The 49,006-nt window shown below is 34.9% G+C and carries 31 protein-coding genes and 3 pseudogenes; 31 read left to right on the forward strand and 3 right to left on the reverse strand.

Translation table 11 applies throughout. The features are described from left to right. Positions 1 to 12 precede the first annotated feature (12 nt). The 4 genes from FT986_RS11400 to FT986_RS11420 all read left to right on the forward strand — a co-directional run bounded on the left by FT986_RS11400 (position 13) and on the right by FT986_RS11420 (position 3,760). Positions 13 to 87, forward strand: a complete 75-nt coding sequence (locus FT986_RS11400; protein ID WP_255505953.1) for a hypothetical protein — start codon at positions 13 to 15, stop codon at positions 85 to 87. A gap of 640 nt (positions 88 to 727) precedes the next feature. After that, positions 728 to 1,126 carry a BfmA/BtgA family mobilization protein gene (locus FT986_RS11410; RefSeq protein WP_147865168.1) on the forward strand — a complete coding sequence of 133 codons (399 nt, stop codon included), beginning with the start codon at positions 728 to 730 and terminating at the stop codon, positions 1,124 to 1,126. A gap of 10 nt (positions 1,127 to 1,136) precedes the next feature. Continuing rightward, on the forward strand, positions 1,137 to 2,168 hold the full coding sequence (gene mobB / locus FT986_RS11415) for a MobB family relaxase (RefSeq protein ID WP_147865169.1): 1,032 nt from the start codon (positions 1,137 to 1,139) through the stop codon (positions 2,166 to 2,168). An 11-nt stretch (positions 2,169 to 2,179) separates the two neighbouring features. After that, entirely contained in the window at positions 2,180 to 3,760 is a 1,581-nt protein-coding gene (locus tag FT986_RS11420) for a type IV secretory system conjugative DNA transfer family protein (RefSeq protein ID WP_147865170.1), read from the forward strand. Between the two features lie 476 nt (positions 3,761 to 4,236). On the opposite strand, the gene FT986_RS11425 is transcribed toward FT986_RS11420, so the two are convergent. The 3 genes from FT986_RS11425 to FT986_RS11435 form a co-directional block, all read right to left on the reverse strand. Next, entirely contained in the window at positions 4,237 to 4,437 is a 201-nt protein-coding gene (locus FT986_RS11425) for a bacteriocin immunity protein (protein ID WP_147865171.1), read from the reverse strand. A 7-nt stretch (positions 4,438 to 4,444) separates the two neighbouring features. After that, positions 4,445 to 6,901 carry a hypothetical protein gene (locus FT986_RS11430; protein WP_147865172.1) on the reverse strand — a complete coding sequence of 819 codons (2,457 nt, stop codon included), beginning with the start codon at positions 6,899 to 6,901 and terminating at the stop codon, positions 4,445 to 4,447. Positions 6,902 to 7,010: 109 nt separating this feature from the next. After that, the gene (locus tag FT986_RS11435) at positions 7,011 to 7,520 is read right to left on the reverse strand and encodes a hypothetical protein (RefSeq protein ID WP_147865173.1); all 510 of its coding nucleotides are present in this window, start codon (positions 7,518 to 7,520) and stop codon (positions 7,011 to 7,013) included. Positions 7,521 to 7,825: 305 nt separating this feature from the next. On the opposite strand from FT986_RS11435, the gene FT986_RS11440 reads away from it, so the two are divergent. From FT986_RS11440 to FT986_RS11570, 27 genes and pseudogenes are all read left to right on the forward strand, one after another. Beyond that, the gene (locus FT986_RS11440; protein ID WP_147865174.1) at positions 7,826 to 11,260 is read left to right on the forward strand and encodes a hypothetical protein; all 3,435 of its coding nucleotides are present in this window, start codon (positions 7,826 to 7,828) and stop codon (positions 11,258 to 11,260) included. Positions 11,261 to 11,321: 61 nt separating this feature from the next. Next, complete coding sequence (locus tag FT986_RS16090; RefSeq protein ID WP_222706198.1) at positions 11,322 to 13,076, forward strand: hypothetical protein; 1,755 nt, start codon at positions 11,322 to 11,324, stop codon at positions 13,074 to 13,076. A 12-nt stretch (positions 13,077 to 13,088) separates the two neighbouring features. Further along, on the forward strand, positions 13,089 to 13,448 hold the full coding sequence (locus FT986_RS11450) for an immunity 22 family protein (RefSeq protein ID WP_147865175.1): 360 nt from the start codon (positions 13,089 to 13,091) through the stop codon (positions 13,446 to 13,448). 30 nt (positions 13,449 to 13,478) lie between these two features. Then, positions 13,479 to 13,877, forward strand: coding sequence for an SMI1/KNR4 family protein (locus tag FT986_RS11455; protein WP_147865176.1), 399 nt, complete (start codon positions 13,479 to 13,481; stop codon positions 13,875 to 13,877). 126 nt (positions 13,878 to 14,003) lie between these two features. Continuing rightward, positions 14,004 to 14,657, forward strand: coding sequence for a PoNe immunity protein domain-containing protein (locus FT986_RS11460; RefSeq protein WP_187248623.1), 654 nt, complete (start codon positions 14,004 to 14,006; stop codon positions 14,655 to 14,657). 90 nt (positions 14,658 to 14,747) lie between these two features. Then, positions 14,748 to 14,894 (forward strand): annotated as a pseudogene (locus FT986_RS16325) (HNH endonuclease); the annotation flags it as partial. A gap of 3 nt (positions 14,895 to 14,897) precedes the next feature. After that, positions 14,898 to 15,305: pseudogene (locus tag FT986_RS11470) on the forward strand (SMI1/KNR4 family protein). A gap of 34 nt (positions 15,306 to 15,339) precedes the next feature. Next, positions 15,340 to 15,663, forward strand: a complete 324-nt coding sequence (locus FT986_RS11475) for a hypothetical protein (RefSeq protein ID WP_147865178.1) — start codon at positions 15,340 to 15,342, stop codon at positions 15,661 to 15,663. Positions 15,664 to 15,741: 78 nt separating this feature from the next. Beyond that, positions 15,742 to 16,149 (forward strand): SMI1/KNR4 family protein, encoded by a 408-nt coding sequence (locus FT986_RS11480; protein WP_147865179.1) that lies wholly within the window; start codon positions 15,742 to 15,744, stop codon positions 16,147 to 16,149. 25 nt (positions 16,150 to 16,174) lie between these two features. Next, positions 16,175 to 16,708, forward strand: a complete 534-nt coding sequence (locus tag FT986_RS11485) for a PoNe immunity protein domain-containing protein (protein WP_147865180.1) — start codon at positions 16,175 to 16,177, stop codon at positions 16,706 to 16,708. A gap of 21 nt (positions 16,709 to 16,729) precedes the next feature. Further along, positions 16,730 to 16,852: pseudogene (locus tag FT986_RS16330) on the forward strand (PoNe immunity protein domain-containing protein); the annotation flags it as partial. A 28-nt stretch (positions 16,853 to 16,880) separates the two neighbouring features. Beyond that, entirely contained in the window at positions 16,881 to 18,113 is a 1,233-nt protein-coding gene (locus FT986_RS11495; RefSeq protein WP_147865181.1) for a patatin-like phospholipase family protein, read from the forward strand. A 34-nt stretch (positions 18,114 to 18,147) separates the two neighbouring features. Next, the gene (locus FT986_RS11500) at positions 18,148 to 18,741 is read left to right on the forward strand and encodes an N-acetylmuramoyl-L-alanine amidase (RefSeq protein ID WP_147865182.1); all 594 of its coding nucleotides are present in this window, start codon (positions 18,148 to 18,150) and stop codon (positions 18,739 to 18,741) included. A gap of 12 nt (positions 18,742 to 18,753) precedes the next feature. After that, positions 18,754 to 19,215: a hypothetical protein gene (locus tag FT986_RS11505; protein WP_147865183.1), complete on the forward strand. Its 462-nt coding sequence runs from the start codon at positions 18,754 to 18,756 to the stop codon at positions 19,213 to 19,215. Between the two features lies 1 nt (position 19,216). Beyond that, positions 19,217 to 19,540 carry a hypothetical protein gene (locus FT986_RS11510; RefSeq protein WP_147865184.1) on the forward strand — a complete coding sequence of 108 codons (324 nt, stop codon included), beginning with the start codon at positions 19,217 to 19,219 and terminating at the stop codon, positions 19,538 to 19,540. A gap of 718 nt (positions 19,541 to 20,258) precedes the next feature. Further along, on the forward strand, positions 20,259 to 30,506 hold the full coding sequence (locus tag FT986_RS11515; RefSeq protein ID WP_147865185.1) for a neuraminidase-like domain-containing protein: 10,248 nt from the start codon (positions 20,259 to 20,261) through the stop codon (positions 30,504 to 30,506). A gap of 24 nt (positions 30,507 to 30,530) precedes the next feature. After that, a complete protein-coding gene (locus FT986_RS11520; RefSeq protein WP_147865186.1) occupies positions 30,531 to 37,697 on the forward strand; it encodes a SpvB/TcaC N-terminal domain-containing protein in 7,167 nt (2,388 codons plus the stop codon). Between the two features lie 2 nt (positions 37,698 to 37,699). Continuing rightward, complete coding sequence (locus FT986_RS11525) at positions 37,700 to 38,137, forward strand: hypothetical protein (protein ID WP_147865187.1); 438 nt, start codon at positions 37,700 to 37,702, stop codon at positions 38,135 to 38,137. A 119-nt stretch (positions 38,138 to 38,256) separates the two neighbouring features. Beyond that, positions 38,257 to 40,851 (forward strand): RHS repeat domain-containing protein, encoded by a 2,595-nt coding sequence (locus FT986_RS11530; protein WP_147865188.1) that lies wholly within the window; start codon positions 38,257 to 38,259, stop codon positions 40,849 to 40,851. Continuing rightward, positions 40,838 to 41,317, forward strand: a complete 480-nt coding sequence (locus FT986_RS11535) for a hypothetical protein (RefSeq protein WP_147865189.1) — start codon at positions 40,838 to 40,840, stop codon at positions 41,315 to 41,317. The genes FT986_RS11530 and FT986_RS11535 overlap by 14 nt, the downstream gene beginning before the upstream one ends. Positions 41,318 to 41,359: 42 nt before the next feature. Beyond that, positions 41,360 to 43,768 carry an RHS repeat domain-containing protein gene (locus tag FT986_RS11540; protein WP_147865190.1) on the forward strand — a complete coding sequence of 803 codons (2,409 nt, stop codon included), beginning with the start codon at positions 41,360 to 41,362 and terminating at the stop codon, positions 43,766 to 43,768. Beyond that, on the forward strand, positions 43,743 to 44,207 hold the full coding sequence (locus FT986_RS11545; RefSeq protein WP_147865191.1) for a hypothetical protein: 465 nt from the start codon (positions 43,743 to 43,745) through the stop codon (positions 44,205 to 44,207). The genes FT986_RS11540 and FT986_RS11545 overlap by 26 nt, the downstream gene beginning before the upstream one ends. A 164-nt stretch (positions 44,208 to 44,371) precedes the next feature. Next, entirely contained in the window at positions 44,372 to 46,075 is a 1,704-nt protein-coding gene (locus FT986_RS11550; protein ID WP_147865192.1) for an RHS repeat domain-containing protein, read from the forward strand. Positions 46,076 to 46,610: 535 nt separating this feature from the next. Then, positions 46,611 to 46,907 (forward strand): hypothetical protein, encoded by a 297-nt coding sequence (locus FT986_RS11555; RefSeq protein WP_147865193.1) that lies wholly within the window; start codon positions 46,611 to 46,613, stop codon positions 46,905 to 46,907. Positions 46,908 to 47,023: 116 nt separating this feature from the next. Then, positions 47,024 to 47,287: a hypothetical protein gene (locus tag FT986_RS11560; RefSeq protein WP_147865194.1), complete on the forward strand. Its 264-nt coding sequence runs from the start codon at positions 47,024 to 47,026 to the stop codon at positions 47,285 to 47,287. 46 nt (positions 47,288 to 47,333) lie between these two features. Further along, positions 47,334 to 47,681, forward strand: coding sequence for a hypothetical protein (locus tag FT986_RS11565; protein WP_147865195.1), 348 nt, complete (start codon positions 47,334 to 47,336; stop codon positions 47,679 to 47,681). Positions 47,682 to 47,801: 120 nt separating this feature from the next. Next, positions 47,802 to 49,006: RHS repeat domain-containing protein (locus tag FT986_RS11570; protein WP_222706199.1), on the forward strand; the 1,205-nt coding region annotated here is incomplete at its 3' end.

Here is a 49,006-nt window from a genome sequence, read left to right on the forward strand (position 1 = left end):
GATTTATTTGATATTAAAGTATTGGATCACCTCATACTTAGCCCTGATGGGGATTATTATAGTTTTGCAGATCATGGAATTCTCTAAATTGTAAAAAATAGGGTCTATTTAAATTTTTCAGATTTAAACGAAGAAGCTCAACACCGACTTTTGGAAAATTCCAAAAAAAGATGTTGAAAGAAAATTTTGAGATGATATCCGTTAATACGTCCGAAAAATTATACTTCATTTGAAAAATAATCGAGGAAGAGGTGCAATGTCATTTATACAGCTATACTTATGTATTCAATATTTAATTTTTTTAAAAATGAATCAGAAAAACCTTTGACTTTTCAAAGGTTTTTCTGATTCCAAAAATTCTAATTGAATAAAAAAGATTATCTTTATAGCGCTGAAATTCAGCATTCAAATTTAGCTAGGATTATCCATTACTTCACTTTCGCCGATTTTCCTACACATCGAAAAATTATCAACAAGGAAATTATTTTCCTAAAAATGAGCAATGGGCTTTTAGCCAAATTGTACGAGGTTTTTGTCAGCTTAAGGCTGACGAAAAGGAGTAGCAAGAGGGTAACACGCTGCGCGGTGTTAGAAACTTACTTTAGATTGTAAGATGCTGGTATACAGGTTATTATGGTTATTATGATTTTCTAAAAATCAGCAATTTGCTACAAACGGGCTCAAAACCATCATTTCTAGGGAAAAATTTGCGACAAATCGGCGAAATATGGATTCATTTATCGGAATCAGGTTCAAAAAGAAAACTGCCAAACGTTTTCGGAAATTTTCACAAAAACATTTTAAATCCCATACAGAAGCCATGGGAGCCATGCTCGATTTCTTTTTCTACAACGAGATTTCGCCACGGGAAAAATTGGGACCGACAGCACGCACCCTCGAGGGCAAACTTTTAAAAAGGATCAATGCGGTCATTGCCATTATACGGGATGTAGAAAAGACCCAGACCAAACCTACCGCAGCTATGATCGAACTGCTTTTCCAAGAAGAGGAGCCAAAAAAGAAACCTCTGATCTTGGAAAAGAGATTGGTGGAAAAAAAGAAGGACACACAGCTAAATGATGAGGGGACAGAAAAACAAACCCCAAATCTAAACCCTCCATCTTAATTTTTTAATCATGTATATCACGATCACACCTCAAAAATTGGGAGGCAATTATGCTCAAAGCTCATCAGATTTTGTGGGTTATTTGGAAAAAGAAAATGAAGGATTAAATGAATCGAATAAAGAACACTTTTTCAATCAACATAGGGAAGGTATTTCCGCAGGAGAAGTGGTAAAAGAAATTGATGAAAATACCGCTAAATTGAAAAAAACAGAACCAAAATTCTATTCCATTACGGTAAGTCCTTCTTCCTTTGAATTGAAACGATTACAAAATAGTCGTGAAGATTTGAAAAAATACACGCGGGAAGTGATGAAGGATTATGTGGCATCTTTCCATCGAGAAATCAATGGGCGTCCCATTCATATCCGTGATATTAAATATTTTGCAAAAATCGAACATCAACGTTTCTTTAAGGGAACGGATAAACAAATCAAGGAAAACCAAGCTTTTGCCACCAAAATACTTCAGTTAAAAAATGAAATCCGACAAATCGAAAGAGGTGTCTTGGAAGGAAGCATATCTATCCGCCAAAAGGAAATCAGCCATCTGGAACATCAAGCCCCACATCAACAAAATGGAAAAAGAATCGTACAGGGCATGCCAAAAGAGGGTAACCAAAGCCATATCCATATCATCGTGAGCCGCAAGGATGCTTCCAATGCTTACAGCTTGTCCCCAGGGAGTAAATACAAAGCTTCTGATGTTAAAATGAACGGTAAATGGGTGAAGCGTGGGTTTGATCGGGATCGGTTTTTTAAAGAGGCTGAAAAAACGTTTGATAGAACTTTCGGATACCAACGAAATTTTGTGGAAACCTATCAAGCCAGAAAGGATTTTATCAAAAACCCAAATCATTATTTCTCTGCCTTGATGAAACTTCCCACGAATGAAAAAGCTTTAGCGCTAAAAATACTCAGGGAACGTAAAATTCCAATCATGCCACCTATACCAAAGCATAAAGTCCAGTTAGCGCTCAAAGGCTTTCAACAACTCAAAAAAAGATTAAAAGTAGCTCTGGAATCTGGAACTATTGGAATCTAAAAAATAGAACTATGGATATATATACAGGATGGAATATAGTATTGATAATTATGATCACCACGCTTTTTTTTTATGGAACTTATAAGTTATCCAGGTATGCTTTTGTCATATGTATGGTTATGATTATGGGTTTACTCTGGTATGGTTTCAAGCAAGAGCTATTTGCGAATATGATTGTATGGGTGGGATGTCCTTTGCTAATTATAAATACCACGCTATATGTGTTCCTTCATCGAACGGATCAATCTTTACAAATATTTGAAAAATATCAAGTTTATTTTAAAACCAATAAACCATCTTTTAAGGTGGATAATATAAAGCGTGGGGTTTCTATTATTGGTTCTGCAGGGAGCGGAAAAACAGAAAGTGTGGTATATGGGTTTTTAAAACATTTGGCAAAAGAAAATTTTTCTGGGGTAATTCATGATTATAAAGATTTTGAACTTACAGAAATGGCTTATCCTTTATTTAAAAACTCTAAGCTACCTTTCTGCGTGGTATCTTTTGATCAGATCATACATCGGGTCAACCCCATAGCTCCTAGGTATTTAGAAAATGAAGAAAGCGTTTACGAGGTATCCCGCGTGCTGATCGAGAACTTACTGGAACAAAAAGAGTCGGGGAGTAGTGGTACCTCAAAATTCTTTTCGGATGCTGCGGAAGGTTTGATGGCGGGATTAATCTGGAAACTGAAAAGTACGTATCCCGAGTTTTGTACTTTACCGCACCTTATAGCGACCTATCAATTGTTGGACACCGAAAGTTTAATGGCTTTTTTAGAAACGGATCCAACTTCTCGGGTAATGGCGAGTGCATTTATAAGCGGTAAGGATTCTGATCGACAAACGGCGGGAGTGAAAAGTACGCTCGCCAATGCACTCAAGAAAATTTGTACCCAGCGTATTTTTATGGCTTTATCGGCTGACGAGGTTCCGCTGAACGTTAATTCTTCGGAGAACCCCACCGTATTAATGGTGGTGAACAATCCTAAATATGAAAGTACGTATGCTCCTGTAATCGCAACGATTATTCATACGGTTATAAAACAAATGAGCGTAAGGAACAGAAATTCTTCTTTTTTATTAATGGAAGAGGCTCCCACCATTCGATTGTTGAATATGCACCGAATTCCCGCCACGTTAAGAAGTTACGATATTTCCACCATCTATGTGATGCAGGATAAAATCCAGAACGATATGATGTACGGGGATAAGGCAAGTAAGGCGATTCTTAGCAACCTTTCTTATCAGTTTTTCGGAAAAGTCAATGACCCCGATACGGCTAAATATTACGAACGTTTTTTTGAAATTGTAAAAAAAGAAACTACCAGTGTAAATAGAGGGTATAGCTTAAATTTTGATACACGTGTGACGACAGGGGAACGGGAAGTATCCAAAAGGCGAGCGGATGTCTTTTTTCGCCTAAAGCAAGGGGAATTTATTACCTATGCAGATGGTAAGGATCAAAAAATACAATTTGAGAAAAGCAACATAGACAGGGGTTTACCTGAAAATTTAAAACAGTTCTCCCCTAAGGATCTAGAAGATAATTTTAGGCAGGTATACGAGGATGTAAAGTCTATCTTTGAATAGAAAATATTATTTGACCCATAATTTAAATAAAAAATGGTTTTGAATATTTCGCTATGTATATTGCTAAATTAGTCTTATTGTTTACAGCTTACTAGGTGAACAATTACTTTTGACTTTGTGTATGAGCTGTGGCATTTTATAACACGAACTTCTCAAGATTAAAACTGGCTTTGGGAAATCTGTGGAATTACCAAATAGGTAGAGACCAAGCAATAGCTTATTTAATTTTAGACACAGGGCTTATAAGCGAATTGGTTTGCATAAGAGAGCTTTTTCAACAACTTGTTCAACACTTGGATTGTATTTCGAAATATCATCTCGCCGTGCATTTTAATTTTCAGAATAATAAAATAATCCTGCACCATTTGGATGAGAAAAATTTTTATTAAATATTAAAATCCATATATTGATTTGTTCCTCTGTGCCGTCGCAACGTGTTATCTTTTTTCCAAGTTCAATTAATTCGTCTTTAGAAATTATAATTGAATTGGTTTGTAAGCCAATGCTTTATCAACAACTTGTTCAGGTGTTAAATCTTCCCAATATATTAAATTACTAACTTCTGGGTGCAAAACATTATTCTCAAGTTTCAAAAGTAGCTCATCTTGTTCTTTTTCTGATTTTCCTTTAACATTATAAATTTCTTTCACTAATTCAATCAGTTCTTCTCTTGTCATTTTGTTCTTATTTGTATCCATAGCCTAAATGATATTCTGGTGCTAAAATTTCTTTATGAAATCTCGGTGTTACAATATACAAATTATCCATATCATAAACTGCGCCACCTTGATTTATTGGTGTTTTGTGATGTAATACATAGGACATTTGCCCACCTAACCATTGTTCTCTCTTTGGTCTTGGGGCATTTCCATTTTTCATTCTAGCAATATTTTGAGGTATAAACTGTTTAGATAAATCAGGGTCTTCTGCGACTTCTTTCCAAAATTTTTTTCTAAAATCATCAAAACTGTTAAAATCTTTGCTTTTTAATTTATCTGCAATCGATTTTGGAAATAGACCTGCGTTTCCATCAGTACCTTTTAACCACTTTCCAGTAATTTCTTTACCAATTCCAGTAGAACTTCCTGGTAAGTTTCTTGCTTTTGCAAGTACAGATGCATCTTCGCCTTTTTTAAGGATTTTTGGTAAATCTTCTGCTAAATCGTCAAGAATATCGGCATCTGTTTTTTGCAAGAAGTCTTTTACGTCCTCTCTATTTTTTAAGAATTTTGGGATTTCTCGGGAATCGTTTGGAAGATATTTTGTTTCCAGTTTTAATACGTCAACACCTTCTAAAACTTTTGGGTTAGAAAGCTTTTTTAACCCATCTGTTGCATTACCAATGACTTCATCTATTTTTCCAATCTTGGTAATTTGCATTCCCGGAATCATCATTGATGCAACAGTTATAGTAGTTTTACCACCAAAATGTTCTCTTTTATCTGCTTCTTGTAATGTTTCTTTAGTGTTATCAAGTAAGCCTTGAAGAAGTCCTTTGAAGCCTTCTTTTGTAAAAATCTTTCCAATCGCTTCTCTTTGCTTCTCATCAGTCGCTATTCCATAAATACCTTTTATTGCCATTGGTATTCCAACAATTTCATCGATAACACCATCGGTTGCACCACCAATTATTGGTTCGAATTGTATATAACTTGGCCACTCTCTATGTTCATCGTCCTTACTATACCAAGTACTTTCATTTACAGTTCCTTCTTTCCATACGTTTTTTGAGATTTTTTGGGTTGCCTGTATGGCTTCAACATAGCCACCAACTTTTTTGCTGAAAAGTGCTTTTGTATCTTGTAAAAAACGTTTGTAAAAACTGTGTTCGGTTTCTGCGCTTTCAAAATCTTTTAGTACTTGCTCTCGTAGTTCTGTAATATTAATTTCATTTTCAAGCCCTCGTTTCTTGATTTCTTGTTCCCATTTACCTTCATATTCTTTGAGGTAATCTTTGGATACTTGATGTTTTATGGAAAGTTTACCGTTTTCATCAACAACAATGTTCAATGAGATTTCGCAAGGTCCTTCTTTTTTCTGAAATGTACTTGTGAGCGTCTTAACATTACTTGGGATGTTTATCGAACCGTTACCGTCAAGTGGTTTTGTCTGTTTTGGTTTTGTGCTGCTATTGTCAACTATAGAAAGGTTTATACAAAGGTTGACATTATCATAAAATGGATTGTTGAGTTGTTTTTCAATTTCTTTGTTTAAGGCTGTGAATTGTTTTTCTGCTCCTTCAAGTTTTGAGAAATTGATATGCTGTGAGATTAATTGTGAAATGTGTGCTATTTCATTTTCTGTGATTGGTGTTTGCAAATCTGGACAATTGCCTTCGTTGTAGTATTCTGGAATTGCTAAATCACTTTTTTTCCAAACATTGCCCTGTTTGAAAGCAATAAAATTATCAAGTTCAGAAAGCTTTTGCTCTGTCAGTCTATCAATTTCCAAATTGTTAATGTATTGCAATGCCAATAGACCTTGAACAATTGTCCCTTGTATTATTACGGATTGAGTTTTAGAACATTTATTTTTATAGATGAAACCTTCTATTTTATTGTCCCTTAAAAGCGATTCCAGTTTTCCCTTGTCCGTGTTTCCGTATGCTTTCGATGTTTCAATCCCGATGGTTTTCAGGACGAATTCTATCATATTCTCGTGCGAGAGTGTTTGCTTGAAATGGTTTTGTATCGTTTGAATATCCGTTTTAAAATCCTTTCCCTCGATTGCCTGTGCCGACAGGTTTTGTTTGGAAACGAAATCCTTAAAATTATTTCCTAATTTAAACGAAACAGTTGCATTTTCGGTTTGGTCAATTTCTATGAATGTGGCTATTTCGTGGTTTGCAGGTTGAACTCGGTTTTTCTTTAGTCCAGCTTCAACACTTTTTGGGAAAGTTGATGTGATTAAGCTTATCAGTTTATTGGTTTCCGTTATCGGAAGCATTTTTCTTGGCGATGCTTTCAGTCCGTTGAGCAGTTCCGCTCCATCATAAAATTTAACCCCCTTGCATTCATATCCTCCAACTTTTGACAGAAAAGTATCGGCAAAGTCAGACGGATAGTAGGTGTTCCAGTCCAATTTGAAAACTTGGTCTGGTTGGTTTTTCTCAATGAGTTTATTAAACTCCGCTGTTGTCATTAGTTATCTCGATTTTTCTGACCTTGTACTTATCTTATGATATGGTTCTTAAATAAAGATGAATAGCTTACCAAGTAAAATATATTGCCTTGGAACTTGGTATAAATATTTAATCGACTAACATACAACTAGCTCCTTCAGCGGTTTTTCTTATTTCCCTTTTACTACTTTCAATGGTCATTTCTTGTTCAGCCAGTTTTAATCTTGTTACAGCTATTCCACTTTTGGATATTTTTTCAACCTCTTCTTTAGATATGTTGTATGAAATCGCATAGTTTGTAGCTACTTGATAACCTTGTACATAGGAAACTGGGTTCGCTACATCGGCAGTGGTTAAAGTAAGTAAAGAATCATCACCAAGCTTTATAAATATTTTGTCCCCTTTTTCAACTCTATAATTTTGTTCACCAGCAAGGGCAACATTTACTTCAATCCTATTCTCGTTTGCTTTACGATACATGCTAAGAGTAAAAAAAGATTTCATTTTATAAGAATTCCTTCTAACACGTTCATTGGTCATAGGATCTTCTTTATCGAAATCATATTTACATTTTTGGGCATTCATTTGAATAGAGCAAACTGTAATAATTAAAAGTAAAATTGTAGTTTTTAATTTCATAGGAATTTGAATTTTTGATATTTATAAATAACTTAAAATCAGAAGTGTGAATTTAAGCATAATTTATTTAAAATATTTATACCCAGTATTGGGTAGTTTTTAATCTTATTGATATGTCTATTTTTGTTTTCTAAATTATTTGTATAAAACACAAAAAATAACTGCATATTTTATTATTTATGTAATAAAAACAGAAATTATTTGATGTTTGTGCAGTAAAAATTACAATCAGCTTGTTAATTAATAGTATTGATAACTAAAATTTATTAACCAATAATACTTTTAAATTCCTAAAATTTCATCTTATGCCAGAAAAACCAATTATTTCCAAGTTATTTAGTTTTGTTACTATCAGAAACCCTCAATTGCTAACTGAAAAAGAAAAAGAAAGAGGCTTTATTTATTTTCCTTCACAACTTATAGAAGATAGTGCTTACTTAGTAGGCTTAGACCCAAATGCTACACGTGAAGAAAGAAGGACGGCCCTCTCACAAACTAGTAGTAATTTCAATTCTTTTGAAAGTAGAAGAGCAGTAAGAAATACAAGGGAGGAACTTCACGAATTCTCCCTTTGGTTAATGAAAAATAAAAATATCCTTACAAAAGAAAAAGTAGAAGGGCAGATTGAATTAACAGGAATTGAGCCCGTACCAGAAGAAGAGACAATTATATTTTGGGACAATTTATTTTATCAAATTAACACCAAGAAATCAGATGCGGTTAGAGAGTCAACCATTCAACTCATTGTGGCCAACAACTTTTTATTGAAAAATGATATTTCGTCTCAAACCCCAGAACTTATTACTAATGATGAGGAGCTTAGGAGACTAGCCAATGCTTATGTTGTAATTCCAGATAAATTACCTAACAATTTTGAATTACTTTCTCCTAAGATTATAAAGCCAAAATTAAGAGATTTTGAAGCTTTAAATTCTCAACTGAAAGCATTTGAAGCAAAGAACAAAGTTACTAAATATGAAGCTTTACTTGAAGATGTTAATAGTGCAGTGCAAATTAATGAAATTGAAAATGAAGGTAAGTATAATGACGCATTAAAAATCTACAATGTTAAAGTAGAGGAGGCTTATGAAAGAGCAACAAGAATTGAAGACCCTGAAACGGGAGAAATTTCTTATGAAAACTTAGAGTTGCCCACATTTGATTTCAAAATTGAAAAATTATTTGAAAGAGAGAATATTCAGAACAAAGTCCCTGCAAGTTCTTATAATGTATTTAAAAGTATAAAATTTGATTCAGCAAAAGAAGATACCGATGTAGTTAATATCTTAAATAAAAAAATAAGTGATTTAAATAAAATTATAGCTGAAGAAAAAAACACATTCCCTAAAAAAGTTCGCTACAAAGGAATGCTTATAGAGGCCAAAGAATATGATTTGCCAAAATATTCATTTGCCGCAAATGCTACTTCAGAAGTTGAAGATCCAAAACTTTTCAAGCCGCAACTAAATATCGTTACAGGATATAAAAATGCTGGAATAATTGATTCCAATTTGTCCCTAACTTTTAAAGATGGAAGTAAAGTAGATAATTTAGTTTTTAGGCACCACAATAATCTAGATGATACTATTGTAATTACTTTAGATGAGGGGATTGCTGTTCCAGAGGAAGGTGGACCTATTACAATTGATGGAACAATTACCCTAGATGACGACACTGAAATAGAAATTGAACCTACGGATGTCGTAATAGATGGTCCTATTAGAAATAATACAGGCTTTAGTACGGCTATTAGAACAAAAGATCCAAAGATAAAAGTCTTTGGTATTAATAACATTGGCGTTGCTGATTTTAGAAAGGTAGAACAAGAGGTTTGTTGCTACGTGCCAGGAGAAGTTTCTAGAATTGAGAATATTTTAGCCAAAGAATATAGAGAGCGCAGCACAAGAGAGTTGCTAAGTACTGAAAATGTTACGGAAAACACCTCAGAAGTTGAGGTAGAAAATTTAACAGATACTACAAAGACGGAAAGAAATGAATTAGCTACCGAAATTTCCAAAATTCAAGATGAGCAAGAATCTGAAGACTATGGAGCTTCTGCAAGTGTGTCTGGGAAATACGGTGGAGTTAGTTTTGGAGCTAACGCATTTTATAATGGAGCCTCGTCGTCTGCATCTTCAAATGCAAATTTTGTTGCTCAATCACAAGCAGAAGAACTTATAGAAAGAGCACTAGAACGAGTGGTGCAAAAGACGACCAAAAAAAGAACTTCTAGAATATTACGTGAATTTGAAGAAAATAATAAACACGGTTACGATAATAGGCAAGGCGAAAGCCACGTAACTGGAGTCTATCGATGGGTAGATAAAATATATAAAAATCGACTTGTTAACTATGGTAAGAGATTAATGTATGAATTTAACGTTCCAGAACCTTCTCGATTCTTTAAAAAAGCAATAGTTCAGAAAATTATCAATAATAATGGTCAAGGTAGCAGTCCAGAAGGAATAATTTTACCCCAACTTCCTCAAGATCCATCAACTATAGCAGATCTTGCCAATCCAGATAAAATTAGCCGAAATAATTACAGAAGATTAGCATCCTTGTACGGAGCAGAAGTAAGCGAAGCACCTAGAGCAGAAATAAAAGTGGGGAAAAGTTCAAAAGTAGTGTGGTCATCCGTTTCAGATGATTCTAAAGAGAGAAAATATTGTAGTGTATCTGACGAAATTGAAATACCAGAAGGCTATTATTCTTTTTCAGGTAAATCAAATGGTCAAATGATGTATCACTTAGGCAAAAAAGAATATCCTAATATTGTTACGATTATTGGAACTTCAGCTCGAAGATTAAATCTATTGTTTTTAGGCGATTACGTTGTGATTAATCAAGGCTCAGTTAGTCATAGTAATGTAGGGTCTTTTGAGACATCTATACCTGTTTCTGCAATGGCATATGACAATGCATCTGAGGCAATTGTTTCTTTTGAAGTTACTTGTAAACTTAAAGATGAGGCTTACAATCAATGGAAAGTAGAAACTTATAATGCCATTATGTCTGCTTACTACGAAAAAGTAAGAGAATATAATGATGCTTTGTATGCTAACTTTACTCCAGAGGGGACAGAAGAAGAAAGAAAAATAGAGTTCAACCCTCTATTAAATAGAACGTTAGAGAAGAGAGAATTAAAACGTCTGGCAGTACAAATGTTATCTAAACCTTTCGATGTAGAGACAGCTAAGAATCATTATAATTCTGATACTGATATTCAACTTACAAATAATTTAGATAAACATATGTCTTACGTGAAATTCTTTGAGCAAGCATTTGATTGGGAAATCATGGCATATGTTTTTTACCCCTATTTTTATGGAGATGAAAATGATTGGACTAGCTTATTTTTAGAAAGCAATGGTACGGATCCTGTTTTTCAGGCATTTTTGCAAAGTAGTATGGCAAGAATGGTAGTACCTGTTCGTCCTGGTTTTGAAGAAGCGGTAGCCTATTACTTAGAAACAGGGGATGTATGGATGGGTAAACAGTTAGCCGTAGATGTAAATGACGATCTTTATATATCAATAGCCGAAGAGTTGCAAAGTGTAGAAGGCACTGTAGAAAAAGAATGGGAAACACGCGTACCTACAGATTTAACTATTGTACAAGCTGATTCCGCACCATTAAATGAAAAAGGGTTGCCTTGTTGCCATACAGAAAATGAAGAGGAAAAACTAGGATATGGGAGCAGTATAATGACAGGTGGTGATACAACGCCAACTTCTTAAATTTATAATAGGCAGGTTAAGATTTATTCACCTGCCTATTTAATTATCTAATATGTATTAAATGAGTAATATTAATTTCCCTAATATATCTTCTTTTCCTCAATTTGAAAGTAGTTTTTCCAACAGTCCATTTGGGGAATTCTGGGAGACAGCTATACAAAACGAAGAAGAAGTTTACAGTAAAAATAATATAAATATACGTGTAGCAGTAAGTGAGAATATTAATACTGTAAAAAATAAGTTTGAAAATGAATTAACCTCTTCAAATACAATTAAATTATATATTTCAGTAAAGAATCAAAAAGTAATTAATTACAGTAAAACCCAAGATTTACGAACAGCAAATATCCGCTTTTCCAATATAATTAAAATATATGGGATCGTGCTTGGCGATGAGGTTTATGATTTATTTAAAGAAAAACCTAGCAAGATTGAATTTTACGCAGAAAAGCTAGCACTAGACTTTGTAGATGATACCATTACTGTTGAAAAGATAAAAACCCAATTAATACTACATTTTAATCACTATATAGAAAACCCTAGGAGTGATACATTTAAATTAGGCTTAGTAGGGAGATTAATACAGCAGGAACTACAGAAAAGTTTGCAAGAATTTTGGAAGCCAATTTTGCAGGCCTTAGCTAAAGAAGTTAGAGGTTTTAAAATTGAAGATGAAAAATATTGGCAACCTTACACACAAGAAGGTGAACTCAAAACAGGTAATAATTTCACTCCTTTAATTAGTTTTGGAAATAACCCTTCTGCAGTCTATGATAGTTATGTAGCTACCTTTAGTAAAATAGAGTTGACAATTGAAGAATATTTAAATCTAAAAGGAATTAATGCAAATATACCATCAGAAAAAAAGACATTCATTACAGAGGGGCTTCATTTAATTTATGATTTATTGAAAATTGGAGTAACTGCATTTAAAGGAGTTTTTCTTGATTTTTTAGAAGCTAATTTAGAGCGTGCTTATGAAATTAATGCACTATTAGTAGGTCTTTTTAATGGTGTTTTAGAGCTTATTGCGGGCCTCGTAGATTTTATAGCCCTGTTTGCAGGTTTACTAAGTGGCGATGCAGAGGAATTCTTACAAGCTTTTAATGATAAATACGAAGAGTTAAAACAGGAAGGTATTTTAAAATTTTTATATGAACAAATTACTCAGTTTTTTAATGCCATAGCTAACCGTTATGATAGTGAACAGGGAAAATATCAGATACTAAAAAATCTCGGGGAAGATTTAATAGAAATAATTTTGGTATTTTTAGGAACGGCTCATACAATAAAGACTGCTCAAAAACTTATCAAAGAATTTAAAGATAAAATTGATGATCTGTTCAAGAGGAGGAAAAAAGATATAGAAGAAATTAAAGAATCTAAAATTATCAGACAAAATTTAATTAAGGATGTACCTGGTATTAAAAATTTTAATAAGTGGTTTGATGAATTAAGCGTTGAAGAATTTGATATAGTCTGGAAAAACGAAAAATTAAAAAATAAAGTAAAATCTCGAATTAGACATCCTGGAGGTTTACACGAGTGGTTAATGGTTTCACGAGCTAATGTTTTTAAAAATTGGGGGATCACTGCAAATAAAATTAAAATTCTTAGAACAGAAATAGATAAAGTTATATTTAAAAACCCTCCTGGTTATCACGGTGGTCCAGGATCTACCAAGGCTCATAATGAAATTTTAGATTTAATTGATACTTCTGAAAGTTATGATGAGTTTAAGAATAAATTAATAAATTGGTCGGAGAAAAGGCTTAATGGAGGTAAAGAATCATTGCCAAAAGAGTTTTTTAATTAAAATTAGAAAAAGATGGAAAAAAATAATAGAGTTTCAATTTGGGTTGGAAATTTTGATAATAAAGAAAATTTTAAAAATTACTTTCAAGAACACTATGATGATGAAGGAGATGTGTTTTCTGAGTTTATGAAAGATTTTGAAATTGATTATATAGATAATCAATTTTTGGAAAAACATTATCTTGATAATACCTCATTTCAAGATTTAATTGAGCCTATGTCTTATTCAGAAAGCTTTAAACATAAAATTGATTCTCAAAATTTAACTGATATAAATACAATTATTTGTGCTTATGATTATGAATATTTAGAAGTCATAGAAAATAATGGTTCTTTAAAATTTTTAGGTACTTTCACCTATGAGAAGTCTTAACTTTTTAAACTTAGTTGCCAAAACTACACTATGTTTGAACAAACAGAACCTAAGTTAGAAAATCAAGATTTAATTGATTTTGAAAATAAGTTTGATATAGTATTATCTCAAAATTATAAAGAGCTAATGTTGAAGTATAATGGAGGTTATACAGAAGCAAATGAAAGTTTTGATACTTTAAAAAGTATAAAATATGGTGAACTAAAAGTAGAAACTTCTATATTAATTCATCAAAATACTGAAAGAAATATCCCAAAAAACTTTTTACCTATTGCAAATGATTTTTCAGATAATATCATTTGTTTAAATTTAGAAGAAAATGAAAATTATGGAAAGATTTACTGTTTTTATTTTGATGTAGATAAAGTTGATTTGCTTTCAAATTCTCTAGAAGAACTTTTAGGAGTAAATAGTATTGAAGAGCTATAACTGATATTTTTAATTTTAATGACACGAAATAAAATTAAAACCAGTCAAAATTTTGATTCCCTAATAGAGGATTATAATAGGGGAATAATGATGTTATGTGAAGAAAGTTTAGATGAAGTAAACGAGGTGCAAAAAAAATCTCTTGAAGAACAAAAACTCAGATTTCAATTATATATTACAATCGCTCAATATTCAAAAGAATCCTCAAAAATTATTGTCAAAGAAAATATAAAAAAAACAATTGACAGTTTTTCAACGGCTTTCTCATATAATCCAGAAGATTTTTATGGTGCAGCAGATATAATGATATGGACACTTTCAATAGCTGTTTTATGCGATTTAGAAATTGGCTATCTTAAAAAGATTAAAGAAGTGTTGGAAAATGAAGGTGTGCAGGATGATTTATTGGATTTTCTATTAAAAAGCTATTTTACGGATTCTTCTCTAGGAGGTGGATTTGTACAAAAACCACCTTACGAAAATCTACAAATTATATTTAACGTTGATAATGAAGATGAAGGTTTAGCAATTTTACAGAATTACTTAAAAAATATATGGTATCAAGAACATCGGGGTGATAAAGATGGTCAAAAGTCTTTTTGGGTAGGCTACCACAAAAAATCTAAAAACTTACCCAAGAATGATCCTAATTATCATTCCAGAAATATTTTCTTTGGTTATTGGGCTTGGGAAACCGCTGCAATTGTAAAAATAAAAGGCTGGGATGATTCTTCACTTAAAAATCTAGATTATTATCCTTATGATGCGGTACATTGGTAATATAATTATTAAATAAATTTTTAATCTGTGGAAAAGAAGATTGGATAATAAGTTAGCTTACAAATTGTCTGGTATTAAAAAAACAAAAATTATACTTGGCATCATATAGATGATTACGATCCAATAAATAATGTTTGTACTATGCAGTTGGTAGAAACGGAAATACACATTAAATGTAACCCCCATTTAGGGGCTGTTGAACTCGTTAAAAAATACCACAATTTAAAAAAATACTAAATCATGATTACAATTGTTGATTCTGAAAATGATATCACAGAAGAAAATATAAATTCATTTCAAAGTAAATTTAACCTCTATTTGCCTTTAAACTATAAGGAATTTTTAATGAAATTTAATGGAGGTTATACAGATGATTCCGATGAAATCTAAAAATTTTTGAGCTTAGAATATGGGAATTTAACTTTAGAGTTAGTTATCAATACTCATCAAATATTAGAGCAAAACATCCCAACAGATTATTTACCCTTTGCTTTGGATTGGTCTGATAACATTCTATGCCTGAATTTAAAAATAGGTAATGAATATGGGAAAGTTATCGAATTTTATTTTGATACTGACGAAGAGCCGGAAATTATTGCGTCTTCCCTTGAAGACATATTAGGAGTCAACAGTATTGATGAAATGTAAACTTTGTAAATTTTATGTTTAAAAATAATATCAAATGAAATATCCAAAAAAAATTTTGCATAACATTTATTGGTCATTTTCAATTGGAGAAATCGAAACAATAGAAAGCTTTGTTGAAAAAGTTGAAGAATATAATAAAAATATAACTGGTAAAAAGCTCAATGTAAATTGGGATCAAATTGTTTTCAATTTCTCTGCTTTAGAATTACAATATGTAAAAATAATTAATGGTGAAGTTGAGGAACCTTATGAACTTATAACTTCTGAAACTTCTGAAAATTTTTCGTTGAAAGAGCTTTTTTACAATGTACATAAAGTTGGAATAAATTTGGCGGATGATGAAAATTGTTTTTTTTGAGGGGTTAATTTATTCAGGTCAAGAAAATGACAATAACCCTATCTATTTTTTATTAACAGGAACTTGATTAAAAGAAAAATGAAAAAAAGAATAATAAATTCTGAAATACCAATTTTAATAGAAGATATAGAGAAGTTTGAAAAAGATAATGACATAATTTTTCCAGAAAATTTGAAAAATCTTTATTTGAAATATAATGGTGGTGAAATTGAAATTTCAGATTCAAATTTTTATGATTTTGCAAGTTTAAAATATGGAGAATTCAGATTAGAGGAACTTCTTAATGATTTGCAAATTGAAGAAAATGTAATTCCTGAAAATTTTATTCCATTTGCTACAACAGGTGTTGGGCATATTATTACTATAAAAATTAGTGACAGTATTTATAATGAAATTTATCTATTTAGATATGATGAATTAAATCCAAAGAAAATATCAAACTCTCTAGAAGAATTTTTAGGAGTAAATAGTATTGAAGAGCTATAACTGAAATGATATTTTTAATTTTATTATGAGAGGTAACTTAAATTCGACGGGGTTTAGTGAAATTATTAGTCGAGTAACACAAGCGATTCCTAAATATATTGAAAAAATAAATAATCAAAAAGATGAAAACTTAAAGCTTCAGATTAAACGGTTACTCTTTAATATGTTGTTAAAAAGAACTATTGCCCTTTATTCTTTAGGTGAAGAAAAAAACATTATTAATGAATCACTGAAACAGACTATTGACGCTTATGCTGAATCGTTTTTTTTCGAAAATGGAGGTGATTATGAAGATTCTTTATGGTTAATTTCAATAAGTTTATTATGCGAGATAGATACTGAATATTTCAATAAAATTGTAAATGTAATTGATGATAATAATTTAAATGACTCATTATTTTCTTTAATTATACAGAATAAGATACCAACCTGGGAAAATAATTCTGCAAATCCTTGGGATGCTCCTTTGTATAATATTATTCTAAATGCTGAAAATGCTAATGATATTAAACTATATCTAGATAATTATTGGTATCAAGCGCATCAAGAAGCGTATTGATATAACCTTCATCTAAATACAAAGGTTAACAATTATTTTGGGTACTGGTCTTGGGAGTCTGCTGCAATTGCTAAAATAAAAGGAATAGATGATTCAATTTTGAAAAATCAAAAATACTATCCTTATGATGTGGTACATTGGTAATTATAAACTCTAACTTCTAATTCAATTAATGATAAAAAAGATAGACAAAAACTTTTTAGAAGGTCCTCAAATCACCCAATTGGTTAGTAGGGCTAGACAAATTAAGGAAAGTAAAAAGCAGTTTTCAGACATTTATGATAAGGAGGGTAACCAATATGTAGATTTGGTTCAAGAAGGTGGTGGGGTTTTGGGAATTGCTTTAGTGGGGTATACCTATATTTTAGAACAAGCAGGAGTAAGATTTCACAGTTTGGCAGGAACATCGGCAGGAGCCATTAACACAATATTTATGGCTGGTTTGGCTGAGATTGGAGAGCCGGTTTCTGTCAAAATATTGAATATTTTAAGTGATAAAAATTTATTTGATTTCGTAGATGGTCCTAAAGGCATAAAACGTCTTATCCAGCGAAAAATAGATGGAAAAGGAGGATTGATATGGAGTTTAATTTGGAACAGTATCACTATTTATTCCCAACTCAAAAACCATTTGGGTCTTAATCCTGGAGAAAAACTTGAGAACTGGATTGGTCAGCATTTGTATAAAGGTGGAATTACTACTTATGCAGATTTAGAATCAAAGCGAAAGAAAACACCTATTTTATACCATCGCCAGAATAGTGTAATTCCTGAAGCCAAATTAGCAATCATTACTTCTGAAGTGACCACGCATACCAAGGTAGATTTTCCCAGAATGGCAAAACTGTACTGGAATGATATAGAAAAGATAAAACCTTCAGAGTTTGTAAGGGCTTCTATTGCTATACCTTACTTTTACTTTCCATTTGTAAAGAAAAACATTCCTTCTAATGGTTCTTCAAATCATCCAGATTGGCAAAAGTACGCTGGATACAAAGGGGCTGTACCCCCAGAAGTTAAATTTGTAGATGGAGGACTATTGTCAAATTTCCCGATTAATATTTTTCACCAGAAAAAAATTCCCTCTAAGCCGACCTTTGGAGTAAGGCTTAGTGTATACCGTGAAGATTATAGTAAAACCAGCGGTTTCTTTAGTCTAGGAGGGGCAATGATAAGTACCATGAGACAAATATATGATTATGACTTTTTAATGAAAAACCCAGATTATAAACAGCTTATATGCCATATTGATGCAGATAAGAAATTCAATTGGTTAAACTTTGATATCAAATTTGAAGATCAAAAGAAACTATTTGTGATGGGAGCTCAAAAAGGCTTAGAGTTTTTAGAAAAATTTGATTGGGAGGCTTATAAGTCCAAACGTAAGGATTTACTTAATATTTAAAAAAGTTGTAACTTAAAGGTTTAGAATTCAAATTATGCTAGTATTATTAGATAATGGTCACGGCGGTCTCATAAATGGGAAATACCAAACTTCAGGAAAAAGTATCAATTGGAAGGATAAAGGTGTGATTTATGAAGGAGAATTTAATAGAGCCATTGTAAATGGAATCATTCAAGAATTAACACGCTTAAATATTAATTATGTAAGCATCGCCCCTGAATATAGAGATGTTACTTTATACACGCGTGTAAATAGGGCTAACAAGTTTTATAAAGAAAAATGTTTTTATTTAAGCGTACACGCCAATGCAGGTGGAGGCACAGGAGCAGAGGTGTTTACGTATTATGGAGAAAGTAAAAGTGATAAAATAGCCACAATATTTGGAGAGGAGTTTAAAAAAGAGTTTCCTCAAAAACCTTTAAGGGTAGACTATCGTGACGGAGATCTAGATAAAGAAGCAAGCTTCTATGTACTTAGAAAGACATTAATGCCAGCTATCTTAACAGAAAATTTTTTTATGGATAACTTTCAAGAATTTAATGAAATTTTAAACACAGCAGGAGGTAGAAATAAAATTATCAATTATCATATACAGACTATCTTAAGAGTTAAAAAGGAACTATTTTAAAATTTAAAATCTATGAAAAAACTTCAATTAATTAATCTTATTGTAATTATTAGCTTTCTGTTTATCTCCTGCGAAAGTCTAAAAACCGCAACTTTTGATCAACATTCTTATCAAAAAGCAACCGAGATAAAAGTAATGTCAAGTCAGCTTATGGATCAGGCTACCTATCCATATAATGATTATGAAAAAGAGGTAACCAATTTGCTTTCTGAATTAGATAAAATTGTGGAATACGAGAAAAACAAGCCTTATAATGATATTAGTTTAGAAATGTGGAAAATACTTTCTGATAAAGAGAGAAACTTGCTAGCGGGTTTTCTAAAACGTTGGAAAGAGCAAAACAAAATGTCTGAAGTTTTTGTAGAACAGGCAAAATCTCAGGTTATAGAGGCCATAGATCTTATTATAAACTATGAAGCCAATAAAAGTAAAGAGTCAAAAGATCAATTAATGAAATTAATCAATAGTATTTAATATGGATTTCGAGGAAATTTTAAAACAATTAAGACAAAATTTATTGGGCTTGATAGTAAACCAATATGGAGAATTAAAAGATGAAGGAGAAGAAGCTGTCAATCAGTTTTTAGATGCTTCTAAATTAAAACTAAAAAAGTGGACAGAACTGTTAGCATTAAATAAAATTACTCTGGAAGAATTTGAATGGCTTTTGAATAGTCAAAAAGATTTATTCGAAATGAATGCTTTGCACAAGGCTGGTATTTCTAAAATAAGTCTTGGTCAATTTAAAAATAAGGCTATTAAGACTATTGTAGATGTAGTATGTAAAATCCTTTTGTAAATTAAATCTTACCAATAAGATTAATCTGTAATAGCAATCGATTAAAAGAAAAACCATTGTCGACTTTCAATAGAATGAATCTTCTATCTTTGATTCTTGATGAAATAGAGGTATCCAATATTCCATACCTAATAAGATAACTGTTCTTACTTATAATAAGTAGTACTATAGATAAAATCCACTTAATTAAAGGTGAATCAACTACTAATATTCTTCATCTATATAGTAGATCAAATAGTGGTTGTATTCAATGGGGAAACCCAAGATTTTCAAGATGAAATTATTGTTAAATTTCAAATTATTTAATTTTAATTAGCTTGTTTCTTTATTAAATAATATATATTTATAATGTTAAAATAGTTAGGTATATGTATATATCGTTGCAAGTTATTTCCATTTTGCCAATATACCTCCCTCAAATTTGGTTTTAAAAACCTACTAACTGTTTTCGATTAAATTAAATACGTCTTAATGACATACATATAAAAAATCCCATAATGCCTTATGGAAAATAATCTTAAAAAATCTATTAGAAAATATGATTTTTTTAAATAACAGAGAGATTAAAATTTTCAACTATCCTATTTCCTTAGGATATTACAGGTAAGTTTTTTTCTGTTAGGGCATTATGTAAATATTAATCTATCAGCTACTTATATTGTAGTTGAGGTTTATAGTATACTTTTAATTTATTTAACTACAAAAAACATCTTAGTTTATGTCTTCATCACCAAACCGCTGGACCGATTATATTCAATTATTTCCTATTGGGCATCAGGTCGTAATTCAATCACTTAGAAAAACCTATCAAACCCAATTTCAGGTATTTGAATTTTATGAATTTCAAAAAAGATTTGATGAAGAAAATACTCTTTTATTAGAAGAACTTTCGCATATACCTGCTGAAACGGATTTTATAGTTTCTTTGAGTCAATGGTTAAAGGAAAAAGCTTTAGGCATTTCTGAGTGGGAATCATACCCTGGAAAGTTCACAGAATACGAACGTAACTTTGCAATTGCTATTTTTGAATATTATCAGGGTCAAGAAATTCCCATAGACCGATTTAGTAATTTACAGGATAGGGTTATAGCTTCAGATATTGTTTTTTCACTTCCTGGTTCGAAATCTAATTTTTGGAATTATTACATTGAAATTTTGATCAACCGTCATAGAGCCCTTCTGGAGCAACTGAGTATTATTAGACAGCCAGAAAGTGTAAGGGCTTGCCCAGGGGAAAATATAATGTTTACCGTAGAAGCAAACTCTGAAGAAGTTTCTTATCAATGGATTAAGGATGGAGTAGATCTTGAGGGAGAAACCAAGAGCGATTATGGCTTCGAATTGACAGCAGGGGATAACAATACCATAATTACGGTAAGGGTTTCTAATGAGGAAACCTCAGTACTTTCAGAACCAGCTACGATTACGGTAGATATTCCGGAAATCTTACACCAACCACGTGATGTAAGTGCGAAATCAGGTACGGCAGTTACTTTTAGTATAACAGCGACAGGGAAAGGTATTTCTTATCAATGGAGAAAGGATGAAACTCCACTAGAAGGAAAAACAGATCCTGTATTGTCCCTACAAAATGTGAATTTGGTCGATATGGGTTTATATGACTGTGTTGTGAGCACTTCTTGTCAGTCTATTGTTTCTCAAAAGGCTACTTTGGTAGTTTTAGATAATTATGTAGTAAAAGGAAAAATTATCAAGTCCGATCGTTCCCCCGCTGTTGGTTATTCGGTTAAAGCATATCATTCTCAGAACGGAGCAAAAATTTTACTAGGAGAGCAACAAACCAATAACGATGGTAACTACCTTATATCTTTTACAGCCGAACAATTTGGATTAGCTTGGAAAGGTAAAGCTAATCTTTTTATAGAGGTTACTTCTCAAGGAGTCAACCAAAGATCACCATTAATTATTGGAGCAAAAAAGTTGCAGTCCATAAATATGATTACTTCCCAGAAGACCATTAAGGGCATTAATGAGTTTAATAAGGTGAAAGAGTGGTTTGATCTGAATGCACCAAATTTCTCATGGAGTGAAGTTACCCAACATGATGTCGATACATTTTCTAAGCAATCTAATCTTCCTCAGGGCTGGGTAAAAGCTTATAGTCAAGCCCATTTGATTTCTTCATCTCCAGATCAGGTTGAAGGTTATTATAGCTTAATTCGAACTAAAGCAGGTTTTAAAGCTAAAGATATTATCAATTTAAAAACAGAAGACACTTTAAAGGCTATTACTATCGCTAAAGAGCGTAACATAATATCGACTTCTTTTAATGAAACAGCTTTTGTTGATCAGCTAACTTCAAGCTATGAAAGTGAAGTTGATAGTTTGATTCAGTCCAGTTCAGATAATGATATAAAGAAATTTGTTAGTCTTGTAGATTTTGGCAGCGCATCCCTAACAACCAAAAGAAAATTTTTTGATTTATATAGGGAGCATAGGGATTCTCCAGAAAATTTCTGGAATGCCGTAGACGAAAATTTAAGTACCTACAGTCAAAGCCTTAAATTGATATCGCAAATGGGAGCGGTTACTTCCTCCAATTTAGATTTAATGAGTGAATTAAGAAGCTCACATACGTTTACAAAAGCTCAAGACTTGGTTCAAGTAACGGAATCTGATTTGGAAACCAACATTCAAAATGCGGGAGATCCAATTCCTCCTTATATTGAAGGGGACACCATTAATGAAAAACGTAAAAATTACGCACAATGGATAAGTGTTCAGATTGAAGAAGCATTCCCAACACCATATATGGCCGCTCGGATTTCTGAAGACGCTAGTTTTCCCTCCCAGACGGATTTCAATACTTTTTTTAAAACCAATGAAGGTTTTGAATTAGGAAAGGAGCCTATTCACAAGTACCTTAATGACAATCCTAATTCTCTTTCAGGGATTTCAGATCCAGAGGTCTTTACAAAGGATTTGCTTAAGCTGCAAAGGTTCCATACCATCGCTCCAAGAGATAAAAAGGCAAAAACAGCAACGGTGCTTTATAATAGAAATTATGAGAGTGCTCCGCATATAGCAATGACATCATTTAATTCATTTCTTGCGGATCTCTCCAGTGATATAGGAGAGGTTTCTGCTAGCCAAGTTTATGCAAGTGCTAGAGAAGTGACAGCAAGGTCGATTAATCTAGCAGGAAAATATAACCAAGGACTTAATGCTGCGGAATTTAGTGTAGTTCGTGGCAATAGATTAAATACTTATAGCAATCAGGTGACAAACATTTTTCCCGATATAGAATCTCTATTGGGAAAAACAGATTATTGCTCTTGTGAACATTGCAAATCTATTTTTGGTCCAGCTGCTTATTTAGTGGATTTAATTCAATATGGTCAAAAAATTAAAACAGGAAACCTATCTCTATATGAATTGCTGACACAGGTTTATGAAGGGGTCAATAATTCACGAAGAGGTGATATGCCTAAGATAGATTTGAGTTGTGATAATACCAATATTCCACTCCCTGCTATTGATATTGTCAATGAACTTTTATGTGATCTCGTTCATACCTCATTTCCAGATAATCGACAAACCACGTGGAGCGCTGAAGAATTGCGTATTGCTCCAAAATACCCACCTACGGATGAGATCAATACTATTCTATCTACGAATAAGTTTCCTTGGAAATTGCCTTTTGATTACTTTTCCAGCTCTATAATTCTTCAATTGCCTATAGTGCAAACTTCAAGAGAAGAAATAGCTTGGAGCCTTCCACAAGATGGTGGGGATACCGCTTCTGGAGATGAACTTCAAAATATTCGTACAGTGGGTACTTTGGCCATTTCCAAGCCAACGTGGTTGCGACTTAAAATGAACCAGTTTGATATCAATACCACTTATAATGTATCTGGAGATATAAGTGATTATTTTGAAAATAGTGGAGGAAATCTTCTTATAAAAAAATTGATTAATCATATTGGTATTTCTTTTGAGCGTTTTCAAAACTTACTCAAGACTGAGACATTAAACCCTTACCAAGCTGATGGTAGCCGTAAATACTCCATATCCTATGAAGAAGAAGGTTGTTCTTTAGAAAGTGCAAGGATATCAGATGTGAGTAATTTTTATCAGCGCCTGTATTATTTGGAAAAGCTTTCTTCTTCTTTAGGATGGGAACTTTCAGTTGCCGATCTTTTTGTTCGTGGTTATAATCTAGAGGGAGCAATTGATAGCCCCAACAATACAGACTTGGATAATGCTATACAAAATGTGGCCTTGATAGAGAAATTGGCAAAAAAACTCCGTGTAAAAACCTCTGATGTATTGAGTTGGTTTACTCGGATCAATACCACCACATACCTAGAAAATGACGCTACGCAATTTGAGAATATTTATCTCAATCCAGAGGTGGGCTATACGTATACGGACATAGAAAAAAATGGTTTGAAGCTTAACAATCAGCGTACGGGTATAGATTCTCCCAAATCATTAGGTGAAATGAAAAACGCTATACTTTCTTCTCTCCAAATCAGTGAAAATTCTTTAGATGCTTTAGTCGAAAGTGGATGGTTGGGAGAAGATAATTATGCCATGGAAACCACTTTGATACGCTTGTCTCTACTCCATGGGTATACTGAAATGGCTCATGCGCTTGAAATCGACATTCCTGAGTTAATTATGTTATGGAAAGGGTTTATTAATGGTACGGAAACACCATTAGATCGCTCGGATCAAAATATCAAGAACCTATTAGATTTTGTTGAGTTTGTAAAAAAATTGGATAGGTCAGATTTTTCACTAGAGGAGGTTGACCTTCTTTTTAATTATAAAGATCTAGAGAAAATATTACCAGTAGCCGATATCACTACTTGGTTGAAAAAATTTCGAGCAACTTTAAACGTACAGTGGAGACAGACTATTGACAACTTAAAGGATATACCCAAAGGAATCCGTTTTTTATTAGAAACTCAAACCATAAGACCAGTTGAAGATATTGACTATAAATATATTGATGTACTTATTCAAGGAGATTATGGCGATCCCATACAAACGGAATTATCCAATTGGTGGAATAACCAATTCTCTTTGGTAAATGACACCACCATTGATAAAATTGATTTTGAAAAAAAGGTGATCAATTTATCTGCTGCAGAATATGAGAACGATAAAAATAATCGTATTCAATATGTGTATGAAACTTTCTTTACAGCACAACAAACTAATTCAAATCAACCATCTTTAATAGAGACAGTATTCACACAGTACCTCAATCAATTTGCTCTTCAAGAATTTATTTCACATTTTCTAGAAACCTTCCCACAAGTAGCAAGTTTACAGAGTACTTTGCTAATGGATTCTAATTATCTACAGAGTTTTACTAATCCTACAGACTCCTTAATTAATGTCTTTACAAGTAAGACAGGATTTATTGAAAATGAGCAAGCTATAAGTCCAACTCATTTTCCAGAAGTATATGCGGCTTATCGACTTATTTTTAAAAATTTACTTTTCCTATCCAAGTGGAAACATATAGATCAATATTATTCTCTTTTCTATACCCAACAACCCGATAATTGGCCAACACCTTCTACATTTCCCGTAATGGAAGGACCTGGAATTGAAATGAGCGGACTTCTAGATGTTTGGAGATTACAAGAAGTAGAAAAAAATCAAGACTTGGACAAATCAGAATTGTTCTTGATGTTATTACAAGCATATCAGGGGGAATTAGAAGATCAAAATGAGACTCAAGAGCGTTTGTCCACGCTTACAGCTTGGCCACTTTTAGAAATACAGCACCTTACAAGCTCCTCAGGTTTTAATTTCACAGGTTCGTATTATCTTCAGTCGGCTTGGATCTATCAGCTTTATCGTGCCTTTAGCGTTGCAGAAAAGTTAGAGGTAAAACCATCTGTGGTACAAGGGTGGAACAAAATGATTTATTTAAAAGCCGATGCTTCTGCCGTACAACAAGCAGTAAGGAAAAAACTCTCAGGAGACACAGGAACTAATAAACTGATCGAAGTAAATGATGGTTTACGAGAAACTTTACGTGATGCTTTGATGAATTATGTAATTTATAAAACTCAAGTGTTGGATGGAGAGCTTTTTGAAAAAAGTAAAGCGGGATTATCAGACTTTCTTCTTGTTGACATACAGAAGAGTGCATGTGGAATGACCACAAGGGTTAAACAAGCGCTATCGGCTATTCAAATGCTTATGCAACGTGCTTTGATGGGATTGGAACGTTTGGAGGGAACCCCAGTTACATTTGAAGTACCAAACGCTCTTGCCAAAGAATGGGTATGGCGTAAAAATTACCGCGTATGGGAAGCCAATCGAAAGGTTTTTATGTATCCGGAAAATTGGTTGCTCAATGAAACTCGAGATGACCAGACGCATCTTTATCAAAATTTCGTAGAAGAACTTTCTCAAAGCAATGTCACGGATGAAAGTGCCCGTAGGGCGGTCACTAATTATTTACGAGATTTGAATGAGATTTCAAAATTGGAGATTGCACAGATATACCAAGAGGAGTATAATATTAGAAGTGCCAGAAGACAAAACCTCACCAATACGGTACATATATTTGCCCGTACTAAAAACGAACCTCATGTGTATTACCATCGCAAATGGGTTGATAATGCTTATTTTAGTCCATGGGAGGAACTTCCGTTGGAGATTGAAGGAAACCACTTAATTCCTACACAATATGCAGGTAGATTATGGCTGTTTTGGCCTATTTTCATAGAAAAAGGAAAAGAAGGTGGTGAGGTATCTACTAACCTTAGTAATGTTCCCACACCTCAAAATGGAAAAATGTCTGCAACACCACCACAGCCAGAGAAATATTATGAAATACGTATGGGATGGACTACTGCCTTTCGTGGTCAATGGCAACCTAAAAAAATTTCTAAGGAAATATTCAGTACTAAAGAAATTGAATATGGTGATAAAAAAAATTATTATTTCTACACAGATATAAATAGTAATAACGACCTTATTCTAACTCCTATTTTTTATCAACCAGAAGAAGGTAATAACGAGAATTTTACAGGAATTACTTTAAACCAGTCCATGCGTTTTTCAGATAGTAATGCCCAACCAGAACTACTAAACGATGCAACTATAATACCTAGTACGTATTTATTACCGGGAGGAATTCCCAATTATATGCAAAATAGATTTCAAAAAAATGATCCTATTCCTAGGTTTACTTCTGGCCCTTTTGCAGAGGATCCAGCCGCCAATCGCATGATCACTTCGGTGACTTCTTCACAAGCAACTATACCCCAACAGTTTCCTTTTGATAGCATTCGATCTGATTATGTATTTTTTCTTGAAGATCAAAATCGTAATTTCTTGGCCAATCCAGAGCATTATCCTTTTTCACTAACCGATATTAGTAGGTCTACGGTAGATGCAATTAGCGCTACCGTTTCCCGAGCGATGACTATCAGTTTTACCGAGAGTCAGCTGAGTAGGGATGATAGGGATGGAGAAAGTAGAGCGGTCTTATTAGGAAATGGAAATCTTAGTCCAAATAGACAAGGAAGTCCAGTAGGAACTACTTCTGAAAATATTTTTTATGGTTCAGATGCAGAAAACCATACGATATACTATGGAAATGCTGATGCAAGTGGAGAAGCGGGTAGACCAGATCGACCAGAAATTATACTTGAAGAGTTCGATCCATCAGATGAAGAAGATACAGAAAACCCACCAACCCCCTTATCGCCAAGCCATCGTTTTTATGCTAATTACCATCCGTATGCAGACGACTTCTATCAGCAAGTGAACCGTTATGGGTTAAGGGGTCTATATGAACCCTTCCAGGAAAATCTTAAACGGCAAATGGCACAAACAGATTTTAATTTTAATACAGTATATAATCCAAGCTCTGGAGTTATCCCTAAATATCCTATAGAAGATATTGACTTTTCTTCTTTTGGAGCTTATAGTGTTTATAATTGGGAGTTATTCCTGCATATCCCTATGACCGTAGCAGAAAACCTCACAGCAAACTACCGTTTTGCAGAAGCTCAAGAGTGGCTACATCATATCTTCGATCCTACAGAATCTGAAGGACAAACCCCTCAGCGTTTTTGGAAGATTAAACCTCTATTTGAATTCTCGGCTTTGGATACCGAAGAAGAACTCATAGAGTTTATGAATGGAAGCGACGAAAACTTGGATAAGTTGGTTAAATTGTGGGAGAAAGATCCTTTTAATCCCCATCTTATTGCTCGTTTTCGTATTTCTACTTATATGCGTAGGATTATTATGATTTACATTGAAAATTTATTAGCTTGGGCCGATCAGCTTTTTACGAATGATAGTATAGAATCAATAAACGAGGCTTTTCAAATTTATATGTTGGCTTGGCGAATATTAGGAGAACGTCCGCAAAAATTACCAGCGCAAGAGAATAATGTGAAAAGTATCCAGGAGTTATTAAATCCAAATTCTTTTACAGAGTTTAGTCCTTTGGATTATTTATCTGATGTGGTGACTACCCATCTGATCAATACTTCGGTGAATTTTAATTCGTCTGTCTGGCAACCACCGGCACAACACCTGAGTCCGTTGCCTGTAATGACCGATAACCTTAATCAATCGCTCACATTGAATGATGTTGTTTTACAGGACAGTAATAATTTCACTTCTTTATCAGAGGAGCAATTTTATGCTCGCCGAGTAGCAAGGTCTAATGATTATAATCCAGCGGCCGATCAATTTACGCAAGCGGCAGAAGCGATGAACACTTTAGGTTATTTCTGTGTGCTACCCAATACACAAATGTATGAGTATTGGGATACGGTAGAAGATCGTCTTTTTAAGATAAGAAATTGCTTAAATATTGCAGGGGAAGAGCGTACACTAGCATTATTTGAACCCCCTATTGATCCTGGAGCCATCATTGCTGCTCTGGTAAATGGAGCTAGTCTGGGTTCAGCTATTAGTGGAATTACAGCACCATTGCCTTATTATAGGTTCCGTTACCTTTTAAACAACTGCTTTGCATTAATACAAGAAGTAAAAGGACTGGGACAATCGATGTTGTCTGCTTTAGAAAAAGCGGATAGCGATGAGCTTGTTTTATTAAGGGAACAACATCAACAAAGTGTACTGGAAGCAGTTCGCCAAGTAAAAATTAAAGCAGTAGAGGAAGCGGAGCAATCATTCCGAGCATTACAATCCCAACTTGACAACGTAAAGTATAGAGAGCAGTTCTACCGAAATCGCAAGTATACCATTGCAGAAGAAGAGAATTATATTAAGGGAATGCAGAAGGCGAATACATATACATCTAAGGCTTCAGGTTTGACAGTAGTTAGTGGCGTATTATCAGCACAACCTTCATTTTCGGCAGGACTTAATGGAGCTTTTGGATCTCCACATGTTTCTACCTCATTTGGAGGACAAACTTTAGCTGCTGCCACTAGTGCGGCAGCAAGTGTTAATGGATATTCTGCTGGAATTGCAGGAAACAAGGCAGGCATAGAAAATACCAAAGGAAGTTGGAAACGTCGTCAAAATGAGTGGACTTTTCAGGCAGAGACTGCCAAAAAAGAGGCTTTGCAAATCGATGAGCTTATTGCTGCTGCTCAAGTCCGTATTGAAATGGCCAAAAAAGACCTACAGGCTCACGACCGTCAAATTACCAATGCGGTGGAAACCCAACAAGTGATTGATTCCCAATTTAGTCACCGAGATTTGTATATGTGGATGAAATCTGAATTGAGTACCCTTTATCGTAAGGCCTATAACGATGCATTAACCTTGGCAAAACAAACCCAACAATGTTTCCATTTTGAACTTTGGGATGCCAATGGCCCTACTACCAATACTTTTATTACCGATACGCATTGGGACGGTTTAAAGAAAGGACTGCTATCGGGAGAAAAACTAGAGCGTGAGTTGCGTAGCATGCAAAAAAGTTATGATGATCAAAATGAACGGCTTTTTGAACTGAAAAAACATATCTCTCTTTCGATGATAGATCCTGGGGCATTGCTGAGGCTAAAACGAACAGGGAAAACTACCTTTAGTATCCCAGAGTTCTTATTTGATTTGGATTATGCGGGACAATATCAACGTCGTATCAAATCCGTTTCGATTACGATACCTTGCGTGTCCGGACCTTATGGAAACATAACAGCAAGACTTTCTCTTACTAATAATCAAGTCCGTAAAGATGCAAGTCTGATTAATGAGGACTATGAAAAACAAGAAAATGACCCTCGGTTCCAAGCAGGTATTTCACCTTCACAAGGTTTAGCTACTACCATCGGTACGAGTAGTGCAAATAGAGACAGCGGTTTATTTGAGCTCAATTTTAATGACGAACGTTACCTTCCATTTGAAGGGGCTGGAGTGATTAGTGATTGGGTACTGGAACTTCCTACCGTTTATGAACAGTTCGACTATGACTCCATTAGTGATGTTATTCTGCATATGGATTATACTTCACGAGAAAACACAGGAACCTTTAAAACGGCTGTGAATACCTATTTAACTGATAACTTAAACTCGGCGATGGAAAGTGATGAAGGCTGGAGCGAATTGATCAGTATGAAATCGCAATTTTCAGATGCATATTATAAATTCTTACATCCTGCGGAAGGACAAAACATGGAAACAGAATTCGTGATCACCAACAAACAGTTTCCTTATATTTTTAATGGATTGGATACGGAGATTACCAGCATCCTTTTGCTTATCCAGCCTAGAAAAGGAGAGGAAGGTGATTTTAGTCCTAATCAAGTAGAGGTTAAATTAGGAGAAACAGGAAATACTCCTTATTCGGAAGAACAAATGGGGTTTGATAATTCGGAAGACCTAAAGACTAAAGGCTTATTGTATGCTGAATTCGGCGGACTTTCAATTGAGGGAACAGACAAAAGTTTAACGCTTATCAAAACCAGTGAGGATGACCCTGTAGTTCCTGAAAAAATAGAAGATATTATGTTGTTGGTAAACTTTAAAAGAGCCTAAGAACGCGGAGTTAAATTTTAAAGCATGAAAGACCAGAATCAAAAAACAGAGCAATCACCAGCACGAGCCTTGACGACTACTGAAGAAAATAGTTCAGGAAGCAATATAAGATCAGGTACTTCCTCTGGATCATCAACGGCAGGAAACAATCCTACTGCAGTAGAGTTACCTAAAGGGGGAGGAGCGATTCGGAGTATGGGAGAAAAATTCTCGGCCAACCCCGTAACGGGAACGGCTTCCTTTTCCATTCCTTTGCCCGTAAGCAAGGGGCGAAACAAGTTTCAGCCCCAGCTAAGTCTTTCGTACAATTCTGGAGGAGGCAACAGTCCGTTTGGAATGGGCTGGAATGTAGGTATAGCTTCCATTACACGTAAAACCAACAAAGGGCTTCCTAAATATACACCAGAAGATGTTTTTTTATTAGCGGGCGCAGAAGATTTGGTACTTGTGTTAGAGAGTAATGGAACGACCTATAAGCGTGAGGAGACCAATTATTTGGTCTATAGGTATCGTCCGCGGGTAGAAGGCTTGTATCACCGTATTGAACGTTGGGAAGATAAGAATAGTGGCGTGAGTCATTGGCGACTGACCGATAAAGAAAACGTCACTTCGGTATTTGGGGAAAGCCTACAAGCACGGGTTTTTGATCCCAATCATGAAAAGAATATATTTGAATGGATGATTGAAAAGCGGTACGATGCTTTGGGAAATATCATTCAGTTTGAGTACAAACGGGAAAACGATCAAAATATCGATCCAAGCCATCCTTGGGAAGGGAACCGCTTAAGCATGCAGAACTCCTTCAACCGCCTTTATCCTAAAAAGATTTTGTATGGTAATACGGTGATGTTTACCGATCCTTCTTTTGAGAGTACGAATGATTGGCATTTTCAATTGGTGATGGATTATGGAGAACATCCATTAGAAAACCCTACGCCTTCAGAAACCAATCCTTGGCCGGTGCGTCAAGATCCGTTTTCTACATATCAAGCACGTTTTGAACTGCGTACCTATCGTCTATGTCGACGGGTATTGCTTTTCCATCAATTTTCAGGAGAAAATCAAGGAAATCCATTTTTGGTAAAGGCTTTAGAACTGAGCTACGATGAAAACCCAATCGCATCCCAGCTCAACCAAGCTTTACAGCGTGGTTATCGGGATGGGAATTCAGAGACAATACCTGCCTTAAAATTTTCTTATACCCAAGCGGAGGTAAACCCTATGGTACAAAAACTTGACCCTGAAATCACCAAAAACCTACCTGCTGGGATAGGAAGTGGTTATCGTTGGGCAGACCTCTATGGGGAAGGGATTTCTGGGATATTGAATGAAAGTGGCGGCGCTTGGTTTTATCAACCCAATGATGGGGATAAAAACTATTACAAAGACCATCCTGAGGAGGAAGAGCCAAAACCCGTGCTAGATTTGGCTCCAATGTTACGGCTTAAACACCATCCCGTACCGGGTACCCCAGCAGATTTACAAGATATGGACGGGGATGGAAAACCAGAGCTGGTCATACGCCAGCCGGGAATGCAAGGAATATTTGAGTGGCCCTTCGGCGCTCCAGAGGGTCTGGGAGAAGTTGCTCAACGTAGGGAACCCCAAATTTCCAAAGGTTATTTTCAGCCGTTTGATGGGGCTCCTAACCTAGATTGGGAAAGTGAAGATATACGTTTTGTAGACTTAACAGGAGACGGCTTGGCCGATATTTTGATTACCCAAGAAGACCAAATCGCATGGATTCCCTACCACAATGATCCGCCAGGTTATGACAAACCACATCAGGTAGCCAATGCCTTGGAAGAAGAAAAAGGACCACGGGTCGTTTTTTCGAATGGCTACCAAAATATATTTTTGGCAGATATGAGTGGCGATGGCCTCTCTGATCTGTTGCGTATAGAAAACGGATCGGTATGTTATTGGCCCAACTTGGGTTACGGACATTTTGGTGCCAAGGTAAGCATGGGAAGCGTACCTCATTTTGAGCGTAGGGGGTTTTTTGACGGAAGCCGCATACGCTTGGGCGATACTGATGGAAGCGGGACTACCGATATTATTTACTTGGGGATAGAGAAAACCACCTATTACCTTAACCAGTCGGGCAACAGCCTCGCCGATCCTGTGGAACTGGAATTGTTTCCGCAGATGGATAATTTAGAAAGTATTGGGTTACAGGATATCTTTGGGAATGGTACGGCCTGTTTGGTATGGAGCAGTCCCCAAGAGTATGCCAAACCTTTTCAAATTCGGTATATCGATTTGATGGGACAAAAACCTTATCTGCTAGAAGAAACCGATAACAGTATGGGCGGATTACGAAAATTCAGTTATGCGCCTTCTACCAAGTTTTACCTCCGCGATCAGCGAGAGGGAACCCCTTGGGCAACAAAACTGCCTTTTCCCGTGCAAACCTTGGAACGGGTAGAGGTGTATGAGCAGATTACAGACAGGCGTTTTGTAAGTCGATATGCATACCACCATGGATATTTTGACCCTGTAGAACGGGAATTTCGTGGGTTTGGGATGGTAGAACAATGGGACAGTGAAACCTATGCCTCGTTTAACCTTCCTGCCCTGTACCAAGTAGGGAGCAACGCTTTGGAAGAAGAAAGCCATACGCCACCCACCTATAGCAAAAGCTGGTTCCATAATGGATATTACAATGCCACTGGGCGTTTGGAAGAAGCTTACCAAAAAGAATATTGGCAAGGAGATGTGGAAGCCTGGCACTTGCCTTCGGTGGTTTTTTCACCCCAGCAATACGCCAATTGGATGCCCGAAGAATTAAGGGAAGCCCATCGAGCACTAAAGGGAAGCTTGTTAAGACAAGAGGTGTATGGACTGGATGGTACCGAAAAACAAAATATACCCTATCAGGTTACTGAAAATAGTTTTTTCACCCAGCTTTTACAAAAGAAAGGACGTAACCGCCATGCGGTGTTTCGTGTATTCCAACGGGAAGCCTTGAGTTATGGGTACGAACGAGAGACAACGGATCCTAGAATAAGCCATCAACTCACCTTGGAAACCGATACTTATGGAAACGTGCTCCAAGCTGCCCAAGTAGGCTATCCCAGAAGAGGAACGGGACACGAACCCGAACAACAGCGTTCTTATATTTCGGTGAATCAGACAAGTTTTATCAATAAAGAAGATAGCTTAGATTTTTATCGCATTGGCGCACCTGAAGGTCAAAGCCTTTGGGAATTCCGCTCTAGCTATACACCCGATTCTGAAAACGGACTCCCCCCTTGGCGACCCAATGATTTAAAAAGCATGATCCATGGAGCAACGCTCATTCCGCCAGAAGGGAACTTTACGGGGAGTGGCAACGAAAAGCAGCTCCAAAGCCAAGCTTATAGCACCTATTACAGTCAAGATTTAGCGAGCGAACTTCCACTTGGGGAGATTGCTGCGCACGGCTTGCCGTACCGCAGTTATCAATTGGCGTTTACCGAGGGCTTGATCGAAGCTATTTACAATACGGGAACCACCCGAATCGACTTGAACACTAGTCCTAACCCGATGACAGAAAGTGGTTATATAGAAGATCCCTTCGGTTCTACTCAGGGCAGGTGGTGGGTACCTTCGGGACGCATGGTTTTTAATGCGAATGCTTTTTACCAGCTTCAAGAGCAACACGATCCTTTTGGAGGAGTAACCCAGCTCACTTACGATGCGTATGATCTATTGATCACACAGGTAGAAGATCCGTTAGGCAATAACACCTCCGTAGATAACGAATATGTGAACTTGCAAGCTTGGCAGCTGACCAATGCCAACGGAAACCGCCAAGCAGTAACGTTGGATGCTTTGGGCAGGGTAACGGCTCAGGCCGTGATGGGAAAAGCACCGTCTGATCCAGATTATCCTGGGTATGAAGAAGGCGATTCGTTAGCCGTACCGGGAACTACTTTTACTTATAATTTTCACGCCTTCCAGCAGAGTGGCGATCCTGCCTCGGTCACGGTGGTCAAACGGGAAACTCATATACATGCGCCAAATGCGAATAACGATACCTTAACGGAGGTCGCTTATACCGATGGCTTAGGGAAAGAACTACAACGACGGGTACAGTTTGGTGAGGAAGAAAACGGCATCATACCCGTTTCAGTTACCGGTAGGCAAATCAAGAACAATAAAGATTTGGTGGTCGTGCAATACGAACCTTATTTAGATAGCGGATTGGCATATACCGAAAATACGCCCCCCGAAGTTTCTAAAATACGCATGTATTACGATGCGTTAAACCGATTGGTACGGACAGATTTTGAAGACGGTACTTTTACGAAAGTAGAATTTAATGCATGGCAACAACGGGAATACGATCAAAACGATACGGTGATCGATAGCCAATGGTATATAGACCGTGGTAGTCCCGATCCTTCTGGGAGTGAACCCAACGATCCTGAAGAGCGCGCAGCTTGGTTGGCAGCGAAAGCCTATAATACCCCGCGTGTACTCGAGTTAGACCCACTTGGGCGGATGTTTTTACGACGAAACGATAATGGGAGCGATGGCACGCCGGTATTTTATGATACTCGGTTTGAGCTAAGCATTAAAGGAAACAAACGCAAAATGATCGATGCCCGTGGAATGACCACGGAATATAAAACAGGTTTACACGATCCCAAAGTAGGGGAAGAGGGCGAGGAAGAACAGCTTTGGAGCCTTATTGATAACCCCGATAGCGGAAAAACATGGTTATTGCCCGATGTAATGAACAAACCTAGCTACAGTTGGGATGGCCGAGGTTATAGACAGCGAATGGAATACGATATTGCCCAACGCCCTATTGAAAAATGGGTGCAAGCTCCCAATAATACCAACGAAAGTTTAAAACAAAGAACCGTTTATGGTGAAACGGCCAATAGTCCTAGAACAGAAAATTTATTGGGACAAATTTTTGAACAATACGACCAAGCAGGGAAACAAAGTTTTACAGCTTACGATTTTAAAGGCAATTTAAACACAGAAGAACGCAAGTTTGCTCAGGTTTTTGATACGGTATTAGATTATAGTGGGAGTGTCACTTTTCTAACAGAAATTTACAGTACTTCCTATACCTACGATGCTTTAGATAGACCGACTAGCAAAACAACTCCCGATAGTAGTACGGCTAACTACAACTACGCTAAAAATGCGATGCTAGAAAGCCAAACGCTTGAGGTACGCGGAAGCGGTAACGAAGAACAAGCTATAAACAATATTACCTACAACGCCAAAGGGCAGCGCACCGATATCTATTATGCCAATGGCAGCAAAACAAAATACGTATACGATTTAAAAACCTTTCGAATTAATCGTATCTTAACCACAAGAAACAATGGGCAGGAGATTCTGCAAGACATTAACTATACGTTCGATGCTGCGGGAAATATTACTCAACAACGTGATGATGCCCAGCAAACGATTTATTTTAGTAACCAAGTGGTGCAGCCTCTTTGTAAATATACCTATGATGCTTTATACCGGCTAAAACAAGCCACGGGCAGAGAATTAAATGGATTAGTACAACCTAGCGCAAGTGACTGCCCTATACAAACTCCGGTACCAGATACCGAAACCCATGCCTGTAGAAATTATACCTTAAATTATGATTATGATGAGTTAGGGAATATTTTACAGATACAACATATTGCCCAAAACGGGAACTGGACACGCAATTATTTTTACCCTACTGATAATAATAAATTAATAGGTCATACTAGCGGACAAACCGATTATACCTATGATGAAGCCGGAAATATGCTGAGTATGCCTCATTTAAGTGAAATGGGTTGGGATGAAGATGATATGCTGGTTAAAGCCGACTTAGGTGGGGGAGGCACCGCCTATTATCGTTATGATGGTCGAGGACAAAGGATACGTAAAGTAATTGTAAACGGGAATGTCAAAAAAGAACGTTTATATATAAATGATTTTGAACTCTGGCAACAAAGCACGAATGGAACAATAGAAATTGAAAGAGAAACTTTATCAATGAGTGATAAAGAAAAAAGTTTTTTACGATTAGAAACTTTAACGATAGATAATAGTAATATTATTTCTACACCTTTTACCAAATGGCGTTATCAATGTGACAATCCTCTACAGAGCATATGTTTAGAACTGGATAAAAGTGCTTCTATAATTTCTTATGAAGAATATTATCCCTTTGGAACAACTTCATATCGATCAGGAAAGAATCAAGCTGAGGTTAAGCTAAAGCAATACCGATATAACGGTAAAGAGCGAGATGAAGAAACTGGATTGTACTATTATGGAGCGAGATATTTAGCAGCTTGGATAGGTCGTTTTATCTCATCAGATCCTATTGGTGATGATTTTCCAGGACTTTCTAATTATCAATATGCCAGTAATAACCCAATATTAAATATAGATTTAGATGGTCTGGAAGGAATGACTGGATTTTTCTTCGGTAATCAAGCTACGGCCCAGCAACAAGCTTATGAAGCACAACAAAAATGGGGAAATAAACCTCTAAGTAATGAAGTAAAATCTTGGCCTTGGGATGGAGGAGTAAGTTCTTGGTATTTTGATTTAGATGTAGGAGCAGGAATAGGTTATGGATTAAATTATGTAGAACAAAGTGGTATAGCATATGATGAAGTGGGTAAAACACATTTTATTATGTCATCAATTTTAAAAATTACAAACCAAAATTTAGAAGATAGTAGCAGAAACCCTCAATTGATAGGAGGTATAGCAGCAAGTCTCACTTTTAATTATAAATTAAATAAGAGTGCTAATACTTTTTATGGCTTAGTTGGTGGAGCATCATTATCCTTGCCTACAAGTAAACCTGGTTATGGTGTTTCTTTTGCTCTTGGTTGGAATAAAGACGAATTCAATATAGGAGTAGGATTAGGAGCTGGATTTAAAATTAATATATTAAATCCGGAAATTAAGGAATCTATATCCTTAACAGATAAACAAGCTGAAATTGTAAATGATGCTACAGATGTTTGGACAGAGAGTTGGATTGTAAAACATGAGATTTTTGATAAAGACTCAAAAACTTGGTCCGGAGCAGTGTATACAAAAGATAAAAGAGGGGAGTTTATTTATACCGGAGTTACTGTAAATAGCTCAAACATACAAGATGAAAATGGTAATAATTTACCCTTAGGTGTTTGGACTTCTAAAGAATATAGAAATCAAGCAATAATAGCAGAAAATAAATAAATATGAATAATAGAAACAGTTTAAAATTAATAGGAATACTACTTATTTCAGCAATTAGTTTTGTGGTAGGATCTCATATTTATAATAAAAAATTTCATGAAAATGTAAAAAAACAACCAAAAATGTATTGTTATGATTACTTTAGGGGTAAGGATTATCCAGTATCAGTATTGATTATTGAAGATTTAGATTTAAAACAAAAGTACTTACATTATTATGAACAATTAAAAAGTGGAAAAGAGCCTTATTTACCAGACGGTATTCCTTTAAAAGGTATGCCTCAATATCATCCTGTATATGTGATGGAATTTACTAAAGATAGTCTTTTAGCAAATGTGGTAAGCTATTATGACAGAGGTAATTTATTAGGAGGAAGCTATACGCGAGGTTGGATATTGAGTGAATGTTTACATGAAGAGCCACCAAAGAAAAAATTCTAATTTAGCATTTTTTAAAAACCAATGTATTCTACGATACTCGATTTGAACTAGATATTCAAAATAGAAAAGTAAAATCAACCAATGCATTAGGTCAAGAAACAATATTTAAATATAGCCTCTTGCCACCCCCTTCGGAAGAAGAAAAAGAAAAGGAACAGAATGAAGAAAATGAGCTGGATCAAATTATATATACCCAATCTCCGGATAGTGGTTGGCGTCTACAATTAAATAATATAGTCGATAATCTTACCTATTTATGGAATGAAAGGGCAAATGTCTTTCGTTACGAATTTGATATTCTACAACGTCCCCTAATGGAATGGGTTGATGACGGCGCAGGTGAAAAATTGACTACTTATAAAGTATATGGTGATTGGATTGGCGTGCCCAATCCTAGACAAGAAAACCTAAAAAATAAAGAAATTTATAATTTTGACCAAAGCGGAGCCTTAGCAAATACACAATTTGATTTTAAAGAAAATTTGTTACAGAGAAACAGGCAATTGGCTTTAAATTATCAAAATACGATAGATTGGTCTTTATTGATTGGAGAGCAAACATTGGCAGATCTTAAAGCTGCTGCAGATGCAGAACTGCAAACAGAAGAATTTCAAAACATATACGAATTTGATGCTCTCAACAGAGTAATATTAAAGACCCAACCTGATGGGAGTAAGTATAGTTATAGCTTCAATAAAGCAGCGCTATTGGAAAAAGTAGCTACGCAACTACCGCATGAAAACTCATTTACAGACGTGGTAAATAAAATCACTTATAATGCGCGTGAACAAAAAACAGCGATTTACTATGCCAATGGCAGCCAAACAAAGAACACTTATAATCAGGACACTTTCCATATTATACGTATCTTAACCACTAGAAATACTGGTCAGGATATTATGCAGGATCTAAACTATACTTTTGATGCCGTTGGGAATATAACCCAACAGCGTGATGATGCCCAACAGGCACAGTATTTTAGCAATACCGTTATTGATCCTACAAATAGATATAAGTATGATTCGCTGTACCGTTTGGTCCAGGCCACCGGTAGGGAAAAGGGGAATCTTCCCGCACCAAACAGTAGCGGTTACCAACCCGATTGGATACCTACCAATGGAAAATCGTCTCAAAGTTTAGCAACCTATTGTGAGCAATATAGCTATGATGAAGTGGGGAATATATTAGAATTGGCTCATAAAGATACCTGTGGAGGAACCGAAAATTGGAAACGAAGTTATGTGTATAATAATAATACGACCAATAATTATTTGTTAAGTGCACATACGGGAAGTACACCTCCAAGTAGTCCACAATTTACTTACGATGCACACGGTAATATGTTACAGATGCCCCACCTACAAGCAATGAACTGGGATTTTGCCGATCAAATGAAATCTAGCCAAAAAACCGGAGAAACTACCTATTATGTATATTCTGGAGGCGAACGCATACGAAAAATTGTTACAGACACCAGTGGGACTGCAGAAAAAATAAAATATGAGCGTATTTATTTTGGGGAGTATGAAGTTTATCATAAATACAATACAACAGGAGAACTGGAAACCGAAACGCTAACCCACCACGTTAAGGATGAGAGCTTAGCCATGGTACTGCAAGAAGTAAAAACAGTGAATGAAGGTAGTCCTATTGAAAACCCAATAACTATTTCCCGCTACCAATACGGTGATCAATTGGACAGTGCCAAGCTGGAACTCAACCATAGCGCAGAAGTGTTGAGCTATGAGGAATATCATCCTTTTGGTACAACCTCGTTTGAAATGCATACCAACAACAGTGAGGTTTCACTAAAACGTTATAAATATGTGCAGAAGGAGCGAGATAGTGAGACCGGTCTATACTATTATGGTGGCAGATATTATGCTGCTTGGCTTGGTAGGTTTACCGCTTGTGATCCTTTAGAAGATAAGTATCTAGGCTGGAGTCCATATAATTATACTTTAAATAACCCTGTGCGTTATACGGATCCTACAGGAAAAGGGCCTGAAGATATTATAATAATAGGTAAAAATGGAAAACGAATAACTATTTCTACAGCCGACGATAACCACAGATATATTTATGTTCCATTTGAATTTGAAGAAAATCGTAATTTGGATTTGGGCTTCTCTGAACATAATACAAATAATTTAGCTGTTGGTTATAGTATAGGAGTATCTGCTGAGGCAAAAGCTACATATGGGGGTAAATTGACGGGAAGTGCAACTGTAGTTAACTTCCCTACTAATAGTGAGTATGGAGATTATAATTATATTTATGGAGAAGGAGAAGCTACAGGTTCAGGAGGTGCCCAATTAGGTCTCAATGCTAACATTGAGGCTAACTTTTTTATAGCTTATAGTTCTGATAGAGAAAGTATTAAACCTTCTTATTTTGAAGGAAGATCTTCTACATATGGTTTAACTGCAGATGTTAAGGCTATGGCTGGTGGAGGGATGTCCATATATGGTTTTCAATCAGAAGATGAAAAATGGTTAGGAATTGGAGTAGGTTTTAATTTAGGAATTGGAGAAGGATTGTCAATTGCTGCTTGGACTAGAGGAGAATCTTATTCCGTTATGTTGAGTAATCAAAAACCAACTTCAGAAAGAAGTTTTCTTGATAGATTCTTAAATGATTATAATGTTCAAACAATGGTAGGTCAAGCTATTTACCAGTATTTACAAAAAGAAATATCTAATGAAGAAAAATAGAATAATATTAATTGTAATAGGGGTTCTTTTAGTTTTTAATTTGATTCTGTTTAAAGACAGGATATTTAATGATGTCAATGATCAATTAGAAGAAGTTGATACTAGTAATTTTAAAGGAATCGAGAATCTAAAATTTTTAGGAAAAGTTACTAAAGTAAAAGAGCAATTAGGTCATTTTCACGGAATGGGGATTTTACAAGTTAATATGGTCAAAAGTAATATTGAGTATTATGATCCCAGAAAGAAACAAGCTAACTATTATTGCATAATTAAGGATACCATTGCAGAGTTTTATGTTAAAGGAGTTTCTGATATAAAACCAAATGATACTATTTATGTAGATATTTCAAAGGAAAAATCTGAAGTATTCAATTTATCACGTGATTTCGCTCGTAGGTTAAGTCTAATGGTTTATCCTAGAAGTTTTTTTGATTACATTAAACGAAAAGAATATCAAGACTTATAATTAATGAAGAATATCAGTAGTTAAATCGAAAAGTATTTTTACTTGAAAATAAGAATAAATAAGATATTTAGTTGGGATGGTCGCGGTTACCGGCAAAGAATGGAATATGATATCGCCCAACGCCCCATTGAAAAATGGGTGCAAGCTCCCAATAATACCAACGAAATTTTAAAACAAAAAACCGTTTATGGCGAAACGGCCAATAGCCCTAGAACAAAAAACCTTTTGGGACAGGTTTTTGAACAATATGATCAGGCAGGGAAGCAAAGTTTTACAGCTTACGATTTTAAAGGAAACTTAAAAACCGAAAAGCGGCAGTTTGCCCAAGTTTTTGATGCGGTATTGGATTATAATGGAAGCGTACCGTTAAATACGGAAATTTATACCAATTCTTACGACTATGATGCCCTAAACCGACCGAGAAGCAAAACCACTCCTGATAATAGTACTGCTCATTATAGCTACGCTAAAAATGCAATGTTGCAAAACCAAATTATTGAAGTACGGGGAAGTGGCAACGAAGAACAAACTATAAGCGATATTACCTACAATGCCAAAGGCCAACGTACCGATATCTATTATGCCAATGGCAGCAAAACAAAATACGTTTATGACTTAGAAATCTTTCGAATTATTCGTATCTTAACCACAAGAAATAATGGGCAGGAGATCTTGCAAGATATCAACTATACCTTTGATGCTGCAGGAAATATTACCCAACAGCGGGATGATGCCCAGCAAACTATTTATTTTAGTAACCAAGTGGTACAGCCTTTAAGTAAATATACTTACGATTCTTTATACCGGCTAAAACAAGCTACTGCTAGGGAAAACAGTAACCTTAACCAACCTTCTCACGAAGATATCCCAATTAGAACGCCTATACCTGACGGTACAAGTGATGCATGTAGAAATTACACGCTTAACTATGCCTATGATGAATTGGGGAATATCTTGCAAATAAAGCATATTGCGCAAAACGGGAACTGGACGAGGGATTATTTTTACCCGAGTGACAGCAACCAATTAATTGGCCATACTAGCGGACAAAGTTATTATACCTATGATGAAGCCGGAAATATGCTTACCATGCCCCATTTAAATGAGATGGGTTGGGATGAAGATGATATGCTTATTGAAGTTGACTTGGGCGGAGGCGGAACCGCTTATTACCGTTACGATAGTAGTGGCAACCGGGTACGTAAAGTAATTGTGAATGGGATTGTTAAAAAAGAACGCTTATATATAAATGATTTTGAACTCTGGCAGCAAAGTAGTTCTGGAACTGTGCAAACAGAAAGGGAAACACTAGGTATTAGCGATGACGACCCTTCGACAGGCTCAGGACAGGGAAAAACATTCTTACAATTAGAAACCTCAACTGTTGATAATGGTTCTATAGTTTCAAACCCAACCACCAACTGGCGTTACCAATATGACAATCATTTGGGAAGTGCTTGTTTAGAACTTGATGATTCCGCTGCTGTTATTAGCTACGAAGAGTATTATCCATTTGGGACGACGAGTTACAGAAGCGGTAAATCTGCTACAGAGGTTTCATTAAAAAGATATAGGTACTGTGGTAAAGAGCGAGATGAGGAGACAGGACTTTATTATTATGGAGCTAGGTTTTATGCGGCTTGGATAGGGAAGTTTATAAGTATTGATCCTTTAGCAGAGAAATTCCCGCAATTGACACCCTATAATTATGCGGGGAATAAGCCTGTGACGGGAAAAGATTTGGAAGGATTACAGAATACTACTGATAGTCCTGTTGAAAATAATGAAAATGACCCACCAAAAGAAACAGAACCAAACAATTCAGAAATCATTGATGAGGTTGTGAATTATTTTTCAAAATTGAGTAGTGAAATTAGTGAAACCATCCAAAGTGATATAAATAGGTCTGACAAAGATTGGGAACGTATGAAAAAGGATTTTAAACCTATTTCAGAATTTATTGGTAAAATTTTAAATTTTGAGCCTAGAGGAGGTATTGTTGGTTATGCAGATAGTAATTTTACTCAAGATGGTATAGCTGAGCCCAACAAGGCAAAGGCAGGTGACGATGTTACTTATGTAAATTTAACTGGATTACAGGTTGCAGCTGTTATTTACGGACCTCAGCAAAATGGGAAAGTACCTGAAGGAGCTAAAATTGTTAAAGATTTACTTTCTACTTTTTTAGAACCGATTGAAGAAACTTCTAACAACTTTAATACACTTACAAAAACGGATTCTTCTAAAAACAACTTAGAAAATATAAAATTAGAAATTGTAGAAAGTTGGTCTGTTGGTACACCATTTGGAAATTACTCTGAAGGTGGTGTGATTACTATAAAAGACACAGCTGTAGCACCTTCCATTAAGGAAAAAGTGCTTAGAAGGATGGATTCAATAAACAATTTAATAAAACAAAAAGCTCGTGAAAAATTTAAAAATAAACTATAAGATAGTCCTTATCATTTTATGTTTAACTTTGATTAATTGCAAAAATAAAAAATTCGATGATTTAGGTTCCTATGATATTATTTTTCCTTCAGAAGTTAAATATAATGATAAACAATTCGGAAAAATAAATATAGATTTTCCTTTTGATACAATAAGTTTAAATCAAAAAGATAGAAGGTATACTTTTTTATATTTAGGTGTTTTTAGGAGACAAAAAAAAATGTCTTTAGTAGAGTTAAAAAAACAACAATTAGACACTTTTGTGATGTTAAATGAAAATATAATTCCATTTGAAATATATTTTAATAAAAAAGGCAAATTAAAATTAGATGGATATATTTCGGATCAAGTAATACTTGATAGCTTTTACCCCAATGGGGATTCAAGAATTATAACTCATGAGGTTAGAATAATAAAGGACATAGAAGTTATTGAGTAATAATAGAATTTGGTCTTTAAAAGACCAACGTACCGATACTTTATACCAATGGCAGCCAAACAAAAAAAACTTATGATCAGGAAACTTTCCGTATTATACGTATCTTAACCACTAGAAATACTGGGCAGGATATTATACAGGATCTAAACTATACTTTTGATGCCATGGGAAATATCACAGAACAGGTAGACAATGCCCAACAGACACAGTATTTTAGCAATACCGTTATTGACCCTACAAATAAATATAGATATGATTCGCTGTACCGTTTAATTCAGGCCACCGGTAGGGAAAAAGGAAACCTTTCTGCTCCGAACAGTAGTGGTTATCAACCCGATTGGATACCCACTAATGGAAAGTCTTCCCAGAGTTTAGCCACCTATTGCGAACAATATAGCTATGATGAAGCGGGGAATATTTTAGAATTAACTCATAAAGATTCCTGTGGAGGAACCGAAAATTGGAAACGAAGTTATGTGTACAATAATAATATAATCAATAATTATTTGTTAAGTGCGTATACGGGAAGCACCCCTCCAACAAGTCCGCAATTTAGCTACGATACGCACGGAAATATGTTGCAGATGCCTCACCTGCAAGCAATGAACTGGAATTTTGCCGATCAAATGAAATCTAGCCAAAAAACCGGAGAAAAAACCTATTACGTATATTCTGGCGGCGAACGCGTACGAAAAATTGTAGTGGACACAAATGGAAGTACAGAAAAAATAAAATATGAGCGTATTTATCTTGGGGAGTATGAAGTTTATCATAAATACACTACAACAGAAGAACTGGAAACCGAGAGGGTAACCCATCATTGTAATGATGAAGGCTTGGTTATGTTATTACAGGAAATAATGACTGTAAATGATGGTAATTCTGTTGAAATCCCGACAACTATATCCCGTTACCAATACGGTGATCAACTGGATAGTTCAAAACTGGAACTCAACCAAAACGCTGAAGTCTTAAGCTATGAAGAATATCATCCTTTTGGCACCACATCGTTTGAAATGCATACCAATGATAGTGAGGTTTCTTTAAAACGCTATAAATACGTTCATAAGGAGCGGGACAGTGAGACAGGGCTTTACTATTATGGAGCACGATATTACGCCGCTTGGCTTGGTAGGTTTACTGCAATTGATCCATTGGCGGATAAATTGCCTGAATGGTCATCATATGTATATACACTAAATAATCCTATAAAATTCACTGATCCAGATGGAAGAGAACCATTAGATACAGAAAATGAATTTTTCAATAATTCAAATAGTATTGAAGATAATAGTTTATTAAATATAAAAAATGATTGTTGTGGAGAAGGCAAATTAATTATAGGTGCAAGAGGTGTTGAAGAAGTTCAAAAAAATTCATTACAATCACTTACTACAGAATTTTTGACTAATGCAGGCAATGTATTAAGCTTAGGATCTATGGCTTTATCTTTGAAAAGTATTTCTAAAACAGGAGAAATAATTGTTTCTGGAGGAAAATGGCACATATACTCTAAGAGCACTCGTGCTATAGCAAATACATCTTCAATGTATTTTCAGACATTTGGACGAATTGCAGGAGTTGCAACAATAGGTTTAGATTTTTTAAATTATAAATCTGGAAGAATGTCATTTGGAAGATTTTCTATGAATTCATCCTGGACTGCAATTGGTATATGGGGCGGACCGTTTGGGTTTGTAGCCTCTGCTTCTTATTATATAATGGGAGATGTATTGGGAGGTCACGAAAGAGCTAAAGAACATTTTGAAATGGTTCAAGACTTTACTCCTGAGGAAAAAAGAGCTTGGATTAAAGAAAGTTTAAAAAACAAACGTGGTAATATTAAAGTTAAAAACCCAAAATTATAATGAATTATATATATTATTTAATTTATAAATTCACTTTACTTACTCCTTCTAAGAAAGAGCAACCTGAACATATAGCTAATATGATATTGGCATTCATAACCTGTGCCAATATTTATATTGTAATAACTTTGCTTTATAAATATTTTGACTTCTCGTTTTTTGAATTTTTCAGTAAAAATCTTGAGTTAATATTTATTTTAACTTATGTTATTACATTGATAATTGGTTATTTATATTTTATAAGTAAAAAAAAATATATTTTACTAATAAAAAAATTTGATAATGAAAATAAAAGCCGAAAGTTGAGTAAAACAATTTTAGCCTTAATATATATAATTTCTATATTTTTTTTAGCTTTTATTATTTAATTTTTGCTAAGCAACTTGAAAACTAAATGATAAATGTATTGCAGGCAACGAATCCTGAACAAGCTCCAAATTATGAGGAATTACCAGAAAAATATCCCACAAAAGGAGAATTACCTACGAAACAGAATAAAACTATTAAGCCAATTTATACTATATACAATTAAATCATGAAAAAACTAATAATATTAATTATATCATTATTCCTAATTTCCTGTGATAATAACGAAAAAATGATTGATATAGGTAATGATATTATTGATAAAATAGAAAATTACAAGAAGGAGTATAATAAATTACCATCAAACCTTGAACAATTAGAACTTAAAAATTTAAATAGTTCATTTCATTATGAAAAAAATGATGGTAAATATGTTTTGTGGTTTGGAACAACTGTAGGAGAGTCAATGTATTATTATTCTGATTTAAAAAAATGGGATTATAAATTAAGAAGGCTTTCTAAATAAATAGAATAACTATAAACAGAATGTAAAAATTTTAATGATTAGATTTTATTATTAATTGAAAAGCTACTTGAAGTAATTCTAAAACAGCTTCTCATGAAATTGGTCATGGATTTGGGTTGGTTCATCCAGAAGATATTGATCAAAGAGGCAAAGTTTCTAGTATAAAGTTTCCAAGAGGAACTATTGTTGATTCTAAATATCAGTATAACCCTAATGCCGAACCAGGGAAATATGGCGGAACTCTAGATCCTAGTAATCGAAAAGTAACGCAAGAAGATATTAAAATTTTTTTTAAAGATATAAAGTTTGATAAGAATGGAATAGGACAAATCGGTAAAATAACAAATACAATATATTATAAAGATGGATCGACTAGATAGAAAATTTCCACAATTAATTTTTTTAATTATTTGTTTATATTCCTGTATGAATAAAAATAATAGTAAACTTGTGAAAGAAACTATTAAAAAAGAAAATTTTTCTTATTCTAATAATTGGAAAGAAGACTATAATGGATGCAAAGGATTACGTAATATTAAATTGTCTGATAGTTTAATTTTAGAGTACGGCTTGAAAAATTCTGATATTGATTCTTTTATAGTAGTTTTTGGTAAACCAAATTTCCGTGTTGAAAATGATGATAATATTGATCTATATTATTATTACGATAGTTATTGCAAAGATTTTAAAATAATTGATAGTTTAGATAAATGTTACGCTGAGTATAGATTTAAGTTATCAAAATATGTTTCTAAAAAGTATTCGTGTAATTGATAAATAACAAAAATTCGATTTTCAAAGAATATTTTACTTAAAAACGATAACGGAAGCAATGTAGCTCCGGTATTTTACGATACCCGTTTTGAGCTAAGCATCAAAGGGAACAAACGTAAAATGATCGATGCCCGTGGAATGACCACGGAATATAGGCCCCCTCTAGCTCCCCCCAAGGGGGAGGATGAAGATCCCGTTTTTAATTTAATTGATAACCCGGATAGCGGGAAAACCTGGCTGTTAGCCGATGTCGCTAATAAACCGAGCTTCAAATGGGATAGCCGTGCATATCGCCAACGTTTAAAATATGATATTGCCCAACGCCCCATTGAAAAATGGGTGCAAGCTCCCAATAGTACCAACGAAGTTTTAAAACAAAAAACCGTTTATGGCGAAACGGCCAATAGTCCTAGAACAATAAATCTATTGGGGCAAGTTTTTGAACAATACGATCAGGCAGGGAAGCAAAGCTTTACAGCCTATGATTTTAAGGGGAGTTTAAAAATCGAAGCACGACAATTTGCTCAGGTTTTTGATGCGGCACTGGATTATAGCGGAAGTGTAGCTTTGCAAACAGAGATTTATAGTACTTCCTATACCTACGATGCTTTAAATAGACCGACTAGCAAAACAACTCCCGATAGTAGTACGGCTAACTACAAGTACGCTAAAAATGCGATGCTAGAAAGCCAAACGCTTGAGGTAAGCGGCAGCGGTAACGAAGAACAAGCCATTAACGATATTACATACAATGCCAAAGGTCAACGAACCGATATTTATTATGCCAATGGTAGCAAAACAAAATATGAGTACGATCCTAAAACCTTTCGTATTATTCGTATCTTAACCACAAGAAATAATGGGCAGGAGATCTTGCAAGACCTACATTATACCTTTGATGCAGCGGGGAATATTACCCAGATGAAAGATGATGCCCAGCAAACGATTTATTTTAACAACCAAGTGGTAGCACCAATCTGTAAATATACGAATGACTCTCTGTACCGACTAAAAAAAGCCACGGGCAGAGAATTAAATGGGTTAGTACAACCTAGCGCAACTGACTGCCCTATACAAACTCCGATACCTGATACGGACACCAATGCTTGCAGAAATTATACCTTAAATTATGATTATGATGAGTTAGGGAATATTTTACAGCTGCAACATATCGCACAGAACGGGAACTGGACACGTAATTATTTTTACCCGAGCAATAGCAATAAATTGATAGGCCATACCAGCGGACAAACTGATTATACCTATGATGCTGCTGGAAATATGCTAACGATGCCACATTTAAATGAAATGGGTTGGGATGAAGA

Origin of the sequence: Mesonia sp. K4-1 (assembly GCF_008017825.1) — a bacterium.
Classification (GTDB): Bacteria; Bacteroidota; Bacteroidia; order Flavobacteriales; family Flavobacteriaceae; genus Mesonia.

Bases quoted from the DNA above. Each gene is read 5' to 3' on its own strand.
- FT986_RS11410 (WP_147865168.1), top strand. From the start codon at position 728: ATGGATTCATTTATCGGAATCAGGTTCAAAAAGAAAACTGCCAAACGT.
- mobB (WP_147865169.1), top strand. From the start codon at position 1,137: ATGTATATCACGATCACACCTCAAAAATTGGGAGGCAATTATGCTCAA.
- FT986_RS11420 (WP_147865170.1), top strand. From the start codon at position 2,180: ATGGATATATATACAGGATGGAATATAGTATTGATAATTATGATCACC.
- FT986_RS11425 (WP_147865171.1), bottom strand. From the start codon at position 4,437: ATGACAAGAGAAGAACTGATTGAATTAGTGAAAGAAATTTATAATGTT.
- FT986_RS11430 (WP_147865172.1), bottom strand. From the start codon at position 6,901: ATGACAACAGCGGAGTTTAATAAACTCATTGAGAAAAACCAACCAGAC.
- FT986_RS11435 (WP_147865173.1), bottom strand. From the start codon at position 7,520: ATGAAATTAAAAACTACAATTTTACTTTTAATTATTACAGTTTGCTCT.
- FT986_RS11440 (WP_147865174.1), top strand. From the start codon at position 7,826: ATGCCAGAAAAACCAATTATTTCCAAGTTATTTAGTTTTGTTACTATC.
- FT986_RS16090 (WP_222706198.1), top strand. From the start codon at position 11,322: ATGAGTAATATTAATTTCCCTAATATATCTTCTTTTCCTCAATTTGAA.
- FT986_RS11450 (WP_147865175.1), top strand. From the start codon at position 13,089: ATGGAAAAAAATAATAGAGTTTCAATTTGGGTTGGAAATTTTGATAAT.
- FT986_RS11455 (WP_147865176.1), top strand. From the start codon at position 13,479: ATGTTTGAACAAACAGAACCTAAGTTAGAAAATCAAGATTTAATTGAT.
- FT986_RS11475 (WP_147865178.1), top strand. From the start codon at position 15,340: ATGAAATATCCAAAAAAAATTTTGCATAACATTTATTGGTCATTTTCA.
- FT986_RS11480 (WP_147865179.1), top strand. From the start codon at position 15,742: ATGAAAAAAAGAATAATAAATTCTGAAATACCAATTTTAATAGAAGAT.
- FT986_RS11485 (WP_147865180.1), top strand. From the start codon at position 16,175: ATGAGAGGTAACTTAAATTCGACGGGGTTTAGTGAAATTATTAGTCGA.
- FT986_RS11495 (WP_147865181.1), top strand. From the start codon at position 16,881: ATGATAAAAAAGATAGACAAAAACTTTTTAGAAGGTCCTCAAATCACC.
- FT986_RS11500 (WP_147865182.1), top strand. From the start codon at position 18,148: ATGCTAGTATTATTAGATAATGGTCACGGCGGTCTCATAAATGGGAAA.
- FT986_RS11505 (WP_147865183.1), top strand. From the start codon at position 18,754: ATGAAAAAACTTCAATTAATTAATCTTATTGTAATTATTAGCTTTCTG.
- FT986_RS11510 (WP_147865184.1), top strand. From the start codon at position 19,217: ATGGATTTCGAGGAAATTTTAAAACAATTAAGACAAAATTTATTGGGC.
- FT986_RS11515 (WP_147865185.1), top strand. From the start codon at position 20,259: ATGTCTTCATCACCAAACCGCTGGACCGATTATATTCAATTATTTCCT.
- FT986_RS11520 (WP_147865186.1), top strand. From the start codon at position 30,531: ATGAAAGACCAGAATCAAAAAACAGAGCAATCACCAGCACGAGCCTTG.
- FT986_RS11525 (WP_147865187.1), top strand. From the start codon at position 37,700: ATGAATAATAGAAACAGTTTAAAATTAATAGGAATACTACTTATTTCA.
- FT986_RS11535 (WP_147865189.1), top strand. From the start codon at position 40,838: ATGAAGAAAAATAGAATAATATTAATTGTAATAGGGGTTCTTTTAGTT.
- FT986_RS11550 (WP_147865192.1), top strand. From the start codon at position 44,372: ATGGGAAATATCACAGAACAGGTAGACAATGCCCAACAGACACAGTAT.
- FT986_RS11555 (WP_147865193.1), top strand. From the start codon at position 46,611: ATGAAAAAACTAATAATATTAATTATATCATTATTCCTAATTTCCTGT.
- FT986_RS11565 (WP_147865195.1), top strand. From the start codon at position 47,334: ATGAATAAAAATAATAGTAAACTTGTGAAAGAAACTATTAAAAAAGAA.